General features: G+C 63.2%; 56 protein-coding genes, 1 tRNA gene and 1 pseudogene (2 of these 58 cut by a window edge). 31 read left to right on the top strand and 27 right to left on the bottom strand.

Annotated features, from left to right (window positions below; translation table 11 throughout):
- Nucleotides 1-452, top strand: the end of a protein-coding gene (locus tag LPA36_RS06795; protein WP_228875366.1) for an NAD(P)H-dependent glycerol-3-phosphate dehydrogenase. 547 nt of this gene lie to the left of the window's left edge; 452 of the gene's 999 nt are visible here — the last part of the coding sequence; its start codon lies off the left edge, out of view; the stop codon is at nt 450-452.
- A 125-nt stretch (nt 453-577) separates the two neighbouring features.
- Nucleotides 578-1,132: an O-acetyl-ADP-ribose deacetylase gene (locus LPA36_RS06790; RefSeq protein WP_228875365.1), complete on the top strand. Its 555-nt coding sequence runs from the start codon at nt 578-580 to the stop codon at nt 1,130-1,132.
- On the opposite strand, the gene trmL is transcribed toward LPA36_RS06790, so the two are convergent.
- Together trmL and LPA36_RS06780 are read right to left on the bottom strand one after the other, a co-directional pair.
- On the bottom strand, nt 1,105-1,575 hold the full coding sequence (trmL, locus tag LPA36_RS06785; RefSeq protein WP_228875364.1) for a tRNA (uridine(34)/cytosine(34)/5-carboxymethylaminomethyluridine(34)-2'-O)-methyltransferase TrmL: 471 nt from the start codon (nt 1,573-1,575) through the stop codon (nt 1,105-1,107). The two genes, LPA36_RS06790 and trmL, sit on opposite strands and share 28 nt — an antisense overlap.
- 19 nt (nt 1,576-1,594) lie before the next feature.
- A complete protein-coding gene (locus LPA36_RS06780; protein WP_228875363.1) occupies nt 1,595-2,386 on the bottom strand; it encodes a ComF family protein in 792 nt (263 codons plus the stop codon).
- Between the two features lie 85 nt (nt 2,387-2,471).
- Here LPA36_RS06780 and LPA36_RS06775 point away from each other — a divergent pair, with 85 nt between their 5' ends.
- The 8 genes from LPA36_RS06775 (at nt 2,472) to LPA36_RS06740 (ending at nt 9,739) form a co-directional block, all read left to right on the top strand.
- Nucleotides 2,472-3,437: a methyltransferase domain-containing protein gene (locus LPA36_RS06775; protein ID WP_228875362.1), complete on the top strand. Its 966-nt coding sequence runs from the start codon at nt 2,472-2,474 to the stop codon at nt 3,435-3,437.
- Nucleotides 3,438-3,720: 283 nt separating this feature from the next.
- A complete protein-coding gene (locus tag LPA36_RS06770) occupies nt 3,721-4,197 on the top strand; it encodes a DUF2244 domain-containing protein (protein ID WP_228875361.1) in 477 nt (158 codons plus the stop codon).
- 88 nt (nt 4,198-4,285) lie between these two features.
- Nucleotides 4,286-5,938, top strand: coding sequence for a cytochrome c oxidase subunit II (coxB, locus tag LPA36_RS06765; protein WP_228875360.1), 1,653 nt, complete (start codon nt 4,286-4,288; stop codon nt 5,936-5,938).
- A 43-nt stretch (nt 5,939-5,981) separates the two neighbouring features.
- A complete protein-coding gene (gene ctaD, locus LPA36_RS06760; RefSeq protein WP_228875359.1) occupies nt 5,982-7,589 on the top strand; it encodes a cytochrome c oxidase subunit I in 1,608 nt (535 codons plus the stop codon).
- A 111-nt stretch (nt 7,590-7,700) separates the two neighbouring features.
- Nucleotides 7,701-7,838 (top strand): cytochrome oxidase small assembly protein, encoded by a 138-nt coding sequence (locus tag LPA36_RS06755; protein ID WP_228875358.1) that lies wholly within the window; start codon nt 7,701-7,703, stop codon nt 7,836-7,838.
- Between the two features lie 45 nt (nt 7,839-7,883).
- Complete coding sequence (locus LPA36_RS06750; protein WP_228875357.1) at nt 7,884-8,498, top strand: cytochrome c oxidase assembly protein; 615 nt, start codon at nt 7,884-7,886, stop codon at nt 8,496-8,498.
- 33 nt (nt 8,499-8,531) lie between these two features.
- Nucleotides 8,532-8,735, top strand: a complete 204-nt coding sequence (locus LPA36_RS06745; protein WP_228875356.1) for a DUF2970 domain-containing protein — start codon at nt 8,532-8,534, stop codon at nt 8,733-8,735.
- 146 nt (nt 8,736-8,881) lie between these two features.
- Entirely contained in the window at nt 8,882-9,739 is an 858-nt protein-coding gene (locus LPA36_RS06740) for a cytochrome c oxidase subunit 3 (RefSeq protein WP_228875355.1), read from the top strand.
- A 268-nt stretch (nt 9,740-10,007) separates the two neighbouring features.
- On the opposite strand, the gene LPA36_RS06735 is transcribed toward LPA36_RS06740, so the two are convergent.
- The gene (locus LPA36_RS06735; protein ID WP_228875354.1) at nt 10,008-10,217 is read right to left on the bottom strand and encodes a twin transmembrane helix small protein; all 210 of its coding nucleotides are present in this window, start codon (nt 10,215-10,217) and stop codon (nt 10,008-10,010) included.
- Between the two features lie 87 nt (nt 10,218-10,304).
- Here LPA36_RS06735 and LPA36_RS06730 point away from each other — a divergent pair, with 87 nt between their 5' ends.
- The 5 genes from LPA36_RS06730 (at nt 10,305) to LPA36_RS06710 (ending at nt 14,471) form a co-directional block, all read left to right on the top strand.
- Entirely contained in the window at nt 10,305-11,021 is a 717-nt protein-coding gene (locus LPA36_RS06730) for an SURF1 family protein (RefSeq protein ID WP_228875353.1), read from the top strand.
- Nucleotides 11,022-11,087: 66 nt separating this feature from the next.
- Nucleotides 11,088-11,771: an SCO family protein gene (locus LPA36_RS06725; RefSeq protein WP_228875352.1), complete on the top strand. Its 684-nt coding sequence runs from the start codon at nt 11,088-11,090 to the stop codon at nt 11,769-11,771.
- A gap of 59 nt (nt 11,772-11,830) precedes the next feature.
- Nucleotides 11,831-12,940 carry a COX15/CtaA family protein gene (locus LPA36_RS06720; protein ID WP_228875351.1) on the top strand — a complete coding sequence of 370 codons (1,110 nt, stop codon included), beginning with the start codon at nt 11,831-11,833 and terminating at the stop codon, nt 12,938-12,940.
- A 6-nt stretch (nt 12,941-12,946) separates the two neighbouring features.
- Nucleotides 12,947-13,852, top strand: coding sequence for a heme o synthase (gene cyoE, locus LPA36_RS06715; protein ID WP_228875350.1), 906 nt, complete (start codon nt 12,947-12,949; stop codon nt 13,850-13,852).
- A 4-nt stretch (nt 13,853-13,856) separates the two neighbouring features.
- Nucleotides 13,857-14,471 (top strand): SCO family protein, encoded by a 615-nt coding sequence (locus tag LPA36_RS06710; protein WP_228875349.1) that lies wholly within the window; start codon nt 13,857-13,859, stop codon nt 14,469-14,471.
- Nucleotides 14,472-14,554: 83 nt separating this feature from the next.
- Here LPA36_RS06710 and LPA36_RS06705 read toward each other — a convergent pair whose 3' ends face one another.
- Nucleotides 14,555-14,845, bottom strand: a complete 291-nt coding sequence (locus LPA36_RS06705; protein WP_228875636.1) for a YciI family protein — start codon at nt 14,843-14,845, stop codon at nt 14,555-14,557.
- A 244-nt stretch (nt 14,846-15,089) separates the two neighbouring features.
- On the opposite strand from LPA36_RS06705, the gene LPA36_RS06700 reads away from it, so the two are divergent.
- Together LPA36_RS06700 and LPA36_RS06695 are read left to right on the top strand one after the other, a co-directional pair.
- A complete protein-coding gene (locus tag LPA36_RS06700; protein WP_228875348.1) occupies nt 15,090-16,901 on the top strand; it encodes a methyl-accepting chemotaxis protein in 1,812 nt (603 codons plus the stop codon).
- Nucleotides 16,902-17,146: 245 nt separating this feature from the next.
- Entirely contained in the window at nt 17,147-17,959 is an 813-nt protein-coding gene (locus LPA36_RS06695) for a MetQ/NlpA family ABC transporter substrate-binding protein (protein WP_228875347.1), read from the top strand.
- A 127-nt stretch (nt 17,960-18,086) separates the two neighbouring features.
- Here the strand turns inward: LPA36_RS06695 and LPA36_RS06690 are convergent.
- Nucleotides 18,087-18,524: pseudogene (locus LPA36_RS06690) on the bottom strand (MarR family winged helix-turn-helix transcriptional regulator); the annotation flags it as partial.
- Between the two features lie 385 nt (nt 18,525-18,909).
- On the opposite strand from LPA36_RS06690, the gene LPA36_RS06685 reads away from it, so the two are divergent.
- From LPA36_RS06685 to nagE, 5 genes are all read left to right on the top strand, one after another.
- Nucleotides 18,910-19,644, top strand: a complete 735-nt coding sequence (locus LPA36_RS06685; protein WP_228875346.1) for a GntR family transcriptional regulator — start codon at nt 18,910-18,912, stop codon at nt 19,642-19,644.
- Between the two features lie 61 nt (nt 19,645-19,705).
- Nucleotides 19,706-20,809 carry an N-acetylglucosamine-6-phosphate deacetylase gene (gene nagA, locus LPA36_RS06680; protein ID WP_228875345.1) on the top strand — a complete coding sequence of 368 codons (1,104 nt, stop codon included), beginning with the start codon at nt 19,706-19,708 and terminating at the stop codon, nt 20,807-20,809.
- Complete coding sequence (locus LPA36_RS06675; RefSeq protein ID WP_228875344.1) at nt 20,793-21,809, top strand: SIS domain-containing protein; 1,017 nt, start codon at nt 20,793-20,795, stop codon at nt 21,807-21,809. Before nagA ends, LPA36_RS06675 begins: the two co-directional genes overlap by 17 nt.
- Before the next feature lie 12 nt (nt 21,810-21,821).
- A complete protein-coding gene (ptsP, locus tag LPA36_RS06670) occupies nt 21,822-24,407 on the top strand; it encodes a phosphoenolpyruvate--protein phosphotransferase (RefSeq protein ID WP_228875343.1) in 2,586 nt (861 codons plus the stop codon).
- Between the two features lie 139 nt (nt 24,408-24,546).
- Entirely contained in the window at nt 24,547-26,313 is a 1,767-nt protein-coding gene (gene nagE / locus LPA36_RS06665) for an N-acetylglucosamine-specific PTS transporter subunit IIBC (protein WP_228875342.1), read from the top strand.
- Nucleotides 26,314-26,438: 125 nt separating this feature from the next.
- Here nagE and cydX read toward each other — a convergent pair whose 3' ends face one another.
- From cydX to rpoH, 5 genes are all read right to left on the bottom strand, one after another.
- Nucleotides 26,439-26,597: a cytochrome bd-I oxidase subunit CydX gene (gene cydX, locus LPA36_RS06660; protein WP_228875341.1), complete on the bottom strand. Its 159-nt coding sequence runs from the start codon at nt 26,595-26,597 to the stop codon at nt 26,439-26,441.
- 60 nt (nt 26,598-26,657) lie between these two features.
- Nucleotides 26,658-27,794: a cytochrome d ubiquinol oxidase subunit II gene (gene cydB, locus LPA36_RS06655; protein WP_228875340.1), complete on the bottom strand. Its 1,137-nt coding sequence runs from the start codon at nt 27,792-27,794 to the stop codon at nt 26,658-26,660.
- Between the two features lie 31 nt (nt 27,795-27,825).
- Nucleotides 27,826-29,418, bottom strand: a complete 1,593-nt coding sequence (locus tag LPA36_RS06650) for a cytochrome ubiquinol oxidase subunit I (protein WP_228875339.1) — start codon at nt 29,416-29,418, stop codon at nt 27,826-27,828.
- A complete protein-coding gene (gene cydP / locus LPA36_RS06645; RefSeq protein WP_228875338.1) occupies nt 29,408-29,659 on the bottom strand; it encodes a cytochrome oxidase putative small subunit CydP in 252 nt (83 codons plus the stop codon). The genes LPA36_RS06650 and cydP overlap by 11 nt, the downstream gene beginning before the upstream one ends.
- 301 nt (nt 29,660-29,960) lie before the next feature.
- Nucleotides 29,961-30,896: an RNA polymerase sigma factor RpoH gene (rpoH, locus tag LPA36_RS06640; RefSeq protein WP_228875337.1), complete on the bottom strand. Its 936-nt coding sequence runs from the start codon at nt 30,894-30,896 to the stop codon at nt 29,961-29,963.
- A 355-nt stretch (nt 30,897-31,251) separates the two neighbouring features.
- Between rpoH and LPA36_RS06635 the strand changes: the two genes are divergently transcribed.
- Both LPA36_RS06635 and LPA36_RS06630 read left to right on the top strand, forming a co-directional pair.
- Nucleotides 31,252-31,812 carry an acyloxyacyl hydrolase gene (locus LPA36_RS06635; protein WP_228875336.1) on the top strand — a complete coding sequence of 187 codons (561 nt, stop codon included), beginning with the start codon at nt 31,252-31,254 and terminating at the stop codon, nt 31,810-31,812.
- Nucleotides 31,813-31,861: 49 nt separating this feature from the next.
- Nucleotides 31,862-32,245 (top strand): nuclear transport factor 2 family protein, encoded by a 384-nt coding sequence (locus LPA36_RS06630; RefSeq protein WP_228875335.1) that lies wholly within the window; start codon nt 31,862-31,864, stop codon nt 32,243-32,245.
- A 233-nt stretch (nt 32,246-32,478) separates the two neighbouring features.
- Here the strand turns inward: LPA36_RS06630 and leuA are convergent, their stop codons facing one another.
- Nucleotides 32,479-34,140, bottom strand: coding sequence for a 2-isopropylmalate synthase (leuA, locus tag LPA36_RS06625; RefSeq protein WP_228875334.1), 1,662 nt, complete (start codon nt 34,138-34,140; stop codon nt 32,479-32,481).
- 494 nt (nt 34,141-34,634) lie between these two features.
- Nucleotides 34,635-35,609: a DNA-binding protein YbiB gene (gene ybiB, locus LPA36_RS06620; RefSeq protein ID WP_228875635.1), complete on the bottom strand. Its 975-nt coding sequence runs from the start codon at nt 35,607-35,609 to the stop codon at nt 34,635-34,637.
- Nucleotides 35,610-35,816: 207 nt separating this feature from the next.
- Between ybiB and LPA36_RS06615 the strand changes: the two genes are divergently transcribed.
- Together LPA36_RS06615 and maiA are read left to right on the top strand one after the other, a co-directional pair.
- Nucleotides 35,817-36,515: a fumarylacetoacetate hydrolase family protein gene (locus LPA36_RS06615; protein WP_228875333.1), complete on the top strand. Its 699-nt coding sequence runs from the start codon at nt 35,817-35,819 to the stop codon at nt 36,513-36,515.
- A gap of 30 nt (nt 36,516-36,545) precedes the next feature.
- Complete coding sequence (maiA, locus tag LPA36_RS06610) at nt 36,546-37,190, top strand: maleylacetoacetate isomerase (RefSeq protein ID WP_228875332.1); 645 nt, start codon at nt 36,546-36,548, stop codon at nt 37,188-37,190.
- A 114-nt stretch (nt 37,191-37,304) separates the two neighbouring features.
- On the opposite strand, the gene ftsY is transcribed toward maiA, so the two are convergent.
- Entirely contained in the window at nt 37,305-38,708 is a 1,404-nt protein-coding gene (gene ftsY / locus LPA36_RS06605) for a signal recognition particle-docking protein FtsY (RefSeq protein ID WP_228875331.1), read from the bottom strand.
- Nucleotides 38,709-38,980: 272 nt separating this feature from the next.
- Between ftsY and rsmD the strand changes: the two genes are divergently transcribed.
- The 3 genes from rsmD to LPA36_RS06590 all read left to right on the top strand — a co-directional run bounded on the left by rsmD (nt 38,981) and on the right by LPA36_RS06590 (nt 40,542).
- Complete coding sequence (gene rsmD / locus LPA36_RS06600; protein WP_228875330.1) at nt 38,981-39,598, top strand: 16S rRNA (guanine(966)-N(2))-methyltransferase RsmD; 618 nt, start codon at nt 38,981-38,983, stop codon at nt 39,596-39,598.
- Nucleotides 39,599-39,706: 108 nt separating this feature from the next.
- Nucleotides 39,707-40,219 carry a pantetheine-phosphate adenylyltransferase gene (coaD, locus tag LPA36_RS06595; RefSeq protein ID WP_228875329.1) on the top strand — a complete coding sequence of 171 codons (513 nt, stop codon included), beginning with the start codon at nt 39,707-39,709 and terminating at the stop codon, nt 40,217-40,219.
- Nucleotides 40,220-40,284: 65 nt separating this feature from the next.
- Nucleotides 40,285-40,542, top strand: a complete 258-nt coding sequence (locus LPA36_RS06590) for a YfhL family 4Fe-4S dicluster ferredoxin (RefSeq protein ID WP_228875328.1) — start codon at nt 40,285-40,287, stop codon at nt 40,540-40,542.
- A 57-nt stretch (nt 40,543-40,599) separates the two neighbouring features.
- On the opposite strand, the gene hisC is transcribed toward LPA36_RS06590, so the two are convergent.
- From hisC to LPA36_RS06550, 8 genes are all read right to left on the bottom strand, one after another.
- The gene (hisC, locus tag LPA36_RS06585; protein ID WP_228875327.1) at nt 40,600-41,694 is read right to left on the bottom strand and encodes a histidinol-phosphate transaminase; all 1,095 of its coding nucleotides are present in this window, start codon (nt 41,692-41,694) and stop codon (nt 40,600-40,602) included.
- 56 nt (nt 41,695-41,750) lie between these two features.
- Nucleotides 41,751-42,359, bottom strand: a complete 609-nt coding sequence (gene pth, locus LPA36_RS06580) for an aminoacyl-tRNA hydrolase (protein WP_228875326.1) — start codon at nt 42,357-42,359, stop codon at nt 41,751-41,753.
- A gap of 144 nt (nt 42,360-42,503) precedes the next feature.
- Nucleotides 42,504-43,133: a 50S ribosomal protein L25/general stress protein Ctc gene (locus tag LPA36_RS06575; protein WP_228875325.1), complete on the bottom strand. Its 630-nt coding sequence runs from the start codon at nt 43,131-43,133 to the stop codon at nt 42,504-42,506.
- 152 nt (nt 43,134-43,285) lie between these two features.
- The gene (locus LPA36_RS06570; protein ID WP_228875324.1) at nt 43,286-44,239 is read right to left on the bottom strand and encodes a ribose-phosphate pyrophosphokinase; all 954 of its coding nucleotides are present in this window, start codon (nt 44,237-44,239) and stop codon (nt 43,286-43,288) included.
- A 46-nt stretch (nt 44,240-44,285) separates the two neighbouring features.
- A tRNA-Gln gene (locus tag LPA36_RS06565) sits at nt 44,286-44,362 on the bottom strand.
- Between the two features lie 53 nt (nt 44,363-44,415).
- Complete coding sequence (gene ispE, locus LPA36_RS06560; protein WP_228875323.1) at nt 44,416-45,297, bottom strand: 4-(cytidine 5'-diphospho)-2-C-methyl-D-erythritol kinase; 882 nt, start codon at nt 45,295-45,297, stop codon at nt 44,416-44,418.
- A 21-nt stretch (nt 45,298-45,318) separates the two neighbouring features.
- Entirely contained in the window at nt 45,319-45,951 is a 633-nt protein-coding gene (lolB, locus tag LPA36_RS06555) for a lipoprotein insertase outer membrane protein LolB (RefSeq protein WP_228875322.1), read from the bottom strand.
- Nucleotides 45,951-47,792, bottom strand: a complete 1,842-nt coding sequence (locus tag LPA36_RS06550) for a tetratricopeptide repeat protein (RefSeq protein ID WP_228875321.1) — start codon at nt 47,790-47,792, stop codon at nt 45,951-45,953. The genes lolB and LPA36_RS06550 overlap by 1 nt, the downstream gene beginning before the upstream one ends.
- Before the next feature lie 87 nt (nt 47,793-47,879).
- Here LPA36_RS06550 and mutM point away from each other — a divergent pair, with 87 nt between their 5' ends.
- Together mutM and mutY are read left to right on the top strand one after the other, a co-directional pair.
- Entirely contained in the window at nt 47,880-48,710 is an 831-nt protein-coding gene (gene mutM / locus LPA36_RS06545; protein ID WP_228875320.1) for a bifunctional DNA-formamidopyrimidine glycosylase/DNA-(apurinic or apyrimidinic site) lyase, read from the top strand.
- Complete coding sequence (gene mutY, locus LPA36_RS06540) at nt 48,710-49,804, top strand: A/G-specific adenine glycosylase (protein WP_228875319.1); 1,095 nt, start codon at nt 48,710-48,712, stop codon at nt 49,802-49,804. The genes mutM and mutY overlap by 1 nt, the downstream gene beginning before the upstream one ends.
- A gap of 10 nt (nt 49,805-49,814) precedes the next feature.
- Here the strand turns inward: mutY and LPA36_RS06535 are convergent, their stop codons facing one another.
- The 6 genes from LPA36_RS06535 to LPA36_RS06510 form a co-directional block, all read right to left on the bottom strand.
- Nucleotides 49,815-50,450: an LON peptidase substrate-binding domain-containing protein gene (locus tag LPA36_RS06535; RefSeq protein WP_228875318.1), complete on the bottom strand. Its 636-nt coding sequence runs from the start codon at nt 50,448-50,450 to the stop codon at nt 49,815-49,817.
- Nucleotides 50,451-50,490: 40 nt separating this feature from the next.
- Nucleotides 50,491-51,384, bottom strand: coding sequence for an RNase adapter RapZ (gene rapZ, locus LPA36_RS06530; protein WP_228875317.1), 894 nt, complete (start codon nt 51,382-51,384; stop codon nt 50,491-50,493).
- An 89-nt stretch (nt 51,385-51,473) separates the two neighbouring features.
- The gene (gene hprK / locus LPA36_RS06525) at nt 51,474-52,442 is read right to left on the bottom strand and encodes an HPr(Ser) kinase/phosphatase (protein WP_228875316.1); all 969 of its coding nucleotides are present in this window, start codon (nt 52,440-52,442) and stop codon (nt 51,474-51,476) included.
- A gap of 145 nt (nt 52,443-52,587) precedes the next feature.
- A complete protein-coding gene (locus LPA36_RS06520; RefSeq protein ID WP_228875315.1) occupies nt 52,588-53,103 on the bottom strand; it encodes a PTS sugar transporter subunit IIA in 516 nt (171 codons plus the stop codon).
- Between the two features lie 279 nt (nt 53,104-53,382).
- The gene (gene hpf / locus LPA36_RS06515) at nt 53,383-53,742 is read right to left on the bottom strand and encodes a ribosome hibernation-promoting factor, HPF/YfiA family (protein ID WP_090527739.1); all 360 of its coding nucleotides are present in this window, start codon (nt 53,740-53,742) and stop codon (nt 53,383-53,385) included.
- 173 nt (nt 53,743-53,915) lie between these two features.
- Nucleotides 53,916-55,123 carry the 3' portion of an RNA polymerase factor sigma-54 gene (locus LPA36_RS06510; RefSeq protein ID WP_228875314.1) on the bottom strand. It continues 307 nt past the right edge of the window, so only the last 1,208 of its 1,515 coding nucleotides appear in the window; its start codon lies off the right edge, out of view; the stop codon is at nt 53,916-53,918.

Below are 55,123 nucleotides of genomic sequence, written 5' to 3'. Positions count from 1 at the left end.
TCGGCGTCGAAGTGGGCGGCGCGGTGAAGAACGTGCTTGCCATTGCGACGGGCATTTCGGATGGCCTCGGCCTCGGTCTTAACGCGCGCGCCGCGCTGATCACACGTGGGCTCGCGGAAATGTCCCGGCTCGGCGTGACACTCGGCGGGCGGGCGGAAACGTTCACCGGCCTCACCGGTCTCGGCGATCTGATTCTGACCGCGACAGGCGATCTGTCCCGCAACCGGACGGTAGGTGTGCAACTCGCGTCGGGTCGCACGCTCGACGATATTCTCGGTGGCCTCGGCCACGTGGCCGAAGGTGTGCGATGCGCGCAGGCAGTGCTGGCAATTGCCCGCGCACATGCGATCGAAATGCCGATCACGCAGGCCGTGTGTGCCGTGCTGTTCGATGGTGTCGCGCCCCGCGACGCTGTCAGCGCGCTTTTGCGGCGCGATTCGAAGGCCGAATAGTCCCGGCATCCGGCGTCGTATTCCCGACGTCGGATTTCCTCTTTTTCCCTTTTCATGTGCGGTTTTGAACCGCTGCGCTACCCTGTTGTCCACGCGAATACAGGCGTCCGGATACGGAGGTTTCCATGCTCTCGATCGGTGAATGCAGGCTCGATGCGCGGGTCGTCGATATCACGACGCTCGCCGTCGATGCGATCGTCAATGCGGCGAATACGTCGTTGCTGGGCGGAGGTGGCGTCGATGGCGCGATCCATCGGGCCGCAGGGCGCGATCTGCTGCGCGAATGCGAGACGCTTGGCGGCTGCGCCACGGGCGATGCGAAGATCACCGCGGGCTACAGGCTGCCGGCGAAACACGTGATTCATGCCGTGGGGCCGGTGTGGGGCGGCGGCGGTCATGGCGAGGCGGACCTGCTTGCTTCGTGCTACCGGCGATCGATGGCGCTCGCTCGGGACGCGCAGTGCGCGAGCATCGCGTTTCCCGCCATCAGCTGCGGCGTTTATCGCTTTCCCGCGCAGCAGGCGGTACGCATTGCCGTGAGCACGGTGATCGAATCCCTGCAGCAAAAGCCGGGCTCGATCAGCCGCGCGATATTTGCCTGTTTCGACGACGCGATGTTCCGGCTGTACGAAAGCGAACTCGGCAACGTCCGTCAGGCGCCGCCGTCGAAGCCTGCCTGACGCCACGCTTCGAACACGACGACAGCCACGGTATTCGAGAGGTTCAGGCTGCGGTTGCCGGGACGCATCGGCAGACGCACGCGCTGTTCGCCAGCGAATTGCGACAGCACCTGATCGGGCAGCCCGCGTGTCTCGGCGCCGAAGACGAACCAGTCGCCCGGCAGAAACGCGTGATCGTGGAAGCGCCCCGAGCCACGCGTCGTGAACGCGAACATCCGCGCGACATCGGGCGATTCGGCGGCGATGAACGTGTCCCAGCTGGCGTGCACATGCATCTGCGCATACTCGTGATAGTCGAGGCCGGCGCGGCGCATCTTCGTGTCGTCGAGCGGAAAGCCAAGCGGCTCGATCAGATGCAGCCGTGCCCCCGTGTTTGCACAGAGGCGGATCACGTTGCCGGTATTCGGCGGAATTTCGGGCTCGACGAGAACGACGTTGAACATGGTTTGAACAGGTTGAAAACTAGTTTTTCGGTGTGCGCAGCGCAATGAAGCAGGTGATGCGTCGTGCGCCAGCCAGTCTCAGCGTACGCGCGACGGCCTCGAGCGTGGCACCCGAGGTCATGACATCGTCGACAATTCCCACGTGCAGTCCTTCCACGGGTTTTGCCACGGCGAACGCGCGACCGACGTTATCGCGCCGCGCATCCAGATCGAGCCGCGACTGCGGCGCGGTATCGATGATGCGCTGGATCAGCGTTGCATCGCGCCGTATTTGCAGCGCATCGGCGAGTGGCCTGGCGATTTCCCACGCCTGGTTGTAGCCCCGCGCGACCAGCCGTCGGCGTGCGAGCGGAACGGGCGCGATGACGTCGGGGCGTGTGCCGGTTTCGAGCGAATCATCCGCGAGACGCGCGAGCCGTTCTCCGAAGTCACGGGCCAGCATCAGCCGCGCCCGAAACTTCAGCCCGAGCGCGAGCGCATCGAGCGGGGCGCGGTAATCGGCGAGTGCAAAAGTTGCGTCGAACGCGGGCGGCGCGGTGACGCAATCGCTGCAACAATACAGCCCGCGCTTCGGGCCGTTTCCCCGCGTCGAAGCCGCAAGCGGAATTGCGCAGACTGTGCAGCGCAGACGCGCCTCGTTCCAGTACGCCGCGTCGCAGCCATCGCACAGCGTTCGCTGCGACAAATTGCCGCACAGCCCGCAGAGCGTCGGCAAAGCGAACGCAGCCGCGCGCTGGCAAAGGGAGCGAACCTGCCGCGAGATGATCGCGAAACGGTCTCGCGACGAGAGGGAAACGAACGTGACCGGCATGGCTGAATCTGCCCGCAAAGGCCTCCTGCACTGAATCAAAGAGAGCGAGCGAGTATACTTCGCACTCTTCGTCCGTTCGACCGCCATGCCCCCAACTTCCGCCAAAACCAGCCGTCCGGCCTATGATTCGCGGCGTTTGCGACGGATTTTCGATCGCCGCGCCGCCACTTTCGACGAAGTCGCGTTCCTGCCGCGCGAAATCGCGCAACGCATGCGCGAGCGTCTCGACTTCATCAAGATGACTCCGGCGAGCGTGCTCGATGCCGGCTGCGGCGCGGGCGACGACCTTCCCCTGCTGCGCGAGCGGTTCCCCGAAGCACCCGTGTTCGGCACAGACCTGTCGCATGCAATGCTGCAGCGCGCGCTGCAGCACGACGCCGGCGACACGAGCTGGCGACGCTTTCTGCCGGCATCGATCGGCAAGGCGCTTGGCGTGCGCGGCCCGCGCTTCGCGGAGGCCGATTTCTCGGCGCTGCCTTTCGCGCACGGCGCGTTCGAATTCATCTGGTCCAACCTGGCGCTGCACTGGCACTCGCGGCCCGATCTCGTTTTTCCTGAATGGCAGCGCGTACTGAAGGTGAACGGCCTGCTGATGTTCAGCACGCTCGGCCCGGACACGCTCAAGGAGTTGCGCGGCGCGTGGGCTGAAGTCGAGGCGTCGCACGGCGTGAGTTCGCGCGCGCACGTCATTGACTTCGTCGACATGCATGATCTCGGCGACATGCTCGTCGAGAGCGGCTTCGAGATTCCGGTGATGGACCAGGAAGTGCTCACCATTACCTATAAGTCGCCCGAGTCGCTGCTCGCGGACGTGCGCCGCTGGGGTGCCTATCCGTTCGGGCGCGAAGCCGCTTCGCCCGGCACGGCAAGGCGACTGCACAAGGCGTTGCTGTCGGCGCTCGAAGCCCGCCGGCAGGCGGACGGGACAATCCCGCTCACGTTCGAAGTCATCTACGGCCATGCATGGAAAGCCGTGCCGCGGACCACGGCCGAAGGCCACGGGATCGTGCGGATCGAGGATATCGGAAGAGGTTCATCGAAGAATCGGTGACGCGGTAAAGAGGACATCTGTTATGTCTGAAATTACCGCCGCAAAAGACGCCAACGAGGTGCGTCAAAACGGCGCAGAGGCTTGTCGCTACTGGCTTGCAAGCCGATAGTCCGTTGCTTGTGGATGCCATTGAACGCGCCTATAATGCGTCAGTTTGTCGCTCGGGGTTCCCACTTTTGGGGCGACAGGCCGAGGCGGGACAAGACAGGAATCAGGCCGAAAGTGCCGGAAGTAGCGGTGTCGGGTGCGGTGCCAGGCACGTTACAGGTGCAGGGAGGCAGCGATGGAGGCGACTGATCTGCTGGCGGATTCAGAACCGGTCCTCAAAGACTGGACCATGAAGCGCAACTGTTCGGTTTCGCCGCGGCAGTTCGTTGGCTTCTATGTATCGCTTGCGCTGGTCTCGTCGGCGATCGCTTTCATGCTTTTGCTGTGCGGCGCGTGGCTGGTGTTGCCGTTCACGGGTATCGAGCTGCTGGCGGTAGGTGTCGCGTTTGCCATCTATGCGCGTCACGCTGTGGATTACGAACGCATCCGGCTCTATCCGAACCGGCTGGTGATCGAGCAGGTAAGTGCAGAGCAGATCACGCACTTCGAATTCAATCCGCGCTGGGTGCGGGTCGAAGCCGGAACGACGCCGCGCGACCGGATCACGCTGGTGTCGCGTGGTCAGGCCGTGATGGTCGGGCAGCATCTCGCGCAGTACCGGCGTGCCCAGTTCGCCGCCGAATTGCGGGCATGCCTCAGACGTTGCGATTAGATGCGCCAGGCCGTAAGCCGTTCCCGGACAGAGCGGAAAATGCGCGGTTAAAAGCGCGGAAAGCCTTCCAGCGGGGTCGAGGGTTTGAATGGAAATTTTGGGTAAGGAAGCTATGAAAACAATCAAGCGAGCCCTCATGGGCGTGCTGGCGTTTAGCGGGCTGTTCTTCGCCGGTGCGGCCATGGCAGTCGGCGATAGTCCGGGCGGCCCAGCCGTCAACGAGATCAATCTCCAGCCGCCTGCGACAAAAATCGCTGAGGAGCTCTACAGCCTCCACACGTTCATGCTGATTCTCTGCACGGTGATTTTCATCGGCGTATTCGGCGTGATGTTCTATTCGATCTTTGCTCACCGCAAGTCGAAGGGCCACAAGGCCGCCAATTTCCACGAAAGCACCACGGTCGAAATCATCTGGACGATCGTGCCGTTCATCATCGTCGTGCTGATGGCGCTGCCCGCCACCAAAACAGTCGTCGCGATGAAGGACACGACCAACGCCGACGTCACCATCAAGGTCACGGGCTATCAGTGGAAGTGGGGCTACGACTACGTGAAGGGCCCGGGCGAAGGCATCAGCTTCCTTTCCACGCTGGCTACGCCGCGTGCCGAAACGGACGGCCGTCAGCCGATTTCCGACACGTATCTGCAGGAAGTCGACAACCCGCTCGTCGTGCCGGTCGACAAGAAGATCCGCATCATCACCACCGCGAACGACGTCGTTCACTCCTGGTACGTGCCGGCTTTCGGCGTGAAACAGGATGCGATTCCGGGCTTCGTGCGTGACACATGGTTCAAGGCCGACAAGACGGGCACGTTCCGCGGCTTTTGTACCGAACTCTGCGGCAAGGAACACGCGTTCATGCCGGTCGTCGTGAAGGTGCTGTCTGCTGAAGACTACGCAGCGTGGGTCGACGGCGAAAAGAAGAAGATGGCCGCCGGCGCCGACGATCCGAACAAGACGTACACGCTTGCCGAACTGACGGAACGTGGCGGCAAGGTCTACGCGGCGAACTGCGCGGTCTGCCACCAGCCGACCGGCAAGGGCGCGGGCGCATTCCCGGCGCTCGACGGCAGCAAGATCGCCAACGGCCCGATCGCGGAACACGTCAGCCTCGTGCTGAAGGGCAAGAACGCGATGCCTTCGTGGGCGCCGACCTTGAACGACGTCGAGATCGCATCGGTCATCACGTACGAACGCAATTCGTGGGGCAACCACACCGGCGACATCCTGCAGCCGAAGCAGGTCGCGGATGCCCGTAACGGCAAGCTGCCGGAAGGCGGCAACCATCTGGCCGACGCAGGCGCAGCGGCAGCAGGCGGCGGGAGCGACGCGGCAGCGGCAAGCGGCGCGGAAGCCGCTTCGGGCGCGGCACCGGCATCGGCGGGCGCAGCAGGCTCGGACAGCGCCGCTTCGGCTCCGCAGGCCGGCCTGCCGGCAAGCGTCTACTTCGAGACGGGCAAGAGCGCCCTGCCGGCCGACGCAAAGGCAGCGGTGGACGCAGCAGCTGCGTACGCAAAGGCGCATCCTGACGCAAAGTTCACGCTGTCGGGTTTCACCGACAAGACGGGTTCGGTCGACGCCAACGCAAAGCTCGCAAAGAGCCGCGCAGAAGCCGTGCGCGACGCGCTGAAGGCCGCGGGCATCGCCGAAGACCACATTATTTTGAAGAAGCCGGAAACGATCACGGGCGGGGCTGACGCGAAAGAAGCCCGGCGTGTCGAGATCAGCGCAGCGGCCTGACGTGTCACGGTCAGCATTGCAGTATTCGTTTTAGGAGATTGTCATGTCTAGCATCGGACACGATGTAGCCGCTGGTCACGAGCACGACGACCATGCCCATGAGTTGCCGCACGGCTGGCGCCGCTGGCTGTACGCCACCAATCACAAGGATATCGGTACGCTGTACCTGATCTTCTCGTTCGTCATGTTCCTGTCCGGGGGCGTGATGGCGCTGGCGATCCGCGCCGAACTGTTCGAGCCGGGTCTGCAGATCATGCGTCCCGAGTTCTTCAACCAGCTGACCACCATGCACGGCCTGATCATGGTGTTCGGCGCGATCATGCCGGCGTTCGTCGGCTTCGCGAACTGGATGGTGCCGCTGCAGATCGGCGCATCGGACATGGCCTTCGCGCGGATGAACAACTTCAGCTTCTGGCTCCTGCCGGTCGCTGCCGTGTTGCTGGTCAGTTCGTTCTTCGCACCCGGCGGCGCGACCGCTGCGGGCTGGACGCTGTACGCACCGCTGTCCACACAGATGGGCCCGGGCATGGACTTTGCGATTTTCGCAGTCCACTTGATGGGCGCGTCGTCGATCATGGGCGGTATCAACATCGTCGTGACGATCCTGAACATGCGCGCACCGGGCATGACGCTCATGAAGATGCCGATGTTCGCCTGGACGTGGCTCATCACCGCTTACCTGCTGATCGCCGTGATGCCGGTTCTGGCGGGTGCGATCACGATGGTGCTGTTCGACCGTCACTTCGGCACCTCGTTCTTCAGCGCGGCTGGCGGCGGCGATCCGGTGATGTACCAGCACATCTTCTGGTTCTTCGGTCACCCGGAGGTGTACATCATGATCTTGCCGGCGTTCGGGATCGTTTCGCAGGTGATCCCGGCGTTCTCGCGCAAGCCGCTGTTCGGCTATAGCTCGATGGTGTACGCAACGGCTTCGATCGCGATCCTGTCGTTCATGGTCTGGGCGCATCACATGTTCGCAACCGGCATGCCGGTGACGGGCCAGCTGTTCTTCATGTACGCGACGATGCTGATCGCCGTGCCGACTGGCGTGAAGGTGTTCAACTGGGTGGCCACGATGTGGCGCGGCTCGCTTTCCTTCGAAACGCCGATGCTGTTCGCGGTGGGCTTCCTGTTCGTGTTCACGTTCGGTGGTCTGACGGGCCTGATGCTCGCGATGGCGCCGCTCGACATCCAGTATCACGGTACCTATTTCGTGGTCGCGCACTTCCACTACGTGCTGGTGGCGGGTTCGCTGTTCGGGCTCTTCTCCGGCTGGTATTACTGGTCGCCGAAGTGGACTGGCTGGATGTACAACGAAACGCGCGGCAAGATCCACTTCTGGGCGTCGATGATCTTCTTCAACCTCGCGTTCCTGCCGATGCACTTCGTTGGCCTCGCCGGCATGCCGCGTCGTTACGCCGACTACCCGGCGCAGTTCACCGACTGGAACCAGGTCGTTTCGATTGGCGCGTTCGGTTTTGGTCTCGCGCAGGTGTACTTCCTGTTCGCTGTCGCGCTGCCGGCATACCGCGGCGGTGGCGAACTTGAAAAAGCAGCGGACAAGCCGTGGGACGGCGCAACGGGCCTCGAATGGACCGTGCCGAGCCCGGCTCCGTTCCACACGTTCGAAAACCCGCCGACCGTCGAATAAGACGCCTCGGTCAGTGCTTTCCGGTTCTTCGGCCAGTAGCCGTCTGAACCGGGAAGCCAGACGGATGGCGGCAACTCACCATCCGTTCAGCAAAGTACCCAGAAATTGAGCATGTCCCGGAATTCACAGCAAAGACGTACTCCCGAGCAGATTCGCGCGGGCAACAAGCGGCTGGGTTTGATCCTGCTCGTCGTGGTGGCTGCCTTTTTTGCGGGCGCGGTGATCAAGCAGGTCTGGTTTAGCACCTGAGCGTGCCGGTCGAAGCTGCCCTGGCAGCGTGATTGAGGAAGTTCGATGTCGAAGCACCCGCCGGCCGAGGCCGACCGCTCTTTTAACCGTTCGATGCTGATCAAGCTGTTCGTCGTCGCGTTGATGATGTTCGGCTTCGGGTTCGCGCTGGTGCCGATGTATCGCGCGATCTGTCAGATTACGGGCATCAACAACCTCGTGCAGCGCGATGCAACGGAGCGCGAGGCGAAGAATACGCAGGTCGACATGAGTCGCACGATTTCGATCGAATTCGATGCGAACGCGCGCGGCCCGCTTGGTTTCAAACCGGAGCAGCACAGCATGGACGTGCATCCCGGTGAAGTAACAACAGTGATGTACCAGGTCAGCAACGAGCAGGCGCGTACGATTCAGGCGCAGGCTATTCCGAGCTATGCGCCGCGCGAGGCGACCGAGTACTTCAAGAAGATCGAGTGCTTCTGTTTCACGCAGCAGACGCTGGCTGCAAGCGAAACGAAGCGGTTGCCGGTGGTGTTCGTCGTCGATCCGAAACTGCCGAAGGATGTGAAGACGATCACGCTGTCGTACACGTTCTTCGAACTGAATACGCCGGCGCCGACAACGAAAGGCACCGCGAATCAGGCGGCCGGTACGGACAGCAAGACGTCGAATCCCGCCTGACGGCGTGTGACGCAGGCGAAGGAAGACGCGGGAATGAGCGACAACGGCGGACGCAAGAGCAGTTTTGGGCAATCGGTGAGAGCCGTGTTGTGGTCGTTTCTGGGCGTGCGCAAACGGCGCGATCTCGAAGCGGATGCCACGCAGCTGAATCCGGTGCACGTGCTTGTCGCGGCACTGATTTGCGCGGCGGTCTTCATCGGCATACTGATTTTTGTCGTGCGTCTTGTGGTGGGATAAGCGCCGCATCGGATGAAGCAGTCAGCACGGGTCGGTCAGCGGCCTACGAATTAGCGTGAAACGGTGCGGTATGCACGCGCCGTCGAAGATAAAACCGGAACCAACCGGACCAAGCGGAACAACTGGACTGAAGTGGAGAATCAAGAATGAGCGGTCAAAACGAGAGCCCGTACTATTTCGTACCGCATCCGTCGCGGCACCCGATCAGCGCGGCAGTCGGGCTGCTGGTCATGCTCGGATCGCTTGCGCAGTGGATCAATGGCGAGAGCTGGGCGCCCCTCGGCGTGGTCGTCGGCCTGCTGTGGCTGCTCTTCACGTTGTGGCACTGGTTCGGCGACGCGATCTCCGAATCGGAAGGCGGCATGTACGGCAAGCGTGTCGATGCGTCGTACCGCTGGAGCATGAGCTGGTTCATCTTCTCCGAAGTGATGTTCTTCGGCGCGTTCTTCGGCGCGCTGTTCTATGCACGCGAAATTGCGCTGCATCAACTCGGGAGCCTCGATTACAAGCTGATCTGGCCGGATTTCTCGGCAGTGTGGCCGAACAACGGCCCCGCTGAACTGGTCTCGCACTTCAAGTCGATGCAGCCGTGGCCGGTGCCGACCATCAACACGGCGCTGCTGCTGTCATCGGGTGCGACGCTGACCGTGTCGCACCACGCGCTGCGTGAGAATCATCGCAACAAGGCAATCGCCTGGCTGGCTGCGACGCTCGTGCTCGGCGTCTGTTTCCTGTTCCTGCAGGGCTTCGAGTACTTCCACGCATACAACGAACTGAACCTGACGCTGGCTTCGGGCGTGTATGGCTCGACGTTCTTCCTGCTGACCGGCTTCCACGGTTTCCACGTGTTCCTCGGCGGCACGATGCTGGCGGTTGTGCTGGTGCGTATGATTCGCGGCCACTTCACGGCGGATCACCACTTCGCGTTCGAAGGCGCGGCCTGGTACTGGCACTTTGTGGACGTCGTGTGGCTCGGGCTGTACGTCGTCGTGTACTGGCTGTAAGGCAGTTAAGGGTGCATCGCGCGGTTAACCGGCGGATGCAGCTTGATGCGCTTCGGGCAATGCGAACGAAGCGCAAAAGAATGGGTAGTCAGAGGTAACAAGCAGAAACCACGCAGCGCCGCCCTCGACCCTGTCAGGGCGGCGTTTTGCTTGGTGGGCGGGCGATATGACGGGCATGATCGTGGCCACGATCAACTGCCCGGGATTCAGGTGAGCGTCACTGGATACTACCGCGAGCCGGCATGCGCCATCAGGCGCCGGCGAACTGTCAGCGGCCGAGCGGAATGCCGGTCGACTGGATCCAGCCCATCCAGTGTGCGAACAGGATGAACAGGAAGAGCGAGATCGAGAGGCCGACGCGCGTTGCGAGCGACCAGACCATCCGCTTCGACTGGCCCCTGTCGTGCATCATGAAATACAGCGCCGAAGCCATGCTGGCGATGATGAGGACGAAGGCGATGGGAACGAGGATATGCATGGAACCAGTTGACCGTCAGGAACGCGAATGTAAGGCGTTCATTATCTCACCGTGTCATGCAAGGCGTGTGCCCGCAGGTGGTGTGCAATGAAGTTCCGGCTCGTTCCCGTCGTGCTGATCCTGATTGTTGTCGCCATCACGGTGCGGCTTGGCTTCTGGCAGCGCGATCGCGCGCATCAGAAAGAAGCGCTGCAGGCGCACATCACGCAGTTCGAGCATGCACCGGCGCAAACGGTGACGGCGTCGCCCATCGCACTGAAGGACATCGAATTCCATCGCGTGCGTGCGGTCGGCAGCTTCGTGCCGGAGAAGGTGGTGTACCTGGACAATCGGCCGTATAACGACCAGCCAGGTTTTTACGTCGTGATGCCCTTTAAACTGCGCGATGGCGGCTACGTGCTCGTCAATCGCGGCTGGTTGCCGCGCAACATGAATGACCGCACGGAAATGAAGCCGTTCGGCACGCCGAAGGGCGAAATCGAGATCGAAGGCATTGCGCGTGCCGATGCGAGCAAGGCGTACGAGCTTGGGCAGGGCGGGTCTGCCGCGCATCAGGAGATTCGCCAGAATCTCGATGTCAAAGCCTACGCAGCTGAAACGGGCTTGCCACTGCAGCCGTTCGTGATCCAGCAATTGAGCGACGATGGCGACACGCTCGTGCGCGACTGGCCGGTGCCCGCGACGGGCGTCGAGACGAACTACGGCTACATGTTCCAGTGGTGGGGCATGGCCGCCGCGGCGATCGGATTCGGGCTGTACGCGGCCCGTCGCGCCGCGAAGAAAGAGCACGCGCCCAGCGCGTAAATGCATCGCGCGCGATGACAGGTCGTTACCGGCCCTCGTCGCGCAATCATTGAAAGAGGTCCTGTAGTGTCGACGCAATCTCCCCGTTCCCCGCAATCCGGAAAACCCGCGCAGCGCGGCCAGCCGGCGACCCACGGCGCACCGAACGGCACGCCCCGCGCGCGTCAGGGCTCGTGGCAACGCGGCCGCTGGATGATGCTGCTGATCGCGTTCATCTGCGCGGCGCCCGTGATCGCTTCGTACATCACGTACTACGTCATCAAGCCGAAAGGCGGCTCGACCAGTTACGGCACACTCGTCGAACCGCAACGTCCGATTCCCGTCTCGCTCACCGTAATTGGCGAAGACGGCAAGCCGATGCCGCTCACGTCGCTGCGCGGCCGCTGGCTGCTGGTGTCGGTGGATGGCAGCGCGTGCGACAAGGCCTGCGTCACGAAGCTGTACTTCATGCGCCAGATCCGCGCGACCCAGGGCGGCGAACGCGAGCGCGTCGTCAACGTGTGGCTGCGCACCGATCCTTCGGCGGTTCCGGATGTCGTCAAGCACGCCTACGACGATACCGACATGCTGATCGCCGATCCATCCGCCCTGGCTGCGTGGCTGCCGGTGGATAGCGGCACGAAATTGACCGATCACATTTTCATGGTCGATCCGAACGGCAATCTGATGATGCGGTTTCCGAAAGATCCGGACCCGAGCAAGATCAAGAGCGACGTAACGAAACTGCTCAAATGGTCGAGCATCGGCTAGGGTGATCGCCAGGCGCCCGCGTCGGGGCGCGCATCGTTTTTCGCGGGAAGGGTAGAGAGATGTTTGTTTTGCAACTCGGCCTGATTGGTCTGTGCATCGCGTTGTTGCCGCTGTCGTACGTCTGGGTCAAGGCCGACGACGACAAGTTTCGCAAGCTCGTCTGGATGACGACGTTCCTCACGCTCGACCTCGTGATGTTCGGCGGTTTCACGCGTCTGACCGATTCCGGCCTCGGCTGCCCGGACTGGCCCGGCTGCTACGGCACGTCGTCGCCGTTCATCGCGCATGCCGCGATCAGCGCCGCGTATCAGGCGATGCCGGGCGGGCCGGTGAGCATGTCGAAAGCGTGGATCGAAATGATCCACCGCTACTTCGCGATGGCGATCGGCGTGCTGATCATCGCGCAGACGTTGATCGCATGGACCGCGAAGCTGCGTCGCCGGCCGCTCCATGTATCGCCGTGGTGGCCGACTTCGCTGTTGCTGCTGATCCTCGTGCAAGGCGCATTTGGAGCCTGGACGGTAACGATGAAACTGCAGCCCGCCATCGTCACGACGCACCTGCTGCTCGGCCTCGCGCTGCTCGGCACGCTTGGCTGGCTGGCGGCTCGCCTGACGCCGCTGCCCGCCTGGGAGCCCGAAGCCGCTCGCTGGCGCACGGCCGCGCTCGTCGCGCTGGCTCTGCTGATCGTGCAGATCGCGCTGGGCGGCTGGGTGAGCACGAATTACGCGGTGCTTGCATGCACCGATTTCCCGACTTGCAACGGCCAGTGGATTCCGCCGATGAACTTCGAGCACGGCTTTCACCTGTGGCGCGCGCTCGGCATGACGGGCGACGGCGACGTCATCACGCAGGACGCGCTGGTTGCCATTCACTGGACGCATCGCACGTTCGCGTTCGTCGTGATCGCGTACCTCGCGTGGTTCGCGCTGAAGATGCGTCGCTTCGAATCGTTGCGGCGGCCGGCGAACGGCGTGTTGCTGGTCGTCGTGATCCAGTTCATCACCGGTCTGTCGAATATCGTCCTGCAATGGCCGTTGCCCATCGCAGTCGCCCATAATGGCGGAGCCGCGATCCTGTTGCTCCTGCTCGTTATGCTAAACTTTCGAATCGCTTATAGCCGTCCCGGCCGCGCCGTGTTGCCCGCGCGCGATGCCGCGCCAGCGTGACCCCACATGGACAGCACAACTCTCCCCCAGCATCCCGGTAGCCGGATCTCCCAGTACATCGCGCTGACGAAGCCGCGTGTCACGCAGCTCGCCGTGTTCTGCGCGGTCATCGGCATGTTTCTGTCGACGCCCGGCATGGTGCCGTGGAAGCCGCTGATCGGCGGCACGATCGGCATCTGGTTGCTCGCCGCCGGCGCGTTCGCCATCAACTGCCTCGTCGAACAGAAGATCGATGCGAAGATGCGTCGCACTGCGTGGCGCCCGTCTGCGCGCGGCGAAATCACTACGACGCAGATCCTCGTGTTTTCGGCCGTGCTCGGCGGCCTTGGCATGTGGACGCTCTACACGTTCGCCAACCCGCTGACGATGTGGCTCACGGTCGCCACGTTTGTCGGCTATGCGGTCATCTACACGCTGCTGCTCAAGCCTGCCACGCCGCAGAACATCGTGATCGGCGGCGCATCCGGCGCGATGCCGCCGGCGCTCGGCTGGGCCGCCGTCACCGGTCACGTGCCGGGCGATGCGTGGATTCTCGTGCTGATCATCTTCGTCTGGACGCCGCCGCATTTCTGGGCGCTCGCGCTGTACCGGCGCAAGGATTACGAAAACGCCGGCCTGCCGATGCTGCCCAATACGCATGGCGAGCAGTACACGCGTCTGCACATCCTGCTGTACACGGTGATTCTTTTCGCCGTCACGTTGATGCCGTTCATTTCGGGCATGAGCGGCTTCCTGTATCTCGCGGCGGCCATGGTGCTCGGCGGCGTGTTTCTCGGCTATGCGTGGAAAATCTACCGCGAATATTCCGACGCGCTTGCGCGCAAGACCTTCCGTTACTCGATCGTTTATCTGTCGCTGCTGTTCCTGGCGCTGCTGGTCGACCACTACGCACGCGTCCTGATCGGCGCGTAACACCATGCTCACACTCAGGCTTGCGCGCGTGGCGCGCGTCGCCGCGGTGGCCTGCGCGCTTGGCAGCGCGCTCTTCATGGCCGGCTGCAACAAGGCGCCTTCATTCCAGAACCTCGATATCACCGGCAACACGCAGTTCGGCGCGGATTTTTCGTTGCCCGACACGAGCGGCAAGACGCGCACGCTGGCCGACTTCAAGGGCAAGGTGGTCGTGCTGTTCTTCGGTTACACGCACTGCCCCGACGTCTGCCCGTTGACGATGGCCGAACTCTCGCAGGCGTTGCAGCAGCTCGGGCCGAAGGACGCGCAGCGCGTGCAGGTGCTGTTCGTGACGGTCGATCCCGAGCGCGATACGCCCGAATTGCTGGCGCAATACGTGCCGGCGTTCAATCCGACGTTTATCGGCCTGCGGCCAGCCAGCGACGCGCAACTCGTCAAGGTGACGAAGGACTTCCGCGTCTACTACGCGAAGGTGCCCGGCAAGACGCCCGACAGCTACACGATGGATCACACCGCGGCGAGCTACGTGTTCGACCCGGACGGCAAGCTGAGACTCTTCGCCCGCGACGGGCAGGGCGCCGCGCCCTGGGTGCACGACATTAAACTGCTGCTCGACTGAGCGTCACGCCTGCACGCAACATGGCACGCAAAGAAAACGGCCGGTGAATCTTTCACCGGCCGTTTTTCGTCGGTCTCCGTCTTTCACGACAGCGCGGGCAGATTGAACCCCGGCGCGAGCCGTGTGACCTTGAACTCCTCGACGGTGTAGGTAGCGAGCTGCTGCTGCGCGAACGGATCGCTGGCGCGGATCGCGTCGAGCCGTTCCCGCTCGATTCGCGCCGCCAGGATGATCCCGCCCGTGCGCGGCAATTTCGGCCCGGCAGCGATAAACACGCCGGCGTCAAATTGTTGCCCGAGGAATGCGCGGTGCGCATCGAGCGCGTCGTCGACGCGATCCAGCGATGCCGTGTAGGTGAGATTGATGACGTACATGGAAGTCCCTGAAGAATTGCCCGGCGCAACCCGCCGATCCATCGAGATTATCGTCCAGCGCGAAACCCGGCAACCGCAGCGCTGCATCAAGGCCATAGCGGCTCTCGTCGCGGCCGTTTAGGGTGTGGCCCTTTTTGTCTCAAGTTGGCTGAGGGTTCAGCCGTTATACAGCCTGCAATCGTTTGCGCCCAAAAGGCGGGGATGGTCGCGAACCGAAAGAAACCACACGAAAGAGACCAACACAATGAGCAGGATGAGTCTGAACCGCAAGCTGTGGATGTCGCTTGCGCTCGTATGGCTGGGGTTGCTGGGCGTCGGGCTATGGAGCGCGGTCGAGACGCGCGGCATGATGCTCGCCGAGCGCAAGGCCGGTATGGTGAATCTCGTCGAGGCGGCGCAGGGTGTCGTCAACGGTTATTACGCGGTGGTTCAAAGCGGCAAGCTGACGGAAGCCGATGCGCAGCGCGAAGCGCTCGCGCGTCTCGCGACGATGCGTTATGGCGAATCCGGTTACCTCTTCGTGATGGATTCGAAGCCGACCGTGCTGATGCATCCTACGCTGCCTCAGATGAACGGCAAACCCGTCGGCGACTTCAAGGATCCCGACGGCAAGCTGCTCTACGTTGCGCTCGTCGATGCGGCGAAGGCCACCGGCCGCGGTTTCGCCGAGTATCGCGGGCGCCTGCCGCACAGCGAAACGGCGGTTCCGAAGATCAGCTACGTGGTGCGCTTCGCGCCGTGGGACTGGAACATCACGAGCGGCGTCTTTATCCGTGACATCGACACGACTTACTACGAGACGCTGCTCGGTCACCTGATCGTCGTGCTCGTGATCGGCGCGGTGATTTCACTTGCGATGGTGCTGATCATCCGCAACGTGCGCGGCAGTCTGGGTGGCGAGCCGGAGGCCGCGGCGCATCTGGCGGCGAGCATCGCACAGGGTGACCTGACGCAGACGGTCGTACTGCGCGCCAACGACACCACCAGCATGATGGCCGCGATGAACCAGATGCAGGCGCGTCTGCAACGGACGATCGGCGAGATTCGTCACTCGGCGGAATCGATCGCATCGGCGACGCAGCAGATCGCGGCCGGCAACAGCGACCTGTCGCAGCGCACGGAACAGCAGGCCGCATCGCTGCAGGAAACGGCCGCGAGCATGGAAGAGCTGACGGCGACGGTGAAACAGAACGCCGACAACGCGCGTCAGGCGAGCGGACTCGCGCACAACGCATCCGACATCGCGACGCGCGGCAATGACGTGGTGAGCCGCGTGATCGGTACGATGAGCGAGATCAATGAAAGCTCGCACAAGATTTCCGACATCATCGGCGTGATCGAGGGCATTGCGTTCCAGACCAACATTCTCGCGCTGAACGCCGCAGTCGAGGCGGCGCGCGCGGGTGAGCAGGGGCGCGGATTCGCAGTCGTGGCCGGCGAAGTGCGAAGCCTCGCGCAACGGTCGGCGACCGCGGCGAAGGAAATCAAGCAGCTGATCGGCGACTCCGTGGAACGGGTGCACAACGGCTCGGAGCTTGTCGGCCAGGCCGGCACGACGATGGGCGAAATCCTGCAGGCCGTGCGTCGGGTGACCGACATCATGGGTGAGATCGCTGCGGCATCTGAAGAGCAGAGCAGCGGCATCTCGCAGGTCGGCCGCGCGGTCACGCAGATGGACGAAGTCACGCAACAAAACGCGGCGCTCGTCGAGGAAGCCGCGGCCGGCGCGGCTTCGCTGCAGGATCAGGCGGCGCGGCTGCACGATACCCTGAGCGCGTTCCGGGTCGAAGAGCCGGCTGGCCGTGTCGAGCCATCCGCGCGTATCGCGGCGCGCACGCTGCAGTCGTCGACAACCCGTGCCACCCCGTCTGCGCGTGCGGGCACAACAACCGCAGCAGCAAAGCCTGCTATCGCCGGCGAAACTTCGTCACCTAAACGAACGGCCCCCGACGACGGCGCCGCAACGGCCCGCGAGACGGCCGCCTCCGCGAAGTCTTCGGTCGACGCAATTGTCGCGAGAGCGACCTCTCCAGGCGACGACTGGACGACGTTCTGATTCACCCCTCACCCTGACGGGCCGCCGGCGAACCGGCGGCCCGCTTCCCGTCTCCGCATTCCACGCTCATATCGTTTCATCAAGCCTGCAAAACCCCGCATACCCATATGCCATCGCGTTATTTCCCTTCGCGCGAGGCGTATGAGACCATTTGCGGTCCAGTGGACTGCACAGTCAAAAGACAGTCCCGGCGCGCCTCTCGCGAACTATCGAAGTTGAATCAACGCAACACAATCGGGAAATCCATGCAGCGTAGAACTCTCCTCAAAACCCTCTCCGCCGTTCTCGCCACGGCCGCATTCGCGACCAGCTTCGCCGCCCACGCCGATGACAAGGTCATCAAGGTCGGCACGATCAGCGGCCCCGACGCGCAGATCTGGGCGGTCGTCCAGAAAGTCGCGAAGCGCGACGGCCTGAACGTGAAGGTTGTCGAATTCAACGACTACGTACAGCCGAACGCGGCGCTCGACGCAGGCGACCTCGACGCCAACAGCTTCCAGCATCAGCCCTACCTCGACAGCCAGGTCAAACAGCGCGGCTACAGGATCGTGACCGCCGGCCTCACGTACATCTCGCCGCTCGGCATCTATTCGAAGAAGCTGAAGTCGGTGAAGGACCTGCCGCAAGGTGCGAAGGTGGCGGTGCCGAACGATCCGTCGAACGAAAACCGCGCGCTGCTGTTGCTGCAGTCGCAGGGCGTCATCAAGCTGAAGGCCGGCGCGGGCACGAACGGCAACAACGCCACGCCGCTCGACGTGGCCGACAATCCGAAGAAGGTGAAGCTGATCGAACTGGACGCGGCGCAACTGCCGCGTTCGCTGTCGGACGTCGACGCCGCCGCGATCAACACGAACTTCGCACTTGCCGCCGGCCTGCAGCCGGGCAAAGATGCGATCGCGCTCGAAGACATCCATAGCCCGTACGCGAACCTGATCGCCGTGCGCACGCAGGACAAGGACAAGCCGTGGGTGAAGAAGCTGGTGGCTGCGTATCAGTCGGAAGACGTGCGTCAGTTCATCAAGACCGAGTTCAAGGGATCGGTGGTGCCGTCGTTCTGATTCGCTGATTTGCGGGCGATCAGGCGATCACCTGGTTCGCAATATCCTGCTGCAAGCAAAAGCGCCATGGGCAACCATGGCGCTTTTTTGTTGCCTTTGAAGTCGCGGGTCATCCGCCGTTCGGGATCTCGCTCCCGAGCAGCCGTTCGATCAGCTGCATCGCTGCGACAAGCTGTTCCTGCTGCGCCGGATCGAGCCTCGATAGCTGCGCGCACACCTCTTCGTTGGCGGCTTCGTCGAGGGGTTCGTAGGCTGCGCGGCCTGCGTCCGTCAGCCTGAGAATCGACTGGCGTGCGTCAGCGTCAGACGGGCGGCGGGAAATCAGGTCGCGACGTTCGAAGCTTGTGAGCAGGCGGCTCAGATAGCCGCTGTCGAGGCCCAGCGTGCGGGCGAGCGCCGCTGCGGTATCCGATCGGCCACGCAACAATTCGCGCAGCACACGCACTTCGGTCAGCGAGAACGGGCTTTTCTGCAGACGCTCGTGCAGCGCGCCGATGTGCTTTGTGTAGAAACGGTTGAAATGGCGCACGGCCTGAGCGCGCTGCAGCACCGCGGAATCGGTCAACGTAAGCTCCCCCGTCGTTCTTTACGACGATCAAGCCGCCACTCTATCTCTGAATCCGTCCCTTATACAAATCCGGGTCAAAAGCTGGGCATGGCCGATACGCGAGGGGTGGTATTAAAGAGGTATGTATTTCATGTGGAGTGGGCTCCCCTTGAGCGGACCAGTTGGGCTGCTTCGACCCATCAAACGACCCCCAATACGGGTATGTCCTGGGCTCGTCATCATCACCAAAATACCCGTAAACCGGCCATAAAACCTTTTATTATCAATTGATTAGTCGAACTGTTTGAACCAGAATCAGTGTGGTTTGACTGGTATTATGTTGGTTATATAATGGGCTCCACTTTCAAGCAGCCGCGCTCTCGTCCCCGCCCGCCGGAGCCCCATGGAAACTCGCTGGTCCGCCCTGATGCCTGACGTGCGTAACGTCACGCCGCTCTACCTGCAACTCGCACGCAACCTCGCGACGGCGATCCATTGCGGCGTCTGGTCGGCTGGCGAGGCGTTGCCGTCCGAGCGCACGCTGTCCGACGCCATCGGCGTTTCGCGCATCACCGCCCGCAAGGCGATCGAACTGCTCGTCGAGCAGGGTTTGATTCGCCGCGCGCGAGGCGCTGGCAGTTTCATCACGCCGCGCGTCGAAGATCCGCTTTCCCGTCTGACGGGTTTCACGAAGAAGATGGAGCAGCGCGGCTTTCGTCCCGATTCCGTATGGCTCGAACGCGAAATCCGTTCGGCAAATCGCGAAGAAGTCGTGCACCTCGGCCTGTCGCCGGGTGCGTCGGTTGCAAGCTTGCGGCGTCTGCGCCGCGCCGACGGCATCGTCATGGCGGTCGAACACTCGGCGCTGCCTGCCTCGATCGTGCCGGACCCGCAGGCGCTTGGCCTGTCGCTTTACAGCTATCTGGAGCAACGCGGCATGGCCGTGGTCCGCGCGTTGCAGCACTTTCGGGCCGTCAACGCAACGAGCGAGATCGCGGGCCTGATGGATATCGAGCCGCGCACCGCGCTGCTCGTGATCACCCGCATCGGCTACAGCGCCGACCAGCGCGCGATCGAACTCACCGACACCTATTGCCGCGACGACTACTACGACTTCGTCGCCGAATTGCGGCAATAGCGCGGGACACGAACCAGGCAGAGCAGTCATGAAAATGCACGACGCATCATCAGAGAGACACATGCTGACCGGAAACATACTCACTACCGACGGCTGGATCAACGGCACGATCGAATTCGAAAACGGCCGCATCACGTCGCTAAAAGGCGAGCGCGCCGATCCTTCGCAGAACGACGATCCGTACATCCTGCCAGGCTTCATCGATCTGCACGTGCATGGCGGCGGCGGCTCCGACGTGATGGAAGCCGGCAACGCGATCGAGACGATCACCCGCACGCATGCACGCTTCGGCACGACGAGCCTGCTCGCGACCACGATGACCGCGCCGCGCGACGAGCTGATGAACGTCGTCGCAAATCTCGGCGACGTGGCGGTCACGCGCACGCCGGGCGGCGCCCGTGTGCTCGGCGTGCATCTGGAAGGCCCGTACATCAACCCCGGCAAGCTCGGCGCGCAGCCGGACGCGGCCGTCTCCGCCGTGCTCGATGAGGTGCTGAAGTATCTGTCGATCGCGCCGATCCGCGTCGTCACGCTGGCGCCGGAAATCTCCGGCCACATGGACATCATCAGCGAGATGGCGGCGCGCGGCGTGCGTGTGCAGCTCGGCCATTCGCTCGGTACGTACGACGACGCCGTCGCCGCGCTCAAGCATGGCGCGTGCGGTTTCACGCATCTCTTCAACGCGATGTCGCCGCTGCATCACCGCAATCCTGGCCTCGTCGGCGCCGCGCTCGCGCACGCCGAGTTCGCCGAAATCATCCCTGACCTGCTGCACGTGCATCCGGGCGCGATCCGCGCCGCGATGCGCGCGATTCCGCGCCTGTATGTGGTGACCGACAGCACGTCGGCGACCGGCATGCCGGATGGCGAATATCGCCTTGGCAGCCAGCACGTCACGAAGTGTCTCGGCGGCGTACGTCTCGCCGACGGCACGCTCGCCGGCAGCACCCTGACGATGGATCAGGCGCTGCGCAACCTCGTTTCGCTCGGCCTGCCGATGGCCGATGTTTCAAACCGTCTGTCGCGCTACGCCGCCGACTACCTGGGCATCGAGGATCGCGGCCGTATCGCGCGCGGTGCATGGGCCGATGTGGTCGTGTTCGATCGTGAACTGGCGTTGACCGCAACGTACGTCGAAGGAGAATCGATTGTCGAATATGCTTGATGAAGCGTTGGCGTCCGCCGACGTGGTCGCCGCACAGCTTGCGGATACGTCGCGTGTCGAAGCCCTCGCGCGCAAACTCGCGGAATTGCCGCGTCACGTCGCGCTGACGGTCGCACGCGGCAGCTCGGACCACGCAGCGAGTTACTTCGCCAGCCTGACGATGAGCCGTCTCGGCGTGCCGGTCGCCTCGCTTCCGATGTCGGTCGCGACGCTGCAGCAGGCGCCGCTCAAGGTGCGCGATCAGGTCGCGCTCGCGTTTTCCCAATCGGGCAAGAGCCCGGACCTCGTCGGCACGATGGTCGCATTGCGCGACGCGGGTGCGCTGACGGTGGCCGCGGTGAACGCGCCGTCGTCGCCGCTCGCGGACGCATGCGAGTTTCATCTGCCGCTGCTGGCAGGCCCGGAACTGAGTGTCGCCGCGACCAAGAGCTACATTGCGATGCTGGCGTTGTCGGCGCAGCTCGTCGCGCACTGGCAGGGCGACGCAGCATTGCTGAACGCGCTGAAGACGCTGCCTGACGCGCTGCGCCAGGCCGGCGCGCTCGACTGGACGAAGGCCGTCGAGGCACTGCGCGGCGTTGAGCGCATGATCGTGATCGGCCGGGGGCTCGGCCTCGCGATCGCCCAGGAAGCGGCGCTGAAGCTGAAGGAAACGTCGGGCATCCAGGCTGAAGCGTTTTCGAGCGCGGAAGTGCGTCACGGTCCGATGGAACTGATCGACCGCGACTATCCGCTGCTGGTTTTCGCGCCGCGCGGTCCCGAACAGGCCGGCCTCATCCAGCTTGCGCGCGACATGCAGGCGCGCGGCGCACACGTGCTGCTCGCCGCGCCGGCCGACGTGCCGGAAGCGACGTTGCCGCTCGTCTCCACTGATCATCCGGCGCTCAATCCGGTCGCCGCGATTCTTTCCTTTTATGTGATGGCCGACGGACTTGCCGCCGCTCGCGGACGCAATCCCGATGCGCCGCGCCATCTGAATAAAGTCACCGAAACTCACTGATCGAGCTATCAGATGCGACGTGTTGAGGAGTCCCGTTTAATGAGCCAATCCCAAGGCCCTGTAGTGTTGCTCGCGCCGTTGACCGGCCCGGTCGTGCCGCTGGCCGACGTACCCGACCCGGTGTTTTCCGGCGGCATGTTTGGCGACGGCATCGGTATCGATCCGCTCGTCGGCCGGCTGGTTGCGCCGTGTGACGGCGTGGTCATGCATCTCGCGCGCACCGGTCACGCACTGACGCTGACCACCGCCCAGGGCGCCGAAATCCTGCTGCATATCGGTATCGATACAGTCGAGCTGGCCGGCAAGGGTTTCACGCCGAAGGTGCCGCAAGGTGCGACGGTCCGTACCGGCGACGTGCTGATCGAATTCGATCTGGACTATGTCGCATCGACGGCGCCGAGCCTCGTTTCGGTGATCGCGATTGCGAACTCCGATGCGTTCGAAATCGTCGAGCGTCCGGTTGCGGGCATGCTGAAGGCCGGCGAAAGCCCGCTCTTCACGCTGCGTGCCCGAGGAGGCGCTGCGGCCGAAGCATCACGTCAGGCGACCCACGTCACCGAAGAGTCGCGCCAGCAGATCACGCTCGCGCACGCTGGCGGTCTGCATGCACGGCCGGCCGCGCGTGCCCGCGAAGCGGCGCGTGGTTTCGATGCGCGCGTCGAGATCCGCTACGAAGGACGCAAGTCGGCGATCGAGAGCGTCGTCGGTCTGCTCGGGCTGGGCGCTGGCGAAGGCGCGACGGTCGAGATTCTTGGCGTCGGTCCGCAGGCCGCGGCGGCGGTCGAAGCCGTCGCGCACGAACTGCTGCGCGAAGCGCACGGTGAAGTCGAAGAAAAACCGGCGCGTCAAAGCTCGCCTGCGCCGCAGCAGGTTGCGCGCGTCCCTGGCGCGCCGCTCGCGCCGAACACGCTGGCTGGCGTGTGCGCGGCGCCCGGCATCGCGGTCGGCACGATCGTGCGTTGGGACGACGCCGATCTCGATCCGCCGGAAGCAGCAAGCGGCACGTCGGCGTCGGAAAGCCGTCTGCTCGACAAGGCGCTTGCCAGCATCGACGCAGAACTGAACAAGACGGTGCGCGAAGCGTCGCAACGCGGCGCGGTCGGCGAAGCGGGTATTTTCGCCGTGCATCGTGTGCTGCTCGAAGATCCGACGCTCCTCGACGCCGCGCGCGATCTGATCAGCCTCGGCAAGAGCGCGGGCTTCGCGTGGCGCTCGGCGATCCGCGCGCAGATCGCGGTGCTCGCCAACATCGACGACGCACTGCTCGCCGAACGCGCGGCTGATCTGCGTGATATCGAAAAACGTGTGCTGCGGGAACTCGGCTATTCGAACAACACGGCGCGCGAGTTGCCGGACGAAGCGGTGCTCGTCGCAGAAGAATTCACACCGTCGGATCTGTCGTCGCTCGATCGCACGCGCGTTACGGCGCTTCTGATGGCGCGCGGCGGCGCGACGTCGCACGCTGCGATCATCGCGCGCCAGATCGGCATTCCTGCGCTGGTCGCGGTGGGCGATGCGCTCTTCGCGGTGCCAGAAGGCACGCAGGTTGTGGTCGACGCAGGCGCTGGCCGTCTCGAACACGCGCCGACCGCGCTCGACGTCGAACGTGCGCGCACCGAGCGTCAGCGTCTGGCTGGCGTGCGCGAAGCGAACCGTCGCACGTCGCAGCAGGCAGCCGCAACCAACGACGGTCGTGCGATCGAAGTCGCCGCCAACATTGCGACGCTCGATGACGCAAAGACTGCCGTCGAAAACGGCGCAGACGCCATCGGTCTGCTGCGCACGGAATTGCTGTTCATTCACCGGCAGGCCGCGCCGAATGTCGATGACCATCGCGAGAGTTATCAGACGATCGTCGATGCGCTTGGCGGCCGTACCGCGATCATCCGCACGCTCGACGTGGGCGCGGACAAGGAAGTCGATTACCTGACGCTGCCGCCGGAAACGAACCCGGCGCTCGGCCTGCGCGGCATCCGTCTGGCGCAGGTCCGCCCGGATCTCCTCGACGACCAGCTGCGCGGCCTGCTCGCCGTGCGCCCGGTCGGCGCGGTGCGCATCCTGTTGCCGATGGTCACCGATGCGGGCGAGCTGATCCGCCTGCGCAAGCGTATCGACGAACTCGCGCGCGAAGCGGGCCGCACGGACGCGATCGAGGTCGGCGTGATGATCGAAGTGCCGTCTGCGGCGCTGCTCGCCGACCAGCTTTCGCAGCACGCGGATTTTCTGTCGATCGGTACCAATGACCTCACGCAATACACGCTCGCCATGGATCGCTGCCAGCCGGACCTCGCTGCACAGTCGGACGGTCTGCATCCGGCGGTGCTGCGTCTCATCGACGCCACCGTGAAGGGCGCGGAAAAGCATGGCAAGTGGGTGGGCGTCTGCGGCGCACTGGCGGGGGACCCGCTCGCGGTGCCGCTCCTCGTCGGCCTTGGCGTGACCGAGCTTTCGGTGGATCCGGTGTCGGTGCCGGGCATCAAGGCGCGGGTGCGCAAACTCGATTATCAGCTGTGCCGTCAGCGCGCCCAGGATGCGCTCGCGCTCGATTCGGCACAGGCGGTAAGGGCGGTGAGCCGCGAAATCTGGCCGCAGGACTGAACCCCACATGGTTCGCGGCAGGCTTCGCGACATGAAGACGTAAGTGAAACACGGGCGGCTGAAGAGGCCGCTCTCGAAGCAACGCAATGACGTAGGCAATAACTACGACCACGACTCAACGAAGGGATTGGAGATATCAATGGATGGGAATCCGTTTCTGAAGATTCAGCGCCTCGGTCGCGCGCTGATGCTGCCGATTGCAGTGCTGCCGGTTGCCGGCCTGCTGCTGCGCCTCGGTCAGCCCGATGTGTTCAACATCAAGATGATCGCCGACGCAGGCGGTGCGATTTTCGACAACCTGCCGCTGCTGTTCGCGATCGGCGTGGCGGTCGGTTTCGCGAAGGACAACAACGGCGTCGCGGCGCTGGCAGGCGCGATCGGCTATCTGATCGAGATCGCCGTGATGAAGGACATCAACGACAAGCTCAACATGGGCGTGCTGTCGGGGATCGTCGCCGGTATCGTGGCCGGGTTGCTCTATAACCGGTACAAGGACATCAAGCTGCCCGACTACCTCGCCTTCTTCGGAGGGAAACGGTTCGTGCCGATTGTCACCGGGGTCGTGTGCCTGGCGATAGGGATCGTGTTCGGCTACGTGTGGGCGCCGGTTCAGGCCGTCATCGACCTCGCTGGCCACTGGCTGACGACTGCAGGCGCGATTGGCGCATTCGTGTTCGGTGTGCTGAACCGTCTGTTGCTGGTCACGGGTCTGCATCACATCCTGAATTCGTTGACCTGGTTCGTGTTCGGCACGTTCACGCCGCCGGGCGGCGCAGCGGTGACGGGCGACCTGCATCGCTTCTTCGCGGGCGACCCGACGGCCGGAACGTTCATGACGGGCTTCTTCCCGGTCATGATGTTCGGTCTGCCGGCTGCGTGTCTCGCGATGTTCCATGAAGCACCGAAGGAACGCCGCGCACTGGTGGGCGGCCTGCTGTTCTCGATGGCGCTCACGTCGTTCCTGACGGGCGTGACCGAGCCGATCGAATTCAGCTTCATGTTCCTCGCACCGGTGCTGTACGTGATCCACGCGCTGCTGACGGGCCTGGCGCTCGCCATCTGCTCGGCGCTTGGCATTCACCTCGGCTTCACGTTCTCGGCTGGCGCGATCGACTACGTCCTGAACTACGGTCTGTCGACGAAGGGCTGGATGGCGATTCCGATTGGCGTGATCTATGCCGTCGTCTACTACGGCCTGTTCCGCTTCTTCATCCGCAGGTTCAACATGGCGACGCCCGGTCGCGAACCCCTCAACGCCGACGGTGATGCGGCTGTGGAAACGTCGGGTGGCGTTGCTGGCGCGCCGGCGACTGCAACGGCGGCGACGCGTGCGCAGCGTTACATCGCGGCGCTGGGCGGTGCGTCGAACCTGACGCTCGTCGATGCATGCACGACGCGTCTTCGTCTTTCGGTGGTGGACGCAAACCAGGTGTCGGAAGCCGATCTGAAGACGATCGGTGCGCGCGGTGTGCTCAAGCGCGGCGCGACGAACGTGCAGGTGATCATCGGACCGGAAGCGGACATGATCGCCGACGAAATCCGCACGACCATCGACCAGGGCGGCGCAGTGGCAGCGAAGCCGGCGGCAGCGGCTGCAGCACCGGCCGCAGCGGCCGCGGTTGTCGCACCGGAAAGTGGTCCGCTGGATCCGGATCCGGCACGCTGGCTCGCCGTGTTTGGCGGCGCGACCAATGTGGTTTCGCTCGATGCGGTTGCAACGACGCGTCTGCGCATCGTGGTGCGCGATCCGTCGGCGGTGGACAGCCAGCGCATGGCGGGGCTGGATGTCGCGTGGGTGGCGGCGGACACGTTCCACATCGTCGTGGGTCAGGCGGCGCCGCGCTACGCGCAGCAACTGGCGACGCGTCTGCCGGCAACGGGCGGCGCAGCACCGCAACCTGCCTGACGCGTTTCACGCGTTAGACGGACGTAACAAAAAACGCGGCGCCCGGATTGGGCGCCGCGTTTGCATTGACGGGCGGGCTTTGATGCGGCGTCGAAGCGCGATGCACCCCGTCGCGAGACCCGCACTCAATGCCGATGCGATTGCGTCGAAGATTCCGGGCCGCCGCGCTTTGCCAACCCACTCTCCCTCGCCGCAGCAGGGTGGCGCGTTTCGAGCCACATCACGTTGATGATGCCAAACGCGAGCGCCACCCCGATGCCGAGAATCCAGCTGAAATACCACATCACAAGCTCCTTCGAATCCGTTACAAACCGCGCCCGTCTATCCAGGCTCGGCGTTGCCGTTCAATACATCGAATGGGTGTTTTCCTCGATCGCCTTCGCGGTCACCTTGCCGCGCATCACGCGATACACCCAGCTCGTATAGATCAGGATCAGCGGCAGGAAAATGATGACCGCGATCAGCATGATCTGCAGCGTCATCTGGCTCGATGTCGAGTCCCACACCGTGAGGCTGCTGCGATTGTCGAGTGACGACGGCATGATGAACGGGAACATCGAAAAGCCCGCCGTCAGGATCACGCCGGCAATCATCAATCCGGTCGAGATAAACGCGATCTTCTCGAAGCGCGAGCTGGCCAGCAGCAGCGCGAGCACGCCGCCAAGCAGACCGGCTACCGGAGCGGCAATCATCCACGGATACGTCGAGTAGTTGTTCAGCCACAGCCCCGGAGCACCGATCACGCTTTTAAGAAGCGGATTGGCGACGGAATCGAGCGGCGCGGCATCGACGATCTGATAGCCGCCGATCACCGTCGCCACCAGCAGGCCGGCGATGATGAAGAGCGCCACCGCGGCGAGCGACATGATGCGAAGCGCCACCGAAGCGCGTCGCGCGACGATGCCATCCGTCTTCATCTTGACGAAGGCCGCGCCATGCGCCGCGAGCATCGACACGCTCACGAGCCCGCAGACGAGCGCGAACGGATTGAGCAGCGCGAAGAAGCCGCCGTGATACGTCACGCGCAGATCGGTGTCGAACTCGAACGGCACGCCTTGCAGCAGATTCCCGAATGCGACGCCGAATACGAGCGCCGGCACGAAACCGCCGACAAAGAGCGCCCAGTCCCACGCCGTGCGCCAGCGCGGATCTTCGCGCTTGTTGCGATAGTCGAAGCCGACCGGCCGGAAGAACAGCGCGAACAGCACGAGCAGCATTGCGAAATAGAAGCCGGAGAACGATGCCGCGTAGACGAGCGGCCACGCCGCGAACATCGCGCCGCCGGCCGTGATGAGCCAGACCTGGTTGCCTTCCCACGTCGCGCCGACGGTATTCACGACGATGCGTCGCTCGCCGTCGTTCTTGCCGATGAAGGGCAACAGGATCGCCGCGCCCATATCGAATCCGTCGGTGAGTGCGAAGCCGATCAGCAGCACGCCGATCAGTACCCACCAGACCAGCTTGAGGGTGACGTAATCCATGATGATTTCCCGTTGATGAGACTGGTGTGAATTACGCCGCAGACTTGCCGGCGAGCGCGGGCGCGGGCTTGTCCTGCTCGTGATGATAGCGGCCCGTATGCAGCGAAGAAGGGCCGAGGCGCGCGTACTTGAACATCAACGTGATTTCGATGATGAAGAGCGCCGTGTAGAACACCACGAAACCGGCCAGACTCAGGTACAGATCGCCGGGTTGCAGGCTCGACGCGGACAGCGACGTGGGCAGAATGCCCGCGATCGTCCACGGCTGCCGCCCGACTTCAGCGACGATCCAGCCAAACTCGGCCGCAAGCCACGGCAGCGGAATGGCCCACACGGCCCAGCGCAGGAACCAGCGGCGCTTGTCGAGCAGCAGCGAGCGTTGCGCGCAGAACCAGAACGCCAGCACGAACGTCGCCAGAAACAGGATGCCGAGGCCGACCATCAGGCGGAACGAAAAGAACACGGGTGCGACCGGCGGGATCGTCTTCTTTGCTGCCTGCCGGATCTGTTCCGGCGTCGCGTCGGTGACGTCCGTCGTGAACTGCTTGAGCATCAGGCCGTAGCCGAGGTCCGCTTTGTGCGCCTCGAACGTCGCGTGCGCTTCGTCGGTGTCGTCGCCGCTCTTCAGATGCTGCAGCGCGCCGTATGCGAGCATCCCGTTCCGGATGCGCGTTTCGTTGTGCGCCATCAGGTCTTTCAGACCCAGCACGGGCTCATCGAGCGACCGTGTTGCGATGATGCCCAGCGCGTACGGCACGCGGATCGCGTAGTCGGTGCGTTCTTCCTGCTGGTTCGGAATGCCGAAGATCGTGAACGGCGCGGGCGCGGGCGCCGTTTCCCATTCGGATTCGATCGCGGCGAGCTTGATCTGTTGCACTTCGCCCGTTCGATAACCCGATTCGTCGCCGAGCACGATCACGCAGATCGTCGACGCCAGTCCGAAACCCGCCGCGATGGCGAACGAACGCAGCGCGAACTCGGTGTCGCGACGCTTCAGCAGATACCACGAGGACACGCCAAGCACGAACATCGACGCCGTCACGTAGCCCGCCGATACCGTGTGCACGAACTTCACCTGCGCGACGGGATTGAACAGCACCTCAAAGATGCTGGAGAGCTCCATGCGCATCGTTTCGTAGTTGAAATGCGCGCCGACGGGATTGTTCATCCATCCGTTCGCGACCAGAATCCACAGCGCCGACAGATTCGATCCAAGTGCGACAAGGAACGTGACGACCAGATGCTGCACTCTGGAAAGCCGGCTCCAGCCGAAGAAAAAGAGCCCGACGAACGTCGATTCGAGGAAGAACGCCATCAGGCCTTCGACGGCCAGCGGCACGCCAAAAATATCGCCGACGTAGTGCGAGTAGTACGACCAGTTTGTGCCGAACTGGAACTCGAGCGTGAGCCCGGTCGTGACGCCCATCGCGAAGTTGATGCCGAAGAGCTTGCCCCAGAACTGGGTCATGTCCTTGTAGATCTGCTTGCCGGTCATGACGTAGACCGATTCCATAATGACAAGCAGCCACGACAGGCCGAGCGTCAGGGGCACGAACAGAAAATGGTACAGCGCCGTGACGGCAAACTGCAGGCGCGAGAGATCGACGACTTCGCTAGCGTGCATGGGTCTCACCTTGAGAGGGATGCGGTGCGGGAACGGCGAGGAGCGCCTCAGCAACGACCGCGGGCGGCAGTGACATGTGCTCCGCCTGCGGGTGATCGAAGAATGCGTATTTGAGGATCATCAGCAGCGCGAACTTGATCGCGAGCACGATCGCGATGTCGCGCGCGAAAGTCGGGCCGCGCGCCCATGCGGCGCAGCGCGCGCGCAGGCGAGGGGTCCTGTGATTCAGCGTTATGGTCATGATCGGTCGATGACGGCTCCATGGGAGGAATGCCGGTCGGGCCGCATGGGGCGGCCAGGCAATGCATAACGGAATTCTAGGAGCGGGCCTCGTCGACGCGGGCGTTCCGCGCTGTGGCATACGGTCGCGAAGGCGAACCCGCGAAACCAGTATCGCCGCGCTCTTTGCGTTGCGTCAACAAAAAGGGGTGCGACTGTCCTAAAAGCGGACCAGGACTTAGGACACAGATACGAAAAAGCCCCGTCATCTTTCGATGGCGGGGCCGGGTACGACAGCCGTGCCGAAAAAGCCGGCTCGCGCGTTACGCGTATTCGCTCAATGCGCCGCGCATTTTCTTCATCGCGCTGGCCTCGATCTGACGAATACGTTCCGCCGATACACCGAATTCGTCGGCGAGTTCATGCAGCGTCGAGCCGCCCGAACCGTCGTCGTCCACCTTCAGCCAGCGAGCCTCGATGATGCGGCGGCTGCGGGCGTCGAGTGCCTCGAGGGCGCTGGCGATCCCGTCGCTATGCAGCTTGTCGCGCTGACGTGCCGCAAGAACCGCTGTCGGCTCGTTGTGCGAATCGGCCAGCCACGCGATCGGCGAATACGCTTCCTCGCCGTCTTCGATCTGGCCTTCGAGGGCGATATCGCCGCCGGACAGACGCGTTTCCATTTCGGCGACTTCTTCCCGCTTCACGTTCAGCTCGGTCGCGAGACCTTCGATTTCCTCCGGCGTGAACGCCTGGAAACCCTGCTTGTGGCTGCGCAGGTTGAAGAACAGCTTGCGTTGCGCCTTCGTGGTGGCGACCTTCACCATGCGCCAGTTGCGCAGGATGTACTCATGGATCTCGGCCTTGATCCAGTGCATGGCGTACGAAACCAGCCGCACGTTCTGCGACGGATCGAAGCGCTTCACCGCCTTCATCAGGCCGATGTTGCCTTCCTGGATCAGGTCGGCGTGCGGCAGGCCGTAGCCGAGGTAATTACGCGCGATCGACACGACCAGACGCAGGTGCGACAGCACGAGACGACGGGCCGAACCCAGATCGTTCTGCTCGCGGAATTCAGTGGCGAACTGGCGTTCCTCCGCCGGCGTCAGCATCGGAATCCGGTTCACGGCCTGGATGTAGGCGTCGATATTGCCCAGCTGGCCGGGCAGCAGCGAAGAATGCGCGAGCGCCAGTGCACCTGCCGGAGCGGCCTTAGCCGACGACGGGCTCAGAGTACTCGGAAGGGTCAGTGCATTGCTCACGTAAAAAACTCCTATGGAATCAACCAAATGCTCAGTCAGAAAACGACTCCCGTGGATGTTAGCACTCCAGTAGCAGGAGTGCTAATACTTAGAGGCCGTAGGGACTTGAGAGTTCCGTGTAACCTATTGAAACTTCATCTTCAATAGCATTGTACGTCGCCTGCGGGAACTTTGCTTGCGCCGTACAATTCACTTTTGCGCGCTTTTGACGCGGATAAATGACCAGCGTTCGTCTGATTTTTAGCAATTATTTGCCAAAGCCGAGCTTCCTTTTATAAGGTTTCTTTTACTTCATTTATCTATAAATGACGTCACCCGCCTCGCGGCAACCCACCCATCTGGGCGAAGGTGTTCGATGAAGAAGAATAATGCCCGGCCCGGCTGGCTGCTCCGGAGTAGCGTTGTGCTGGCATTGCTGAGCTTTTCAGAACTGGCTCTCGCAGACCGGTTCGGCGTTCAGGTGGCGGCCGGCATGGCCAATCATCACGTGAACAAGCTCGATCTGGGCATGGCATGGGATCCGGGTCTCACCTGGTGGGAGGTCGGCGGCTGGCACTTCACGCTGATCGGCGAGGCACACGTCTCGTGGTGGCATAGCGCCGAAGGCGACGTGCACCAGAACACCGGCGAGTTCGGCATCACGCCGGTGATCCGTTTTATCAAGGGCTCGGGCGGATTCCGGCCGTTTGTCGAAGCCGGCGTCGGCGTGCGTGTGCTCACCAGCCCGACGATCTCGAATTCCTACACGCTTTCGTCGGCGTTCCAGTTCGCCGACATGGTGGGCGTAGGCGCCCAGTTCGGCGACCGCCAGCAGTACCAGGCCGGCTTTCGCTTCCAGCATCTGTCCAACGCCAGTATCAAAGAGCCGAATCCTGGTATAAATTTCACCCAGCTATATCTGCAATACAACTTCTGACGTCGGGGGCCGCTCTGCGCGGCTCCTGTCGGTGCAAAGGGGCGGAGCGATGGCGGCAAAAGTGATCGAGGCGATTCGCGGGCTGGAGCGCGACCGCTTTCGCGCGATGGTCGACGGCAACGGTGAACTGCTCGACGCACTGCTGTCGGACAACGTCATCTACGTTCATACCAACGGCAAACGCGAGTCGAAGCAGCAGTTCATCGATGCCATCATGGCGGGCCGCCGCCGCTACCGCCAGATCGAAATCCAGTCTCAGGACGTACTGGCCGTGGGCCACGAGACCTGCGTCGTCACGGGGCGTGCCCTGATCGAGATGGAAGCGAACAACGGCGCGCTGCTTTTTCCGATCGCCTATACGGCAATCCAGACGCAGGAATCCGGACGCTGGCGGCTGATTGCCTGGCAGGCGACGCGTTGCGCGATCGAGTGAAACCGGTGGGTTTCGCCTCGCCAGACAGCCTTGTGAGCCACCCGGGCGCATGACGCGCGGCGTCGCGCCATGTTTCGACGCTTCGCCGACCTGATTTGCCGCTTTGAATCTGATGTTGAGCTAAATTTGCCTGCCGCCTGCCGCCTGCCGCCTGCCGCCTGCCGCCTGCCGCCTGCCGCCTGCCGCCTGCCGCCTGCCGCCTGCCGCCTGCCGCCATGTCGCCATGTCGCCAGTCAAGCCGCGAAGCGCCGGTCCACTGGTGCCCACACCGCGCGATTGACGCCGCTCACCACCGCATCGACAACAGCAGTTGCCTCGTCGTCACTCACACCGACGCCGTAGCGCACGGTTTGCCCGCCGACGCGACAGCCGACAAACGCCGCGACGCGGCCGTCTGTCGTCCGCTGGATTTCGCACGACGTGATCTCGACGGGCTGACCAGCCGCCGCCGATATCGCCTGCGCCACCGATTGCGCATGCGAACCGGCGCTGCTTTCCGCGCGGATATCGGTCGAAGTCGCGATGCTGACGTCGCGGCTTTCCCACCGCACGGACGTCGCGCTGACGCGCGCGGCCGGACCTTCCGTCTCGAAGTACTCGCGGGTGAAGAGCGCGCAGATTGCGTCACCGGTGATTTCCTCGCCGGACTGATCCGCGACCGTCTGCACCGCGTGGCTGAACTCGATCTGCACACGGCGGGGCGGCGTGAAGCCCATGCCGCGCTCGAGCAGATACGTCGAGCCGCCCTTGCCGGACTGACTGTTCACCCGGATGACCGCGTCGTAACTGCGGCCGAGGTCGGCCGGATCGATCGGCAAATAGGGCACTTCCCAGACGGCGTCGGGCGCCTGCTGCGCGAAACCCTTGCGGATCGCGTCCTGATGCGAGCCGGAAAACGCCGTGAACACGAGATCGCCTGCATACGGATGGCGCGGATGCACCGGAATCTGGTTACAGCGTTCGACTACGCGACGCACCGCGTCGATATCCGAGAAATCGAGTTCCGGATCGATGCCCTGCGTGTAGAGATTCATCGCGAGGGTGACGATGTCGACGTTGCCCGTGCGCTCACCGTTGCCGAAGAGGCACCCTTCGACGCGATCCGCGCCCGCCATCAACGCGAGTTCGGCGGCGGCGACGGCCGTGCCGCGGTCGTTATGAGGATGCACCGAGAGCACGATGCTGTCGCGATAGCCGAGATTGCGGTCCATCCATTCGATCTGGTCGGCGAAGACGTTCGGCGTTGCCGCCTCGACGGTGGCCGGGAGGTTCACGATCATCTTGTGATCGCGCGTCGGGCGCCACGTCTGCGCGACCGCGTCGCACACTTCGCGCGCGAACGTGAGCTCGGTCATGCTGAACGTTTCCGGCGAGTACTGATAGATCCAGTGTGTCTCCGGGCGCGCGTCGGCATATTGCCGGATGATCCGCGTGCCTTCGACGGCGAGTGCCTTCACTTCGTCCTTCGACTGGTTGAACACGATCTTGCGGAACGAGGGCGCGATCGCGTTGTACAGATGCACGATCGCGCGCGGCGCGCCTTCGAGCGCCTCGAATGTGCGTGCGATCAGTTCTTCGCGCGCCTGCACGAGGACTTCGATCGTCACGTCGTCGGGAATACGCTTTTCATCGATGAGCTTGCGAACGAAATCGAAGTCAGTCTGCGAAGCCGACGGAAAGCCGACTTCGATTTCCTTGAAGCCGATAGCGACCAGCGTCTCGAAGAATTCGAGCTTTTGCGCGATGCTCATCGGTTCGATCAGCGACTGGTTGCCGTCGCGCAGATCGGTGCTCATCCAGACCGGCGCACGCTCGATCGTGCGGCTCGGCCACTTGCGGCCTGTCAGGCGGACGGCGGGAAAAGGGCGGTATTTCTCAGCGGGATTGCGCAACATGGTGAGCCTCGTTCGTAGTGTCGTGTTCGTATGCGGGTGCGTGTCAGCGTGCAAGGGGGCGGGCAATGCGGGCTAGCGGCAGCAACGAACGGGCGCGAACGAAGAAGGTCATCGCGATGATGACGCTCGTGACGGTGATGGCTTGTGTCCATGCAACGTGCATTTTGACCTCGCGATTCATCCGCTGGATAAACGGACGAACACTGACGACAGGTTGTAAGAGGAACGGCGGATCTGGGGTGAAACGGACTGCGGAACTGCTGGAGGACCGCGCGCTGAAGCTGGATGCGCGGCGCTACGCCTGACTTACGCTAGACGTAGCGATAGAAGCCGCGGTAGGCGGCTGAGGGTGCTGCGGAGGGTGTTCGGAAGGGAACGCATCCGGTGACTGTATGTCAGCGTGTGGGAGTCTGTCAACCCGCGATCTTCAGTCCGGCGGGTCGAAAGGTGCGGCAAGCGCGGCACGAACGTGCCCGCAGCCGCGCCAGACAGGCTCAGGCGGCCCGTTTCGCGATTCCGGCAATCAGTTCGACCTGACGGCTGATGGCCTGCGGGACCGGCACTTCGCCGCGCAACGCGGCCTCTATCCATGCCGCCGTGGTGGCTGCGTCGCGGGCTTCCGGCAGCGGCACTTCGGGCGCATCCGGTGACGAGCGTTCAGCGGCGACAACCGTTTCGCACGCGCCGTCGTGCAGCCAGTCGATCTGCACCTGACGCCGGGTATCCGCGACGGCCTCGCCTTCCGTGCCGCGTGCCAGCAGCGCGCCGCCGATGGCCGCGTCCGGATGCGCGGCGAACAGCTGCGTGAGGCTTTCGCGATAAGGCGGATGTGTGTAGTTCACGAGGCGCAGCCCGTGCGGCTCGAACGGCTGCAGGATCTTGACGAGCGTATGCGTCGAATTGCGCACGCCCATGCGCCTGCGCAGCGCGAGCAGGCGCGCGAGCTTCGGCGCGAGCGTCGCGATTGGCGAGAACGCGAGGCGGCGCGCGGCCAGTGAGTCTTCGATGTCCGCGCGGCTTCGCGCATGATCGACACCGAGATGCGCGAAGATTTCGGCGCTCGTCACGCGGCCGGGATCGTCGGTCACGCCGTGCACCAGCACCGGCACGCCTTCGCGGGCGAGCAGCATCGCCAGCAGCGGCACGAGATTCGCCTGCTTGCGTGCGCCGTTGTAGCTCGGAATCGAGACCGCCTGAAATGCGTCGTGGGTCACGCGGACGGGCTCGAACGACGCGTGCGCGGCCGACAGCATCGCTGCCAGTTCGTCCGCGCTCTCACCTTTCACGCGGTACGCCAGCAGCACCGCGCCAAGCTCCAGGTCGGACACGCGTCCGTCGAGCATCGCGCCGTACAGCCTGTGCGTGTCCTCGGCGGAGAGAGCGCGCGCGCCGTTCGGCCCGCGGCCGATTTCCTTGATGAAACGGGCGCAGGAGAGCGTATCGGGAGCGGTGTCGGCGGATTCGGTCATCGGATGCAAGGGTTGCGGGTTGGCCTGTGGCACGACGGCCCGCGCATGTGGCCCGTTATTCGGGAAATCTGCGCTCGCGGCAGGCCGTCAAAGCGGTAAAGACCTCCAGTATCGCATCTGTCGCGGTCCTGCAAGATCGCGGGCGCGCGTTACACTTGGCGTTTCGTCGCCGCTTCGGGCGGCATTTCACAGAAAACGGAGAACGGGATGAGTTACGTGTTTGCGCCGGCGCCGGTTGTCGCGGTGCCTGTTGTCGGAGTGAGCGAGCAGTTTGCGGTGCGCCGGATTTACTGTGTGGGTCGCAATTACGCGGCGCATGCGCGAGAGATGGGGCATGATCCCGACCGCGAGCCGCCGTTCTTTTTCTGCAAGCCGGCCGACGCCGTTGTTTATGTCGCGCCGGGCGAAACCGGCGCCTTTCCGTATCCGGCGCTTTCGAATAATGTGCACTTCGAGATGGAACTTGTCGCGGCGATCGGCAAGGCAGGCAAGGACATTCCCGCTGAACACGCGCTCCAGCACGTCTATGGCTATGCGCTCGGGCTCGACATGACGCGCCGCGATCTGCAGGCTGAAGCGAAGAAGCTCGGTCGTCCGTGGGATACGGCGAAGGGGTTCGATCATTCGGCGCCGCTCGGCCCGATCCATTCGGCCTCGAAGGTGGGACACATCGAAAAGGGCGCGATCTGGCTCACCGTCGACGGCGAGGAAAAGCAGCGCTCCGACGTGTCGGACCTGATCTGGTCGATTCCGGACACGATCGCCTATCTGTCGACGCTCTTCGAGCTGCAACCTGGCGATCTGATCTTTACGGGCACACCGGAAGGTGTCGGCGCAGTGGTGAAGGGCCAGGTGATGAAGGGCGGCGTCGACGGGCTGGGCGATTTCAGCGTGCGCGTTGTCTGACCGCGCCGGTCAGGAGAGGAGACACGGCGCATGAAGCTCTACAGTTATTTTCGTAGTTCAGCGTCGTATCGTGTCCGGATCGCGCTGAATCTGAAGAATCTGCCATACGAATATGTGCCGGTTCATCTCGTGCGTAACGGCGGCGAGCAGTTGAAGCCCGAGTACCGGCGGCTGAATCCGGACGCGATCGTGCCGACGCTCGTCGACGGCGACGATGTTTTCACGCAGTCGCTCGCGATCATCGAGTGGCTCGACGAGACGCATCCGGAGCCGCCGCTCTTGCCAGCTGCGCCGCGCGATCGCGCGTATGTCCGCTCGGTCGCGTTGCAGATCGCGTGCGAGATCCATCCGCTCGACAACCTGCGCGTGCTGAAATACCTGAAGCACACGGTCGCTATCGGCGAGGAAGCGAAGGACGCGTGGTATCGCCACTGGGTCGAATCGGGTTTCGCGACGCTGGAGACGCATCTTGCCGGCGATGCGCGTACCGGCAAGCTGTGTTTCGGCGATACGCCGACGCTGGCGGATGCGTGTCTGATTCCGCAGGTGTTCAACGCGCACCGCTTCAAGATCGACACGGCGCCGTATCCCGTGATTCACAGGATCTACGAATACGCGATGACGCTCGACGCGTTTCAGCGTGCAGCGCCGGGTGTCCAGCCGGACGCGGAATAGCGTGGGCGCGTCCCGATATTGACCGGACGATGCAAAAAGGGCATCGAGTGCGGTTCGTGCACTCGACGCCCTTTTTATTGCCGCCCGTTCTGGCGCTGGCGCAACGCTCGCTGGCTAGAAATCCAGCAGCGCGTCGGAGAATTCCTCGGCGCTGAACGGCTGCAAATCCTCGACTTTTTCCCCGATACCGATGAAGTAGACCGGCACCGGACGCTGCCGTGCGATCGCAGCCAGGATGCCGCCCTTCGCGGTGCCGTCGAGCTTCGTGACGATGAGGCCGGTCAGGCCGAGCGCATCGTCGAACGCCTTGACCTGCGCGAGCGCATTCTGGCCGGTGTTCGCATCGATGACGAGCAGCACTTCGTGCGGCGCGCCGTCCTGCGCCTTGCCGATCACGCGCTTCACCTTGCGCAGTTCTTCCATCAGATGCAGCTGGGTCGGCAGACGGCCGGCCGTGTCGGCCATCAGCACGTCGATCTTGCGCGCGCGCGCGGCGCCGACGGCATCGAAGATCACCGCGGCCGGATCGCCGCTTTCCTGCGCGACCACCGTCACGTTGTTGCGCTCGCCCCAGATCGCGAGCTGCTCGCGCGCGGCGGCGCGGAACGTGTCGCCGGCCGCGAGCAGCACCGACTGGTCAAAACGCTGCAGATGCTTGGCGAGCTTGCCGATGCTCGTCGTCTTGCCCGCGCCGTTCACGCCCGCGATCATCATCACGAGCGGCTGCGCACGACCCAGCATCAGGGATTTTTCGAGCGGCTTTAGCAGATCGATCAACAGCGTGCGGAGCGCGGCCTTCACCTGTTGCGGATCGGTCAGCCGTTCGCTGCGGACTTTCTCGCGTAGCGATTCGAGCAGGAATTCCGTGGCGTCGACACCGGCGTCGGACATGAGCAACGCGGTTTCGAGTTCCTCGTACAGGTCTTCGTCGATCTTCGCGCCGACGAAGATGCCCGTCAGGCTCGAACTGGTCTTCGACAGGCCGGTCTTGAGACGTGTCAGCCAGGATTTCTTTGCGGCCGGTTCGGGCGCGGGCGGCGGGACGATTTCGACGGTTTCTTCGTCTGCTGCATCACGCGTGGCCGGCCCAGTGGAGGCGGCCGACGGTGCGGCAGCTGGCTGCGCGACGGGTTGCGGCGGCCGCGGTGCGGTTGTCGGCGCAGCGGTTGTAGGGGAAGCCGGCGGCGCGGAAACTGGGGCGACAGGCCGGACTGACGGAGCGATGGACGCGGCATCGGGCGTACGGGCAGCAGGTGCCGGTTCGGCGACTGGGGTTGCAGGCGAGGCCACAGGCTGACCCGTCGCCGGAGATGCCGGAGGCGCAGAAGGCAGCGGCGTATCGACGCGTTGCACCGGCGCTGGCGCGGGTTCTCGCGCAACTGCTGGCGCTACAGGCGCTGGAGCCGGCTCGACGACCGGGGGCGCCTCAGCCGCAACCGGCGCGTCGGCGGCCGCCTCATCCTGCGGCGCGGCGTCGGAGGTTTTCGAGCCCTTGAATCGTTTGAAAAAACTGAACATGATCTGGCGTGGTGAGAGCGCGCGCCGATTCCCGCGACGCACGACCACGCGACAGCGGCAGGCAGCGTGGCAATGCGGGATGCAAGGCGCTGGAAGCCGCACATTTTATCAGGCGCGCTCCAGCCCGTCCCCGGACGCCTTGCCGAAGCCGCGCAGAGCTTCCCCGCCGGTCCAGGTGGCGTCCACGGCGAACCGGCGCGGGCCTGTGGTAACGTTGGCGCTCCGGCCCGCCGTCGCAGACGCGGGCAACTCTTCAGCAAGACGAATTCCGCATGCCCCGATCCTCTCCTTCCCGCGCGCACGGCGCATCTTCAGGCCGCAGCAAGGCGCCGCACGCAATCCGCATCATCGGCGGCGACTGGAAGCGCACGCCGCTGCCGGTGCTCGATCTGGATGGCCTGCGTCCGACACCCGACCGCGTGCGTGAAACCTTGTTCAACTGGCTTGGGCAGCGACTCGAAGGCCTGCGCTGTCTGGACCTCTTCGCCGGCAGCGGTGCGCTGGGTTTCGAGGCCGCGTCGCGCGGCGCCGCGCGCGTATTGATGGTCGAGCGCAACGGGCGCGCGGCCGCGCAGTTGCGCGCGAATCAGGCGAAACTGGCCGCGCGCGCCATCGAGATCGCCGAAGCCGACGCGCTGCGCCTCGGTGCGAGCCTCGCGCCCGGTTCGTTCGATGTCGTATTCCTTGATCCGCCGTTCGAAACCGACCTGCTTGCACGCGCGCTGACGCTCGCCGTGCCGCTTGTAAGCATTGGCGGTTTTTTGTATGTGGAAGCGGCCGAAGCGCTCGACATCGCACAGACAGAGGCGCTGGCCGGCTGGACTATCGTCCGCCAGGGCAAGGCGGGCGCGGTCCACTATCATTTGCTGCAGCGCGAAAATGAGGAATAATGCGCCTTCCATAACAAGCACCGGACGCCCGCCGTCACGCGTGCGGCCTGGCAGAAGCATTCGCGGGCGCTGAACAGCCCGTTCCAGTGAACAGAGAGGAGAAGTCTCATGGTAGTCGCCGTGTACCCGGGCACATTCGACCCGCTGACGCGCGGTCACGAAGACCTCGTTCGGCGCGCGTCGAGCATTTTCGATACGCTGGTGGTCGGTGTCGCCGACAGCCGCAACAAGAAGCCTTTCTTCACGCTCGAAGAACGCCTCGATATCGCGCACGAAGTGCTAGGCCATTATCCGAACGTGCAGATCATGAGCTTCAAGGGGCTGCTGAAAGACTTCGTCCGGACGAATAACGCGCGCGTGATCGTGCGCGGGCTGCGTGCCGTGTCCGACTTCGAATACGAGTTCCAGATGGCCGGCATGAACCGCTATCTGCTGCCCGACGTCGAAACGATGTTCATGACGCCGTCCGATCAGTACCAGTTCATCTCGGGCACGATAGTCCGCGAAATCGCGCAGCTGGGCGGCGACGTCAGCAAATTCGTGTTTCCTTCGGTGGAAAAATGGCTGACGGAAAAGGTCGCGGCGCTCGATGCCGAGCCGGGTCAGGCAGCGCAGCCGTAAGCAGCGTAAACTGGTGGCTGGCGGAATGATTGCCGGCCCGTTGCCGGCGCGAAGTGAGAAGAAGTATGGCCTTGATGATTACCGACGAGTGCATCAACTGCGACGTGTGCGAGCCCGAGTGCCCGAATGACGCAATTTCGATGGGCCCGGAAATCTACGTGATCGACCCGAAGAAATGCACCGAATGTGTCGGACATTTTGATGAGCCGCAATGCGTGCAGGTTTGTCCCGTGGAATGCATCCCGCGCGATCCGCAGCACGCGGAAACGCCCGATGGCCTGATGGCGAAGTATCACGCGTTGATGGCTGCGAAGGCCGGTTAGCGGAATCGCGGCACAGCCGGTGCAATAAAAAAACGGGCGTTTCGCCCGTTTTTTTATTCAGCGCAATCCAACCTGGCCCACGTAGCCACCGATGTCTTCGCGCAGCGCGTCGAGCAGCGCATCGCACTCGGCATCGGTGCCGATGGAAATGCGCAGATGCTGATCGATGCGCGGCGCGTTGAAGTGACGCACGAAAATCGCTTTCTCGCGAAGTCGGGTGGCAAGCGCGGCCGCTTCATAGCCCTCATGGCGCGCAAACACGAAGTTCGCGGCTGACGGTACCACTTCGAATCCCAGCGCGGTGAGCCCGGCAGACAGCCGCTCGCGACTCGCGATCACCTTGCGGCAGCTGTCGCGGAACCATGCGTCGTCTTCGTACGCGGCGATCGCGGCGGCCTGTGCGAGGCGATCGAGCGGATACGAGTTGAAGCTGTCTTTCACGCGATTGAGCGCGTCGATCAACGCCGCATCGCCGAACGCGAAACCCACGCGCATGCCCGCGAGCGAGCGCGCCTTCGAAGCCGTATGAACCACCAGCAGATTGGGATAGCGATCGATCAGGCCGATCGCCGATTGCGCGCCGAAGTCGACATACGCTTCATCCACGACCACGACCGACTCCGTGTTCCGCTCGAGCAACCGTTCAATTTCAGCGAGCGGCAGCGCGCGGCCGGTCGGCGCGTTCGGATTCGGGAACAGCACGCCGCCGTTGGGTGCCGCGTAGTCGTCGAGACAGATCGCGAACGCATCGTCGAGCGCAATGGTGCGGTATTGGACGTCGTAAAGACGTGCGTACGTCGGATAGAAGCTGTACGTGATGTCGGGGAAAAGGATCGGCTGCGTGTGCTTCAGCAAGGCCTGAAAGACGTGCGCGAGCACTTCGTCCGAACCGTTTCCGACGAACACCTGTTCTATGCGGATGCTGTGATACTTCGCGACCGTTTCGCGCAGTCTGAGGGCGGTCGGATCAGGATAGCGGCGCAGTGTATCGGCGGTCTCGCCGAGTTCGTGACGAATCGCATCGAGCACGCGTGGCGACGGCGGATACGGATTCTCGTTGGTGTTCAGCTTCACGGGGTTCATGTGCAGCGGCTGCTCGCCTGGCACATACGGCTTCAACCGGTGAACGATGTCGCTCCAGAAACGGCTCAAGACGCGGCTCCTTTGGCTGTTGTTCGCGTGGGCGCGGTGATCATGCGACCGGCGGGTTACGGTTGGGCGTTCCGGTGCAACTGCATCATCGCGCGTTCGAGTTCGCCTTTGATGATCACCGGTATCACAGCAAGCGCGCGTTCGATCGACGCGTCGATCACGTCCTGTTCCTCGCGACGCGGCGACTTCAGCACGAAGTTCGCAACATCGGGTTTTGCGGTGGCGCGCGCGCTTTCGGGAATCAGGTCGCGCGGATGACCAATGCCGATCCGCATGCGCCAGTATTGCTGCGACGACAGATGCGCGGTGATGTCCTTCAGGCCGTTGTGACCACCACTGCCACCGCCGAGCTTCAGTTTGACCGCGCCTGGCGGAAGGTCGAGTTCGTCATGCGCGACAAGAATCTCGTCGGGCAGAATCTTGAAGAACTGCGCCACGGCGACGACCGATTGCCCCGAGCGATTCATATACGTCTGCGGTTGGAGCAGATGTACTTCTTCGCCCTGCAGACGCGCCTTCGCATAGAAGCCGTGAAAGCGCCGCTCATCGCGCAACGTCGTGCCCGCTTCGCGCGCGAGCTGGTCGACCAGCCAGAAGCCGGCGTTGTGACGGGTCGCGGTGTATTCGGCGCCCGGATTGCCGAGCCCGACGATCAGCTTGATCATGATTCGATGAGTGTCCCGTTCCCGTGACCCGCCTGATGGGGGCACGAAAAAAGCCGAAAAAAAACCCGCCGGGGCGAACCGCGGCGGGTCACGTCGACCGTCTCAATGAAACGGATCGAGAGGATTTGTTCGCTTCCCGTGCGATCAGGCAGCCGGCTTGTCGCCTTCGCCTTCAGCAGCAGCACCCGAAGCGGCTTCGTCAGCGACGGCGCCAGCCGGGATCGTCGCCGAAGCGATGACCGGGTTTTCTGCTTCAACGTGCGCAACCAGCGAAACGCCGTTCGGCAGCACGATGTCCTTCGCGTGCAGCGCCTGGCCTGCTTCGATCTTCGCCAGGTCGACTTCGAGGAATTCAGGCAGTGCCGACGGCAGGCACTCGATTTCGATTTCGTTCAGAACGTGCGAGATCACCGCGCTCGACAGCTTCACTGCCGGGTTGGTTTCCTGGTTCATGAAGTGCAGCGGCACCTTGGTGTGCAGCTTCTTCTTCGCGTCGACGCGCTGGAAGTCCACGTGCAGCACGAGCTGACGGAACGGGTGGTATTGCACGTCGCGCAGCAGAACCTGTTGCGACTTGCCTGCCACTTCCAGATCGAGGATCGACGAGTGGAACACTTCTTTCTTCAGGGCGTGCCACAGCGCGTTGTGATCGAGTTCGATCAGTTGCGGTTGAGCTTCAGCGCCATACACGATTCCCGGGGTCTTACCGGCAATACGCAGGCGGCGGCTCGCACCCGTACCTTGCAGACTACGCTCGAAAGCGACTACTTTCATCTTGATTCTCCAATGCACTGCCCGCGACCAGGCAGTAAAAATGGGGCCTTCACGCTTTGAGCGCAGGCCCCAGAAGCGACGGCACGAACCTTCGTCCGTTCATGCCGATTGTGCAAAAGCGCAGCATCATGCCGCGCCTTCGCAAATCCTGATTATTCCGCGAACAGCGACATCACCGAGTCGCCGCGACGGATACGCGAGAACGTTTCGGCGAGCAGGCCAGCGCTCGTCAGCGAACGGATCTTCGCGCAAGAACGGGCTTCCTCGCCCAGCGGAATCGTGTCGGTGACGACCAGTTCGTCGAGCGCCGAAGCGGCGATACGTTCGCCTGCGCCACCCGACAGCACCGGGTGTGTCGCATAGGCGAAAACCTGTTTCGCGCCGCGTTCCTTCAGCACCTGCGCTGCCTTGCAGAGCGTGCCGGCGGTATCGACCATGTCGTCCATGATCACGCACGTACGGCCTTCGACTTCACCGATGATGTTCATCACTTCGGCAACGTTCGCCTTCGGACGACGCTTGTCGATGATCGCGAGATCGCAGTTCAGCTGCTTCGCGAGTGCACGTGCACGCACCACGCCGCCAACGTCCGGCGAAACGACCAGCAGGTTCTCGTAGTTCTGCTTGCGCAGATCGCCGAGCAGCACGGGCGTTGCATAGATGTTGTCGACGGGGATGTCGAAGAAGCCCTGAATCTGGTCAGCGTGCAGATCCATCGTGATGATCCGCTCGACGCCGGCGATTTCCAGCATGTTCGCCACGACCTTCGCCGAGATGGCAACGCGCGCTGAACGCGGGCGTCGATCCTGACGGGCATAGCCGAAGTAGGGGATGGCTGCGGTGATCCGGCCAGCGGATGCGCGCTTCAACGCATCGACCATGATCATCAGTTCCATCAGATTGTCGTTCGTCGGTGCGCACGTGGACTGCAGGACGAAGACATCCTTGCCGCGAACGTTTTCCTGAATCTCGACCTGGATTTCACCGTCCGAGAAACGGCTGGCCATGGCCTTGCCGAGGGGAATACCGAGGATCTTGACGACTTCCTGTGCAAGCGCGGGATTCGCGTTGCCAGTAAAAACCATCAGGCCGTCATGGCTGCTCATCGTGCACCTGCTTCAGGCTGGGAGGGCGAGAGAATGCGAGAATTTTTGGCAGGGGAGGAAGGACTCGAACCCTCGAATGCCGGAATCAAAATCCGGTGCCTTAACCAACTTGGCGACTCCCCTACACTAACTTTGAGCGCCGCTGAACGTGTAAGACCATTCAACGATGCAAAACCTTATGCCGCGAAAGCAAAGAGTGGATGTGAATCCAGGCTTGCAGTTACTGCGCTGTTCCACCCGGCTGGCAGTCTGGCTTGCGCCGCTTCTGCTTCACCGCGGTCACGAAACGCCGCAAAAACACTCGCGCCCGATCCGGTCATCCGCGCCGGTGCGATGTTATCAAACCATCTCAGCACCCGCGCAACTTCCGCGTATTTTCCCACGACAACTGGCTGCATGTCATTCCGGCCAAAACTGTCAGGCCATTCTGCGCTGCAACTTTGCTGTGCAAGAAAGTCCGTAATTGTGCGGGGTTCTGTATCTCTTGTCAACGATTTATCGGAAAAAATCGCAGCGGTCGGAACATGAACTTTTGGCGTCACAACGAGGAAATAACGCGGCGGCAATTGTACAACCTGAAGCGCTTCTCCGACACCCTCCGCGAATGCATTTTTTCCGAAGACGAAAAAAGGCACGTCCGCGCCGAGCTTAAGCGCGAGTGTCTGTAGTTCGCCGCGCGGCAATTCAAGCTTCCAGAGACGGTTGAGCGCGAGCAGCGTGGTTGCGGCGTCCGAGCTTCCGCCGCCGAGCCCCGCGCCCATCGGCAGACGCTTGTCGATCTCGATGTCGACGCCTGCGCCCGTGCCCGTGTATGCCTTCAGAAGCGTCGCCGCGCGTACTGTCAGGTCGTGTTCGGCGGGGACGTCGGCGATTTCGGTCGTGCGCGTGATGCGGCCATCGTTGCGCAGTGTGAAGTGCAGCGTATCGCCCCAGTCGAGCAGCTGGAAGACCGTCTGTAGCGCGTGATAACCGTCGGGGCGGCGTCCGTTGATGTGCAGGAAGAGGTTGAGTTTCGCTGGTGCGAGGCAGTCGCGCAGCGTGTTGTTTGTTTCGGTCATGAATTCGGTGGGATACGGGGCTTACTGGTCCAGCACGAGCTTTATGTCGAGCGGCGGCGTGTCGCGGCTCAGATTGACGCGCTTCACGCCGGTGGCGGGCGCGTCGGCGTAGGCAATGTAGTCGATGGTCCAGCCGTCCTGCTGGATCTGCTTCAGACGCGTTTCCTGCTGCGGATCGGTCACCGTCTTTGCCCGCGAAGTGGGCGCCGCCGACGGTTGCAGCCAGTAACGCAGCCCTTCGACCGGCAGCGCAAAACCGAGCGCATTCTGCATCAGTGTGGAGACGTTGTCAGCGGTGAGCGGCTGGCGGTTCGGCAATTCGAGCGTGGCCGATGCCGGCGACGATGTGATGATCGCGAGCGTCTGGCCGAGCGGATTGCGCAACTGGAGGCTCACGGTGTCACCGGTTTCCTGCCACTGGAAGTTGCCATATGCGTTGCGCTGCTGGCCGTTCTGGTCGTTGTACTGCACGGCAAAGCGGCCGTGATACGCACGCGTGGTCTGCGCGGTGACGGCCGTTGCTGCGTTCGACGTGGACGGGCCCTCCGGCTTGACGGAAGCACAGCCCGCGAGCGCCACGAGCGCTGCGGCCGCGAGGCCCAGGGCCGCGCGACGCGGTGCGGCCACCGGACGGATAAGACTGGACATGCGCATCAGAGATCGTTCACCTGGAAACGTTGAAGCGTTTTGACCAGCGTGTCGTTGTCGGGTTCGAGCTTCTTCGCCTGGCGCCATGCGTCCCGCGCCTTGTCCTGATCGCCGGTTTTCCACAGCACTTCGCCCAGGTGCGCGCCAATTTCGGCGTTCGGCTGCAGATCGTATGCCTTGCGCAGCACCTTGATCGCGTCCGACGTATTGCCGAGGCGATACTTCACCCAGCCGACGCTGTCCATGATGAACGCGTCATTCGGCGCGAGCGATGCGGCCTTCGCGATCAGCTTGTCGGCCTCCTGAAGGCGCTGGTTGCGGTCCGCCAGCGAATAGCCGAGCGCGTTGTACGCCTGCGGATTATCCGGTTGCGTCTGCATCAGCTTGCGCAACTGCGTTTCCATCACGTCGTAATGGCCGGTCTTTTCGGCGGCCATCGCGTAGTCGTAGGCGAGATCGGGATCGTCGGGGTATTCCGCGCTTGCCTGCGCGAGGCGCGCCTCGGCTTCCGTGTAACGTTTTGCATCGAAGAGGATTGCCGCGTCGGTACGCACGATCAGCGACTGGTCGCGCGGGTCGGGCGATTGCAGGCTCGCGAGCAGCTTGCGGGCGTCGTCGGGCTTGCCCTGTTTTTCGAGCAGCTGGGCACGCGTGATCTGCGCCGGAATGTACTGCTGGCTGGACGGCTGGATGTGATTCAGCCAGTCGCTGGCAGCAGTTTCGTTCTTCTGTTCGAGTGACAGCTGCGCGAGATAGATGTACGCCTGGCCCGCATCTGCGCCAGGCGTCTTTTCGGCCTGCTTTGCGTATTGCGTCAGGTACGTCTGCGCGTCGGCGTAATTCTTCTGCTGGATCTTGATCAGCGCGAGCGCCATGAGCGGCGTCAGGTCGTTCGGGTTGTCGTGACGCATGATCTCGAACTGCTTCTGCGCGTCGTCCAGACGGTCGCTCGCGAGATACATCTGCGCGAGCGCAAGGCGCGCGTCGTGCGATTTCGGGTTCTGCTGCAGATACTTTTCGAGCGAAGCGATCCCTTCCTTGCGCTCTTCCGGACCCATCTGCGACAGCGTCAGCGCGGCCGGCAGATAGTCGGGCTTCAGCGCCAGCGCCTGTTCAAGCGATTTGCGCGCGCCCGGCGCGTCGTCGCAGACGAGCTGCTGTCGGGCAATCGCAAGCTGCGCTTCCGGGCGGTCCAGGTCGTTCTTCAGCAGATCCTGCAGCACGTGCAGGCCGCCGATACGATTGGGGCCGCGCGAAATCAGCAGTTGCAGCGCGAGCATCGCGTTGCCGCGATTGTCGGCCGGAACCTTCGCCAGCTCCTTCGCGAGAAGCGGCGAGGCTTCGTCGGGCTTGCCGGACAGCACGAGCAGCGATGCGTCGAGCTGCGCCGCGCGTTCCGAACCCGGCGCATACTGCTGCCACAACTGCGCGGCGGCAAGCGCGTCGGCCGGGCTCTGTGCGCCCAGCGCGATTTCCGTGGCGCGTTGCGCCATGCGCGGGTCATGCGTGTCGCGAGCGAGCGCCAGGTAGGTCTGGTAAGCCGGCGCAGGCTGGTTTCGCTGCAACGCGACTTCAGCCGCGAGCACCTGAAACACGATCTGGCTGGACAGCGAAATCGCCGGCAGGTTTTTCTGCTCTTCCGGCGACGGCTGCCCCAGCGCGTCCTGCACTGAAAGGGAACTATCGTCGGAATCCGGCGACGGGTCCTGCGCGTGCGCAGGCAGCGCGATGAACGCCCATGCGGCGACAACCGCCGCGCCAAGCATCCGCTGGACGGAGACAGTGCGCGGCACGCGGGTCAGAGGGGCCGGGCGCCGGTAAAACAGCTTCACGAAGGACACGTTCATGGAAATCCGATCAATGTTTCGGTCGATTGTAACGCGCTCGCTACAATACGCGCACAACCACCCACGCAAGTTGCAGACCAGTTAGACATGCCAGAGTTGCCGGAAGTTGAGGTTACCCGTCGGGGAATCGAGCCCTATGTGGCAGGACGACGCGTCGAACGCGTCGATGTGCGCACGCCTGCGCTGCGCTGGCCGGTTCCGGCCGACCTTGCAAAAACATTGTGCGGGCGCGTGATCCGCCAGGTCGAACGGCGCGGCAAGTATCTGCTCTTCGAAATCGACGAGGGCTGGTTCATTGTGCATCTCGGCATGACGGGCACGCTACGCGTTCTGCGCAACGTGTCTCATCCTCCGGCCGCGGCGAAGCACGATCATATCGACTGGATCTTCGACGAATTTATTCTGCGCTATCGCGATCCACGCCGCTTCGGCGCGGTGCTGTGGCATCCGCGAGCGGCCGGTGACGTGCTCGATCATCCGCTCCTCGCCGGGCTCGGCGCCGAGCCTTTGACGCCAGCGTTCTCCGGCGCGCTGATGCACCGGCAAACACGTGGCCGCAAGGTGTCGGTGAAGCAGGTACTGCTCGCGGGCGCAATCGTGGTTGGCGTGGGAAATATCTATGCATCGGAGAGCCTTTTTCGCGCCGGTATTCGCCCAACCACTGCCGCTGGGCGCGTTTCGCTCATCCGCTACGAACTGCTCGCGGACGCCGTGCGCCTGACGCTTGCCGCCGCCATCGAGAAAGGCGGCAGCACGTTGCGCGATTTTGTCGGCAGCGACGGTGCGAGCGGTTATTTCCAGCTCGACTATTTCGTCTATGATCGCGCCGGGCTGCCATGCCGCGTCTGCGGCACGCCGATCAGACAGATCGTGCAAGGCCAGCGCTCCACTTACTTTTGCCCCACCTGTCAGCGCTGATGTCCACTCTTTCTCTTTCTGTTCCCTCGTCGCTGACCGATTTTTCCGCGCGGCTGATCGCGTGGCAACGCACGCATGGCCGTCACGACCTGCCGTGGCAGAACACGCGCGATGCGTATCGCATCTGGCTGTCCGAGATCATGCTGCAGCAGACGCAGGTATCGACGGTCATTCCGTACTACGAGCGATTTCTCGGCCGCTTTCCGGATGTCGCAGCGCTTGCCGCCGCGCCGCTCGACGACGTGATGGCGTTGTGGGCCGGCCTCGGTTACTACTCGCGTGCGCGTAATCTGCATCGTTGCGCGCAGACGGTTGTCGAGCAGCACGGCGGCGCGTTTCCGGTGTCCGTCGAAGCGCTCGCGGAACTGCCTGGCATCGGGCGTTCGACGGCGGCTGCCATTGCGTCGTTTGCGTTCGGCGCGCGCGCGACGATTCTCGATGGCAACGTGAAACGCGTGCTTGCGCGCGTCTTCGGTGTCGAAGGATTTCCGGGCGAGAAGCGCGTCGAGAACGCGATGTGGACGCTGGCTGAATCGCTGTTGCCTTCAGCCGCGAACGACGATGACGTGAGCGCCTACACCCAGGGTTTGATGGATCTCGGCGCGACGCTGTGCATGCGCGGCAAACCCGATTGCGCGCGCTGCCCGTTCGCCGCCGATTGTGTCGCGAACGTCACCGGACGCCAGCGCGAATTGCCGGTTGCGCGCCCGAAGAAAGCGATTCCGACGCGTCGCACGTGGATGCTCGTCCTGCGTGACGGCAACGCGGTGATGCTGGAAAAGCGCCCGCCCTCGGGAATCTGGGGCGGCTTGTGGAGCCTGCCGGAAGCGTCCGGCGAAGCGGCGCTCGCAGAACGCGCGGAGGGATACGGCGCATCGGGGAGCATGATGCCGCTCGCGACGCTCACGCATACGTTCACGCACTTCCGGCTGGATATCGAGCCTCGCGTTGTGGATCTGGGCAACCTGCGGGCGACGCTCGCAAGCGTCGGCGATGACCAAACCGTCTGGGTCGCGCTGCATGAACTCGACGCCTATGGCGTGCCCGCGCCGGTTCGCAAGCTGCTCGATGCGATGCAGGGGTCGCTGCTTTAGTCGCGTTGCGCTACAGCAGTTGATGCTGTTGCATGTAGTGATGCACGACGTCGATTCGTGCGCCGGCGTCCTGCAGTTCCATCAGCTTTTGCCGCGCGCGCAACGCTATCGGCAGTACCTCTGACAGACGGTTCGACACCCACGAAGGATCATTGAGCCTGAACGGTTCGGCAAACGGCAGGCTGTCGGCATCGCGCTCGCGGATCGTCGCGATGATGCGTTCCAGCACTTCCGCGCAGGCGCCGAAACGCTCGACATGCACAGTGCCTTCGAGCGGAATGTCGTCGCCGATGGGCTCGGCCATGCCGACCAGCAAGCCGTCCGGTTGCGCGCGGTGCGACAGCAGACGGAAGCGCTGCGTGCCGCGCGCGCGGATCAGCAGCATGCCGAACGATTCCACATCGCATTGCTCGATTTCAGCCAGACAGCCGACCGTTTCGGGCACGGACGGTTCGTCCGGCTTGGCCACTTCGCCGCCGCTCTTCAGCAGGCAGACGCCGAACGGCGTCTTCTCGCGAAGACACTCGCTTGCCATGTCCAGATAACGTGCCTCGAAGATTTTCAGCGGCAGCAGGCCGCCGGGAAACAGCACCGTATGCAGTGGAAAAAGCGGCAGATCGGCAATCACGGCAGGAGTAGTGGACATTGCGCAACGCTCGAAGGTTAGGGCCGCGCGATGCGGCCGGTTAAGCCACCAGCTTCGAAGATTCGCCGACGTCAAGCGGCGCATCGCGGTGCCGCACAATCACATTCGATTCGCCCGAAAGACGCGCGGCGAGCGTCTCGGCGATAAACACGGAACGATGCTGGCCGCCCGTGCAGCCAATCGCGACGGTCAGATAGCTGCGGTTGTCGTCGCGGAAATGCGGCAGCCACTTCGCGATGAATCCGTGGATGTCATCGATCATCTGCGTGACGACCGGCAGCGCGCCGAGAAAATCGATCACAGGCTTGTCGAGGCCGGTGAGCGGACGCAGTTCGCGGTCGTAGTAAGGGTTCGGCAGCGTGCGCACGTCGAAGACGAAATCAGCATCGAGCGGCACGCCGCGTTTGAAGCCGAACGATTCGAACATTAGAGTGAGCCCCGCGCGTTCCTGCTCGATAAAGCGTTTGACCCATGCGCGCAGCACGTTCGCGCGCAGATTGCTGGTGTCGATCTGGTGGCCGAACTCGGCGAGATTCGCGACCAGTTCGCGTTCGTTTTCGATGGCTTCTTCGAGCGAGCGCAGTACGCCGACGTCCGCATCATGCGACGGCGAACCCGACAGCGGATGACGCCGGCGCGTCTCGGAAAAGCGCTGGATAAGCGATTGCGTGCTCGCGTTCAGAAACAGCACGCGTACATCGTGTTCGCGCGCGAGGTCGCGGATCATTTCGGGCATTTCGTCGAGCGATGCGCTGGAGCGCGCATCGATCGCAACCGCGAGGCGCTCGTGGCCGTGTTCGCCGAGGTAGGTGGCGAGTTGTGGCAGGAAGCGCGGCGGAAGGTTGTCGACGCAGTAGTACCCCGCGTCTTCAACCGCGTTCAGTGCGACAGACTTGCCGGAGCCGGAAATGCCGGTGATCAGGATAATGCGCATGAGGTCGTGAAATCCGTTCGTTTCATCATAGCATCCGCCCCGCGCACTGGTGGCGCGATACCTTGATGTACCGCAGGCTTCACGCCTCGCTAGATCAGCTTGCCGGGAAACTGGCTGTCCGGATCCTGCATGGCGAGACGCTGGCGGTCCATGAAGTCACGCAGCGTGTCGATGCCGCGCAGTTGCAGGATCGTGTTGCGCACGGCCGCCTCGACGAGCACGGCGAGGTTGCGGCCGGCCGCAACCTGAATGGTGACCTTGCTGATGGGGAGGCCCAGCACGTCGACGGTCTGGCTTTCGAGCGGCAGGCGCTGGAACTCGCCATCGGGCCGGCGTACGAGCTGAACGATCAGCTTCAGCTTCATTTTCCGGCGCACCGCGGTTTCACCGAAAATCGTCTTGATGTCGAGCAGACCCAGACCGCGCACTTCGAGCAGATTCTGCAGGAGCGGCGGGCAGCGTCCTTCGACGAAGTCGGGCCCGAGCCGCACGAAATCGACCGCGTCGTCAGCGACAAGGCCGTGGCCGCGGCTGATCAGTTCCAGACCGAGTTCGCTCTTGCCGAGGCCCGAGTCGCCTGTGAGCAGCACGCCCATGCCGAGAATGTCGAGGAACACGCCATGCAGCGTGGCACGCGGCGCGAGAATGCGCGACATGTAAAGACGCAGGCTGTCGATCACGGCCGCAGCCGACATCGGCGTGGTGAAGAGCGGCGTGGACGAGCGCGTGCAGCGCAGCACCAGTTCTGGCGGCGCGGCCACGCCACCTGCGACGACGAGGAACGGCGGCTCCAGCGCGATCAGCTCGGCCATGTGGCGCGAGCGGCTTTCGTCGGCCTGGCGCTGGTAATACTCGACTTCGGCGTCGCCCAGCACCTGAATGCGGTTCGGGTGTATCAGGTTCAGGTGGCCGACGAGATCGGCGCTGGAAGTGGCGTACGCAACCGTTTCCGCCGAAAACCCGCGCTCCCAGCCTTCATGCCCGGTCAGCCAGCTGAGTTTCAGCGCGGCGGCGTTGTCGTCGAAAATGCTCTGGGCGTTGATGCTGGACGTATCCATGAGTCCGTGACTCCGTTATGGGCCGCTGGCCCGCGCGCCTGGCCTTTGCCGGCGTCAAGTATCGCGGCCGGTCCGGCCGGCGTGGGCCTGGCCGGTTCTGGTGCTGTTGCCGGGCCTGTTTTTAGCGAGCGCCGCCTTCAATACGTCAAGGTTGCCACTGAGTGAGCAGGCGATGCAACGCCTCGCGGTCTTCTTCCGTGTGCAGCCGCTCGCGTGCTTCGCGATCGGACAGCAATTGCGCGATTTCCGACAGGATTTCCAGATGCTGCTGGGTGGCCTGTTCCGGCACGAGCAGGAAGATCAGCAGGGAAACCGGCTGACCGTCGGGGGACTCGAATGGAATGGGGTCGGCGAGACGCACGAACGCGGCGAGCGGATGCTTCAGGCCCTTGATCCGGCCGTGAGGAATCGCAACGCCTTCGCCGAGCCCCGTCGACCCGAGGCGCTCGCGCGCAAACAGATTGTCAGTGACCGTACTGCGGGCGATGCCGTTCTGGTTCTCGAAGATCAGGCCAGCCTGTTCGAAGACACGCTTTTTGCTGGTAACGGCAAGACCGACGACGACATTCTCGAGGGGAAGATATTTGGCTAGACGATTCATGTTGGCAGGCGGAAACGTGGCCTGGATTCTCCTCGCCGTAGCGTTTGGGTGGCGTTCCATGTTCAGCAGGTGCTCACGGCGATATGGCGATAGACGGTAGAGACCGAAAGCGCAGGACTACCGCTGATTGACCCCGATAGTAACCGGAACATTATAGAACAGGGTGATCACGGATGGTGCGGCGCGCCATCGATGAAAAACGAGCTTCCCCGCGAGCGATTCTGTGCGGGTTCCGGCGCATGGGAGATTGTGATGCAGGCGGGCGGGCGCCCAACGAAAAACCGCCCGTATCCGGGCGGTTTGGCGGGAAAGGCCTGAAGGAACCTTCTGGTGGTCCTTTTATTGCGGCGGCACTTCGATTTGCGGTGCCAGCGGCTGATATTTGATCGCTTCGTGCTGATGGCCCTGGAGGCGATCCTTGTGACGAATGACTTGCCTGTCCAGCTTGTCGATCATCAGGTCGATTGCGGCGTACAGGTCGCCATCCGCGCTTTCGACAAATAAGTCCTTGCCCTTCACATGCAGGTTGATTTCAACCTTTTGACGCTTTTCCTTTTCCTTGTGGTTGTCGACCGAGAGGACCACACTGCCATCGATTACCTGATCGAAATGTCTTAGCACCTTGTCCAGTTTGGAGATCACGTATTCGCGCAACGCAGGCGTTACTTCGAGATGGTGTCCACTGATCTTCAGATTCATAGTGCTTCTCCATGCTAGTGGCCGCCTTGACGTGCATGGCCCAGCAAGTGCCGGTCGAACTGTCGGCTCGCCGTCCAGTCTTCCCCTGTGACTGGCTGTTGACGGGTCGCATCGGCCAGCCTTGTCGCCTGACGCGCCGCGGCCGGTAAAGGCCGGCCACAGTATGCGACCGGCTACAGAGACTTGCGCAGGTTGACTGCGGGGATTCTCAGGGCCTCACGGTACTTCGCGACGGTACGCCGCGCCACGACAAAGCCCTGTTCCGCCAGCAGTTCGGCTATGCGGCTGTCTGAAAGAGGAGATTTCGGCTCTTCTGCTCCTATCAGTTGCTTGATGAGCGCGCGAATAGCCGTTGATGAGGCTGCGCCACCCGTGTCCGTGGAAACGTGCGATCCAAAGAAGTACTTGAATTCAAGCGTCCCGAAGGGCGTGAGCATGTACTTGCCCGTTGTCACACGCGAGACAGTCGACTCGTGTAATCCCAGCGTATCAGCAATTTCCCGCAAAACCAAGGGGCGCATGGCAATTTCGCCGTGCACAAAAAAGCTCTTCTGGCGCTCGACAATGGCCTGCGCAACCCGCAGGATTGTCTCGAATCGCTGCTGGATATTCTTGATCAGCCAGCGTGCTTCCTGGAGTTGCTGGCGCAACGAACCGCTACCCGGATCGCCCCTGCTATTGCGAAGAATGTTTGCATAAAGATGATTTATGCGCAGTTTGGGGACGACTTCCGGATTCAGCTCTGCGGTCCACCCCTGGGCCGTTCGCTTCACCATGATGTCCGGCACGACGTAGTCCGCTTCCGCCTTGCCGTACGCGGCGCCCGGAAACGGTTCGAGTGAGCGGATGAGCGCGTGTGCTTCGCGCAGTTCGTCGTCATTGGCCTTCAGATGCTTGCGCAGACGCGTGAAATCGCGCGCTGCGAGCAGTTCCAGGTGATGGGCGACGATATCGAGTGCAAGCGTGCGCGTGGGCGACGGTTCGAGTCGCAGAAGTTGCAGCTTCAGACATTCGGACGCCGAACGTGCACCGACCCCCGCGGGATCGAAGCTGTGCAGGAGCGCAAGCGCCGCATTCAGTTCGTCGAGATCGACCTCGAGTTCGTCAGGCAGGTCTGCGAGCACTTCTTCGAGCGTGGCCGTGAGGTAGCCGTCGTCATCGAGCGATTCGATCAGGAAGATGATGAGCGCGCGGTCACGTTGACCCGCCTGCGTGACGCGCAATTGTGCGGAAAGGTGATCGCGCAGGCTCGTGCTCGATTCGTGGATCTGCAACGGCGGCAGATCGTCGTCATCCGATGCGGTACCCGAGCGGCCGTAGTCGTCGAGATTCCACTGGCTGGACTCGCCATTGCTGTCGGACGAGAGGCCGTTGTATTCGT

Origin of the sequence: Paraburkholderia saeva (genome assembly GCF_907164555.1) — a bacterium.
Lineage (GTDB): Bacteria > Pseudomonadota > Gammaproteobacteria > Burkholderiales > Burkholderiaceae > Paraburkholderia > Paraburkholderia saeva.
This window is presented reverse-complemented; position numbering and strand designations above follow the sequence as displayed.

Excerpts from the sequence above, each read along its gene's own strand:
- LPA36_RS06790 (WP_228875365.1), top strand. The coding sequence starts at position 578 with ATGCTCTCGATCGGTGAATGCAGGCTCGATGCGCGGGTCGTCGATATC.
- trmL (WP_228875364.1), bottom strand. The coding sequence starts at position 1,575 with ATGTTCAACGTCGTTCTCGTCGAGCCCGAAATTCCGCCGAATACCGGC.
- LPA36_RS06780 (WP_228875363.1), bottom strand. The coding sequence starts at position 2,386 with ATGCCGGTCACGTTCGTTTCCCTCTCGTCGCGAGACCGTTTCGCGATC.
- LPA36_RS06775 (WP_228875362.1), top strand. The coding sequence starts at position 2,472 with ATGCCCCCAACTTCCGCCAAAACCAGCCGTCCGGCCTATGATTCGCGG.
- LPA36_RS06770 (WP_228875361.1), top strand. The coding sequence starts at position 3,721 with ATGGAGGCGACTGATCTGCTGGCGGATTCAGAACCGGTCCTCAAAGAC.
- coxB (WP_228875360.1), top strand. The coding sequence starts at position 4,286 with ATGGAAATTTTGGGTAAGGAAGCTATGAAAACAATCAAGCGAGCCCTC.
- ctaD (WP_228875359.1), top strand. The coding sequence starts at position 5,982 with ATGTCTAGCATCGGACACGATGTAGCCGCTGGTCACGAGCACGACGAC.
- LPA36_RS06755 (WP_228875358.1), top strand. The coding sequence starts at position 7,701 with ATGTCCCGGAATTCACAGCAAAGACGTACTCCCGAGCAGATTCGCGCG.
- LPA36_RS06750 (WP_228875357.1), top strand. The coding sequence starts at position 7,884 with ATGTCGAAGCACCCGCCGGCCGAGGCCGACCGCTCTTTTAACCGTTCG.
- LPA36_RS06745 (WP_228875356.1), top strand. The coding sequence starts at position 8,532 with ATGAGCGACAACGGCGGACGCAAGAGCAGTTTTGGGCAATCGGTGAGA.
- LPA36_RS06740 (WP_228875355.1), top strand. The coding sequence starts at position 8,882 with ATGAGCGGTCAAAACGAGAGCCCGTACTATTTCGTACCGCATCCGTCG.
- LPA36_RS06735 (WP_228875354.1), bottom strand. The coding sequence starts at position 10,217 with ATGCATATCCTCGTTCCCATCGCCTTCGTCCTCATCATCGCCAGCATG.
- LPA36_RS06730 (WP_228875353.1), top strand. The coding sequence starts at position 10,305 with ATGAAGTTCCGGCTCGTTCCCGTCGTGCTGATCCTGATTGTTGTCGCC.
- LPA36_RS06720 (WP_228875351.1), top strand. The coding sequence starts at position 11,831 with ATGTTTGTTTTGCAACTCGGCCTGATTGGTCTGTGCATCGCGTTGTTG.
- cyoE (WP_228875350.1), top strand. The coding sequence starts at position 12,947 with ATGGACAGCACAACTCTCCCCCAGCATCCCGGTAGCCGGATCTCCCAG.
- LPA36_RS06710 (WP_228875349.1), top strand. The coding sequence starts at position 13,857 with ATGCTCACACTCAGGCTTGCGCGCGTGGCGCGCGTCGCCGCGGTGGCC.
- LPA36_RS06705 (WP_228875636.1), bottom strand. The coding sequence starts at position 14,845 with ATGTACGTCATCAATCTCACCTACACGGCATCGCTGGATCGCGTCGAC.
- LPA36_RS06700 (WP_228875348.1), top strand. The coding sequence starts at position 15,090 with ATGAGCAGGATGAGTCTGAACCGCAAGCTGTGGATGTCGCTTGCGCTC.
- LPA36_RS06695 (WP_228875347.1), top strand. The coding sequence starts at position 17,147 with ATGCAGCGTAGAACTCTCCTCAAAACCCTCTCCGCCGTTCTCGCCACG.
- LPA36_RS06685 (WP_228875346.1), top strand. The coding sequence starts at position 18,910 with ATGGAAACTCGCTGGTCCGCCCTGATGCCTGACGTGCGTAACGTCACG.
- nagA (WP_228875345.1), top strand. The coding sequence starts at position 19,706 with ATGCTGACCGGAAACATACTCACTACCGACGGCTGGATCAACGGCACG.
- ptsP (WP_228875343.1), top strand. The coding sequence starts at position 21,822 with ATGCGACGTGTTGAGGAGTCCCGTTTAATGAGCCAATCCCAAGGCCCT.
- nagE (WP_228875342.1), top strand. The coding sequence starts at position 24,547 with ATGGATGGGAATCCGTTTCTGAAGATTCAGCGCCTCGGTCGCGCGCTG.
- cydX (WP_228875341.1), bottom strand. The coding sequence starts at position 26,597 with ATGTGGTATTTCAGCTGGATTCTCGGCATCGGGGTGGCGCTCGCGTTT.
- cydB (WP_228875340.1), bottom strand. The coding sequence starts at position 27,794 with ATGGATTACGTCACCCTCAAGCTGGTCTGGTGGGTACTGATCGGCGTG.
- LPA36_RS06650 (WP_228875339.1), bottom strand. The coding sequence starts at position 29,418 with ATGCACGCTAGCGAAGTCGTCGATCTCTCGCGCCTGCAGTTTGCCGTC.
- cydP (WP_228875338.1), bottom strand. The coding sequence starts at position 29,659 with ATGACCATAACGCTGAATCACAGGACCCCTCGCCTGCGCGCGCGCTGC.
- LPA36_RS06635 (WP_228875336.1), top strand. The coding sequence starts at position 31,252 with ATGAAGAAGAATAATGCCCGGCCCGGCTGGCTGCTCCGGAGTAGCGTT.
- LPA36_RS06630 (WP_228875335.1), top strand. The coding sequence starts at position 31,862 with ATGGCGGCAAAAGTGATCGAGGCGATTCGCGGGCTGGAGCGCGACCGC.
- leuA (WP_228875334.1), bottom strand. The coding sequence starts at position 34,140 with ATGTTGCGCAATCCCGCTGAGAAATACCGCCCTTTTCCCGCCGTCCGC.
- ybiB (WP_228875635.1), bottom strand. The coding sequence starts at position 35,609 with ATGACCGAATCCGCCGACACCGCTCCCGATACGCTCTCCTGCGCCCGT.
- LPA36_RS06615 (WP_228875333.1), top strand. The coding sequence starts at position 35,817 with ATGAGTTACGTGTTTGCGCCGGCGCCGGTTGTCGCGGTGCCTGTTGTC.
- maiA (WP_228875332.1), top strand. The coding sequence starts at position 36,546 with ATGAAGCTCTACAGTTATTTTCGTAGTTCAGCGTCGTATCGTGTCCGG.
- ftsY (WP_228875331.1), bottom strand. The coding sequence starts at position 38,708 with ATGTTCAGTTTTTTCAAACGATTCAAGGGCTCGAAAACCTCCGACGCC.
- rsmD (WP_228875330.1), top strand. The coding sequence starts at position 38,981 with ATGCCCCGATCCTCTCCTTCCCGCGCGCACGGCGCATCTTCAGGCCGC.
- coaD (WP_228875329.1), top strand. The coding sequence starts at position 39,707 with ATGGTAGTCGCCGTGTACCCGGGCACATTCGACCCGCTGACGCGCGGT.
- LPA36_RS06590 (WP_228875328.1), top strand. The coding sequence starts at position 40,285 with ATGGCCTTGATGATTACCGACGAGTGCATCAACTGCGACGTGTGCGAG.
- pth (WP_228875326.1), bottom strand. The coding sequence starts at position 42,359 with ATGATCAAGCTGATCGTCGGGCTCGGCAATCCGGGCGCCGAATACACC.
- LPA36_RS06575 (WP_228875325.1), bottom strand. The coding sequence starts at position 43,133 with ATGAAAGTAGTCGCTTTCGAGCGTAGTCTGCAAGGTACGGGTGCGAGC.
- LPA36_RS06570 (WP_228875324.1), bottom strand. The coding sequence starts at position 44,239 with ATGAGCAGCCATGACGGCCTGATGGTTTTTACTGGCAACGCGAATCCC.
- ispE (WP_228875323.1), bottom strand. The coding sequence starts at position 45,297 with ATGACCGAAACAAACAACACGCTGCGCGACTGCCTCGCACCAGCGAAA.
- lolB (WP_228875322.1), bottom strand. The coding sequence starts at position 45,951 with ATGCGCATGTCCAGTCTTATCCGTCCGGTGGCCGCACCGCGTCGCGCG.
- LPA36_RS06550 (WP_228875321.1), bottom strand. The coding sequence starts at position 47,792 with ATGAACGTGTCCTTCGTGAAGCTGTTTTACCGGCGCCCGGCCCCTCTG.
- mutM (WP_228875320.1), top strand. The coding sequence starts at position 47,880 with ATGCCAGAGTTGCCGGAAGTTGAGGTTACCCGTCGGGGAATCGAGCCC.
- mutY (WP_228875319.1), top strand. The coding sequence starts at position 48,710 with ATGTCCACTCTTTCTCTTTCTGTTCCCTCGTCGCTGACCGATTTTTCC.
- LPA36_RS06535 (WP_228875318.1), bottom strand. The coding sequence starts at position 50,450 with ATGTCCACTACTCCTGCCGTGATTGCCGATCTGCCGCTTTTTCCACTG.
- rapZ (WP_228875317.1), bottom strand. The coding sequence starts at position 51,384 with ATGCGCATTATCCTGATCACCGGCATTTCCGGCTCCGGCAAGTCTGTC.
- hprK (WP_228875316.1), bottom strand. The coding sequence starts at position 52,442 with ATGGATACGTCCAGCATCAACGCCCAGAGCATTTTCGACGACAACGCC.
- LPA36_RS06520 (WP_228875315.1), bottom strand. The coding sequence starts at position 53,103 with ATGGAACGCCACCCAAACGCTACGGCGAGGAGAATCCAGGCCACGTTT.
- hpf (WP_090527739.1), bottom strand. The coding sequence starts at position 53,742 with ATGAATCTGAAGATCAGTGGACACCATCTCGAAGTAACGCCTGCGTTG.